Origin of the sequence: Persicirhabdus sediminis (assembly GCF_016595495.1) — a bacterium.
Taxonomy (GTDB): Bacteria; Verrucomicrobiota; Verrucomicrobiia; order Verrucomicrobiales; family Akkermansiaceae; genus Persicirhabdus; species Persicirhabdus sediminis.
Map to the genome: position 1 here is coordinate 230,659 of NZ_JAENIM010000039.1, position 57,671 is coordinate 288,329.

At 46.7% G+C, this 57,671-nt stretch carries 38 protein-coding genes (1 of these 38 running past the window's edge); 22 read left to right on the plus strand and 16 right to left on the minus strand.

The window, feature by feature from the left end; all coding sequences use genetic code 11:
- Both JIN82_RS08505 and JIN82_RS08510 read left to right on the plus strand, forming a co-directional pair.
- On the plus strand, positions 1 to 1,620 hold a 1,620-nt coding region (locus JIN82_RS08505), incomplete at its 5' end, for a hypothetical protein (RefSeq protein ID WP_200311204.1).
- An 80-nt stretch (positions 1,621 to 1,700) separates the two neighbouring features.
- Entirely contained in the window at positions 1,701 to 2,327 is a 627-nt protein-coding gene (locus tag JIN82_RS08510) for a lipoate--protein ligase family protein (protein ID WP_200311205.1), read from the plus strand.
- A 27-nt stretch (positions 2,328 to 2,354) separates the two neighbouring features.
- Here the strand turns inward: JIN82_RS08510 and JIN82_RS08515 are convergent, their stop codons facing one another.
- The 4 genes from JIN82_RS08515 to prfB all read right to left on the minus strand — a co-directional run bounded on the left by JIN82_RS08515 (position 2,355) and on the right by prfB (position 5,472).
- Positions 2,355 to 3,128 carry an FHA domain-containing protein gene (locus tag JIN82_RS08515; RefSeq protein WP_200311206.1) on the minus strand — a complete coding sequence of 258 codons (774 nt, stop codon included), beginning with the start codon at positions 3,126 to 3,128 and terminating at the stop codon, positions 2,355 to 2,357.
- A 77-nt stretch (positions 3,129 to 3,205) separates the two neighbouring features.
- Complete coding sequence (locus JIN82_RS08520; RefSeq protein WP_200311207.1) at positions 3,206 to 3,739, minus strand: flavoprotein; 534 nt, start codon at positions 3,737 to 3,739, stop codon at positions 3,206 to 3,208.
- Positions 3,740 to 3,751: 12 nt separating this feature from the next.
- Positions 3,752 to 4,357 (minus strand): guanylate kinase, encoded by a 606-nt coding sequence (gmk, locus tag JIN82_RS08525; RefSeq protein WP_200311208.1) that lies wholly within the window; start codon positions 4,355 to 4,357, stop codon positions 3,752 to 3,754.
- Position 4,358: 1 nt separating this feature from the next.
- Positions 4,359 to 5,472, minus strand: a protein-coding gene (gene prfB / locus JIN82_RS08530; protein WP_343221732.1) for a peptide chain release factor 2 whose coding sequence is annotated in 2 segments (ribosomal slippage) — positions 4,359 to 5,387 and positions 5,389 to 5,472 — 1,113 coding nt in all. Because the reading frame shifts where the segments join, the coding sequence is not laid out codon by codon here.
- A 91-nt stretch (positions 5,473 to 5,563) separates the two neighbouring features.
- Between prfB and recO the strand changes: the two genes are divergently transcribed.
- The 3 genes from recO to JIN82_RS08545 all read left to right on the plus strand — a co-directional run bounded on the left by recO (position 5,564) and on the right by JIN82_RS08545 (position 8,085).
- Complete coding sequence (gene recO / locus JIN82_RS08535) at positions 5,564 to 6,091, plus strand: DNA repair protein RecO (protein WP_200311210.1); 528 nt, start codon at positions 5,564 to 5,566, stop codon at positions 6,089 to 6,091.
- 111 nt (positions 6,092 to 6,202) lie between these two features.
- Positions 6,203 to 7,084: a tetratricopeptide repeat protein gene (locus JIN82_RS08540; protein WP_200311211.1), complete on the plus strand. Its 882-nt coding sequence runs from the start codon at positions 6,203 to 6,205 to the stop codon at positions 7,082 to 7,084.
- A 98-nt stretch (positions 7,085 to 7,182) separates the two neighbouring features.
- A complete protein-coding gene (locus tag JIN82_RS08545) occupies positions 7,183 to 8,085 on the plus strand; it encodes a tetratricopeptide repeat protein (protein WP_200311212.1) in 903 nt (300 codons plus the stop codon).
- Between the two features lie 31 nt (positions 8,086 to 8,116).
- Here JIN82_RS08545 and JIN82_RS08550 read toward each other — a convergent pair whose 3' ends face one another.
- The 6 genes from JIN82_RS08550 to JIN82_RS08575 all read right to left on the minus strand — a co-directional run bounded on the left by JIN82_RS08550 (position 8,117) and on the right by JIN82_RS08575 (position 13,764).
- Complete coding sequence (locus JIN82_RS08550) at positions 8,117 to 8,863, minus strand: hypothetical protein (protein WP_200311213.1); 747 nt, start codon at positions 8,861 to 8,863, stop codon at positions 8,117 to 8,119.
- A complete protein-coding gene (locus tag JIN82_RS08555; RefSeq protein WP_200311214.1) occupies positions 8,863 to 10,158 on the minus strand; it encodes an aminopeptidase P N-terminal domain-containing protein in 1,296 nt (431 codons plus the stop codon). Before JIN82_RS08555 ends, JIN82_RS08550 begins: the two co-directional genes overlap by 1 nt.
- A gap of 44 nt (positions 10,159 to 10,202) precedes the next feature.
- The gene (locus tag JIN82_RS08560) at positions 10,203 to 11,051 is read right to left on the minus strand and encodes an NAD(+)/NADH kinase (RefSeq protein ID WP_200311215.1); all 849 of its coding nucleotides are present in this window, start codon (positions 11,049 to 11,051) and stop codon (positions 10,203 to 10,205) included.
- 57 nt (positions 11,052 to 11,108) lie between these two features.
- On the minus strand, positions 11,109 to 11,834 hold the full coding sequence (locus tag JIN82_RS08565; protein ID WP_200311216.1) for a TlyA family RNA methyltransferase: 726 nt from the start codon (positions 11,832 to 11,834) through the stop codon (positions 11,109 to 11,111).
- A 22-nt stretch (positions 11,835 to 11,856) separates the two neighbouring features.
- Positions 11,857 to 13,365 carry a sulfatase family protein gene (locus JIN82_RS08570; protein ID WP_200311217.1) on the minus strand — a complete coding sequence of 503 codons (1,509 nt, stop codon included), beginning with the start codon at positions 13,363 to 13,365 and terminating at the stop codon, positions 11,857 to 11,859.
- Positions 13,366 to 13,521: 156 nt separating this feature from the next.
- The gene (locus JIN82_RS08575) at positions 13,522 to 13,764 is read right to left on the minus strand and encodes a DUF6868 family protein (protein WP_200311218.1); all 243 of its coding nucleotides are present in this window, start codon (positions 13,762 to 13,764) and stop codon (positions 13,522 to 13,524) included.
- A gap of 446 nt (positions 13,765 to 14,210) precedes the next feature.
- On the opposite strand from JIN82_RS08575, the gene JIN82_RS08580 reads away from it, so the two are divergent.
- Complete coding sequence (locus JIN82_RS08580; protein ID WP_200311219.1) at positions 14,211 to 15,314, plus strand: hypothetical protein; 1,104 nt, start codon at positions 14,211 to 14,213, stop codon at positions 15,312 to 15,314.
- 118 nt (positions 15,315 to 15,432) lie between these two features.
- Here the strand turns inward: JIN82_RS08580 and JIN82_RS08585 are convergent, their stop codons facing one another.
- Positions 15,433 to 16,062, minus strand: a complete 630-nt coding sequence (locus JIN82_RS08585; protein ID WP_200311220.1) for a peroxiredoxin — start codon at positions 16,060 to 16,062, stop codon at positions 15,433 to 15,435.
- Positions 16,063 to 16,272: 210 nt separating this feature from the next.
- Positions 16,273 to 16,545 (minus strand): hypothetical protein, encoded by a 273-nt coding sequence (locus JIN82_RS08590; RefSeq protein WP_200311221.1) that lies wholly within the window; start codon positions 16,543 to 16,545, stop codon positions 16,273 to 16,275.
- 147 nt (positions 16,546 to 16,692) lie between these two features.
- Between JIN82_RS08590 and JIN82_RS08595 the strand changes: the two genes are divergently transcribed.
- Genes JIN82_RS08595 through JIN82_RS08610 form a run of 4 tightly spaced genes read left to right on the plus strand, consistent with a single transcriptional unit; the run spans position 16,693 to position 23,135 of the window.
- A complete protein-coding gene (locus JIN82_RS08595) occupies positions 16,693 to 17,352 on the plus strand; it encodes a TetR/AcrR family transcriptional regulator (protein ID WP_234041873.1) in 660 nt (219 codons plus the stop codon).
- Positions 17,345 to 18,739, plus strand: a complete 1,395-nt coding sequence (locus JIN82_RS08600; RefSeq protein WP_200311223.1) for an efflux transporter outer membrane subunit — start codon at positions 17,345 to 17,347, stop codon at positions 18,737 to 18,739. Before JIN82_RS08595 ends, JIN82_RS08600 begins: the two co-directional genes overlap by 8 nt.
- Positions 18,736 to 19,932, plus strand: a complete 1,197-nt coding sequence (locus JIN82_RS08605) for an efflux RND transporter periplasmic adaptor subunit (protein ID WP_200311224.1) — start codon at positions 18,736 to 18,738, stop codon at positions 19,930 to 19,932. The genes JIN82_RS08600 and JIN82_RS08605 overlap by 4 nt, the downstream gene beginning before the upstream one ends.
- 2 nt (positions 19,933 to 19,934) lie before the next feature.
- Entirely contained in the window at positions 19,935 to 23,135 is a 3,201-nt protein-coding gene (locus JIN82_RS08610) for an efflux RND transporter permease subunit (RefSeq protein WP_200311225.1), read from the plus strand.
- A gap of 63 nt (positions 23,136 to 23,198) precedes the next feature.
- On the opposite strand, the gene JIN82_RS08615 is transcribed toward JIN82_RS08610, so the two are convergent.
- Positions 23,199 to 24,587: a sulfatase gene (locus JIN82_RS08615; RefSeq protein WP_200311226.1), complete on the minus strand. Its 1,389-nt coding sequence runs from the start codon at positions 24,585 to 24,587 to the stop codon at positions 23,199 to 23,201.
- 319 nt (positions 24,588 to 24,906) lie between these two features.
- Between JIN82_RS08615 and JIN82_RS08620 the strand changes: the two genes are divergently transcribed.
- Together JIN82_RS08620 and JIN82_RS08625 are read left to right on the plus strand one after the other, a co-directional pair.
- Positions 24,907 to 25,800: an IclR family transcriptional regulator domain-containing protein gene (locus JIN82_RS08620; RefSeq protein ID WP_200311227.1), complete on the plus strand. Its 894-nt coding sequence runs from the start codon at positions 24,907 to 24,909 to the stop codon at positions 25,798 to 25,800.
- Between the two features lie 83 nt (positions 25,801 to 25,883).
- Positions 25,884 to 28,133 carry a glycoside hydrolase family 3 N-terminal domain-containing protein gene (locus JIN82_RS08625; RefSeq protein ID WP_200311228.1) on the plus strand — a complete coding sequence of 750 codons (2,250 nt, stop codon included), beginning with the start codon at positions 25,884 to 25,886 and terminating at the stop codon, positions 28,131 to 28,133.
- Positions 28,134 to 28,139: 6 nt separating this feature from the next.
- On the opposite strand, the gene JIN82_RS08630 is transcribed toward JIN82_RS08625, so the two are convergent.
- From JIN82_RS08630 to JIN82_RS08640, 3 genes are all read right to left on the minus strand, one after another.
- On the minus strand, positions 28,140 to 29,075 hold the full coding sequence (locus tag JIN82_RS08630; RefSeq protein ID WP_200311229.1) for a type I phosphomannose isomerase catalytic subunit: 936 nt from the start codon (positions 29,073 to 29,075) through the stop codon (positions 28,140 to 28,142).
- A 92-nt stretch (positions 29,076 to 29,167) separates the two neighbouring features.
- The gene (locus JIN82_RS08635; protein ID WP_200311230.1) at positions 29,168 to 29,623 is read right to left on the minus strand and encodes an EF-hand domain-containing protein; all 456 of its coding nucleotides are present in this window, start codon (positions 29,621 to 29,623) and stop codon (positions 29,168 to 29,170) included.
- A 225-nt stretch (positions 29,624 to 29,848) separates the two neighbouring features.
- Positions 29,849 to 30,337, minus strand: coding sequence for an EF-hand domain-containing protein (locus JIN82_RS08640; protein ID WP_200311231.1), 489 nt, complete (start codon positions 30,335 to 30,337; stop codon positions 29,849 to 29,851).
- A gap of 392 nt (positions 30,338 to 30,729) precedes the next feature.
- On the opposite strand from JIN82_RS08640, the gene JIN82_RS08645 reads away from it, so the two are divergent.
- From JIN82_RS08645 to JIN82_RS08690, 10 genes are all read left to right on the plus strand, one after another.
- Entirely contained in the window at positions 30,730 to 31,620 is an 891-nt protein-coding gene (locus JIN82_RS08645; RefSeq protein ID WP_200311232.1) for a phosphatidate cytidylyltransferase, read from the plus strand.
- On the plus strand, positions 31,611 to 32,786 hold the full coding sequence (locus tag JIN82_RS08650; RefSeq protein ID WP_200311233.1) for a 1-deoxy-D-xylulose-5-phosphate reductoisomerase: 1,176 nt from the start codon (positions 31,611 to 31,613) through the stop codon (positions 32,784 to 32,786). Before JIN82_RS08645 ends, JIN82_RS08650 begins: the two co-directional genes overlap by 10 nt.
- Positions 32,787 to 32,821: 35 nt before the next feature.
- Positions 32,822 to 33,664: an Hsp33 family molecular chaperone HslO gene (locus JIN82_RS08655; protein ID WP_234041874.1), complete on the plus strand. Its 843-nt coding sequence runs from the start codon at positions 32,822 to 32,824 to the stop codon at positions 33,662 to 33,664.
- A gap of 72 nt (positions 33,665 to 33,736) precedes the next feature.
- A complete protein-coding gene (locus tag JIN82_RS08660; RefSeq protein WP_200311234.1) occupies positions 33,737 to 34,306 on the plus strand; it encodes a protein tyrosine phosphatase family protein in 570 nt (189 codons plus the stop codon).
- 385 nt (positions 34,307 to 34,691) lie between these two features.
- Entirely contained in the window at positions 34,692 to 35,771 is a 1,080-nt protein-coding gene (locus tag JIN82_RS08665) for a hypothetical protein (RefSeq protein ID WP_200311235.1), read from the plus strand.
- 79 nt (positions 35,772 to 35,850) lie between these two features.
- A complete protein-coding gene (locus tag JIN82_RS08670; RefSeq protein ID WP_200311236.1) occupies positions 35,851 to 37,692 on the plus strand; it encodes a hypothetical protein in 1,842 nt (613 codons plus the stop codon).
- A gap of 30 nt (positions 37,693 to 37,722) precedes the next feature.
- Positions 37,723 to 46,617, plus strand: coding sequence for a hypothetical protein (locus tag JIN82_RS08675; protein ID WP_200311237.1), 8,895 nt, complete (start codon positions 37,723 to 37,725; stop codon positions 46,615 to 46,617).
- Between the two features lie 21 nt (positions 46,618 to 46,638).
- On the plus strand, positions 46,639 to 49,302 hold the full coding sequence (locus tag JIN82_RS08680) for a cadherin-like domain-containing protein (RefSeq protein WP_200311238.1): 2,664 nt from the start codon (positions 46,639 to 46,641) through the stop codon (positions 49,300 to 49,302).
- Positions 49,303 to 49,330: 28 nt separating this feature from the next.
- Positions 49,331 to 50,359: a peptidylprolyl isomerase gene (locus JIN82_RS08685; protein ID WP_200311239.1), complete on the plus strand. Its 1,029-nt coding sequence runs from the start codon at positions 49,331 to 49,333 to the stop codon at positions 50,357 to 50,359.
- Positions 50,360 to 50,386: 27 nt separating this feature from the next.
- A protein-coding gene (locus tag JIN82_RS08690; RefSeq protein ID WP_200311240.1) for an Ig-like domain-containing protein crosses the window boundary here: on the plus strand, positions 50,387 to 57,671 show its 5' portion. 2,063 nt of this gene lie beyond the right edge of the window; 7,285 of the gene's 9,348 nt are visible here — the first part of the coding sequence; its start codon is at positions 50,387 to 50,389; its stop codon lies beyond the right edge, outside the window.

The window sequence follows — 57,671 nt, forward strand, 5'->3', positions numbered from 1 at the left end:
GAAGAACCAGTAGCTGACGAAGCGCCAGTAGCTGAAGATGCACCTCTAGCTGAAGAAGAACCTCTAGCTGAAGAAGAATCTGTATCTGAAGAAGAATCTGTAGCTGAAGAAGAATCTGTAGCTGAAGAAGAACCAGTAGCTGAAGAAGAGCCAGTAGCTGAAGAAGAGCCAGTAGCTGAAGAAGAGCCAGTAGCTGAAGAAGAGCCAGTAGCTGAAGAAGAGCCTGTAGCTGAAGAAGCAGCTGTTTCTGAAGAAGAGCCAGTAGCTGAAGAAGAAGCTGTAGCTGAAGAAGAACCTGTTTCTGATGAAGCACCTGTTTCTGATGAAGCACCTGTAGCTGACGGAGAACCAGTAACTGAAGAAGAACCAGTAGCTGAAGAAGAACCTCTAGCTGAAGAAGAACCTCTAGCTGAAGAAGAACCTCTAGCTGAAGAAGAACCTCTAGCTGAAGAAGAACCTCTAGCTGAAGAAGAACCTCTAGCTGAAGAAGAGCCAGTAGCTGAAGAAGAAGCTGTAGCTGAAGAAGAACCTCTAGCTGAAGAAGAGCCAGTAGCTGAAGAAGAAGCTGTAGCTGAAGAAGAACCTGTTTCTGATGAAGCACCTGTAGCTGACGAAGCACCTGTAGCTGACGAAGAACCAGTAGCTGACGAAGAACCAGTAGCTGACGAAGAACCAGTAGCTGACGAAGAACCAGTAGCTGAAGAAGAGCCTGTAGCTGAAGAAGCAGCTGTTTCTGAAGAAGAGCCAGTAGCTGAAGAAGAAGCTGTAGCTGAAGAAGAACCTGTTTCTGATGAAGCACCTGTTTCTGATGAAGCACCTGTAGCTGACGGAGAACCAGTAACTGAAGAAGAACCAGTAGCTGAAGAAGAACCTCTAGCTGAAGAAGAACCTCTAGCTGAAGAAGAACCTCTAGCTGAAGAAGAGCCAGTAGCTGAAGAAGAGCCAGTAGCTGAAGAAGAGCCAGCAGCTGAAGAAGAACCAGTAGCTGAAGAAGAACCTCTAGCTGAAGAAGAAGCTGTAGCTGAAGAAGAACCTGTTTCTGATGAAGCACCTGTAGCTGACGGAGAACCAGTAACTGAAGAAGAGCCAGTAGCTGAAGAAGAGCCAGTAGCTGAAGAAGCACCAGTAGCTGAAGAAGAACCAGTAGCTGAAGAGGAACCTGTAGCTGAAGAAGAATCAGTAGCTGAGGTTGCGCCAGCAATTTATCATGAGGCTCAGTCAACCAGACGAGGGGCCTACAGATTTAATCAATTCGAGACGTATAAACCAGCACGCTGTGAGGCGAGTGACTTCGCTGAGCTCGATACCGATTTGCAGAACTTGCTATTAGGTGTTAGTCGCCATTTGGCACCAAGTCAGTGTTGGATTCTAGGTGATGATGCTGAGGTGATATTTGCGTCAGTTGGATGGCCGAGTTTATTTAACTGGGCAAAAAAGGCATTGTTGTCTCAGCTAGCTCAAGGAACGTCAGCAAAGCCAGTTAGTTTGGCTTGGACTGGTGGTCGTGTACTCGAATCAGTTGTCATCAACCATGCCGGTAAGGATGTGTTGCTGATCACACTCTTGGTGGAAAAGGCAAGCAAACAGCAGCTTCAGGGTTTGTCTGAATTGCAGGCATAGAGCTGAGCATAGAATTTGGCGTGGATAAATTATTTGAGCGATTTCATTGCTTGCTAGATCGGCAGCCCCGATGTGCAAGCATGAACATGGCTATTGATCAGGTCTTGCTGGAAAGTTCTAGCAATGATCCGATTGTACGTTTCTATCAATGGTCGCGCCCGTCCGTTAGCTGTGGTTATTTTGTTGCTGTAGCTGAGGTGGAGTTAGCTTATCCCGAGCGCAATTATGACTTTGTGCGCCGCCTTACTGGTGGCGGCATGGTCGACCATCGCAATGACTTTACGTACTCTATCATTGTGCCAAGAGGACATGCTCTAAGTGAGGCAAAAGGTGACGTATCCTACGAGTTGATTCACCGTGCTGTTTCGCGTGCGCTGCACTCTGTTGGGGTGGAGAATGATATGCAGTCAGAGGATACGGGATCTGGCCAAGGAGTGTGTTTTGATACCCCAGTGACAAAGGATCTTGTATTGGCTGATTCAGGCGCGAAGTTAGCTGGTGCTGGTCAGCGGCGAAATAAATTTGGACTATTACACCAGGGAAGTGTGCTCGCTGATGGTCTTGATGGAAACTTGTTTTCCAGACATCTGCTAGATGAGTTTGGAAATAGCCGAGGTGACTATCAGCTGAGTGAATTCCAGCTAGAATTGGCAAAAAAATTAGCCGCACATAGATATTCTAGTGCGGCTTGGAATTTGAGACGTTAGCTTGATTTGCTAGTGTCAATCAGCTGATTACTCAGCAGCTTCAGCTGGCTCTGCATTGTCAGCAGGTTTCTTGGAATAATGTTTTTCTATCTCTTTTGGTAGAGATTTGCCATTGGTCTCTTTGTAGTAGCGCAGTGACATGCCGATGAATACAGCCACGCACATGGCGGCAAAGATTAACAGACCGCGGATGATGGCTGCTGCTTGGCTAGGTTGGCTGTGTGTACGCTGTCTAGCTGGCGCCTGAGCTGCTTGTTCTTTGTATTCTTCATCTACAGCGTCAACAACTTCGCGGCTGGTAGCTGGAGCTTGTTTCTTTTTCTTTCTTTTGTTCTGTTTGAGAACTGGCGCTTCGATGTCTAACGCGTCTTCAGCTGGAGTCTCCTCTACGGTGGATTCTTCCGCAGCCATTGGTGGCAGCTTGTTGTCTTTAGTCTCATCGAGGTCAGAAATTTTCTGCGGAGCTGGAGCATTTTTCTCCTCTTCGGCGAGGGCATCGAGTTCGGTCTCATCGAGTTCAAAATCTAGCGGAATATCACCGATCAGCAGTTGCATGCCGTCGTAGAGATCCATGTGCTCAAGTTTGGTGCTATTGAGCTTGATGCCGTTAGTAGAGTTTTCGTCGTCCATGACAAATCCACCTGGCACTCGCTTCATGGTGCAGTGGTGGGTGGAGACTGATGGGCAATCGATGACGATGTCGCAATCTGCTCCGCGGCCGATTTTCACGATTTCTCGGTCTAACTTAAAGCGGTATGGTTGCTTGGCTTTTCCTGGTTCTGAAATGGTGACTCTAGGCATAATCAATTAATATACGCATAAATTAACGTTATATTACATTTCGCAAAGCAAAATATGCGATTGTTTTACATTCAGGCTTATGAAGCAGTCGCTTCAGCTGCCTGAACGATGAGTTCTTCATTGTAAAGTCTACCAGGTCCAGAGTAGCCGCAGGCTAACATGCCTTCGTCTTCTGGGCCGATAAATTCACATCCATCGGCTTTGAGTTGTTCGACATTTCGCTGGGTAGCTGGGTGCAGCCACATTTTGCCATTCATTGCCGGGGCGATGAGAACTTTGGCCTTAGTGGCTAGATAGATGCTAGATAGTGGGTCTGGCGCTAGGCCATGGGCAAAGTTGCCAAGTGTATTGGCGGTAGCTGGGGCGACGAGCATGAGGTCGGCGCGATCAGCTAGATCAATATGACCGGGTTTCCACGATTGTTTTTCATCTTGCAGGCTAACGAGCACAGGGTTCTGTGAGATCACTTGCAAGGTGAGGGGAGTGATAAACTCGGTGGCAGCCTCGGTCATCACGCAGTGGACTTCGTGGCCACGCTTCTTGAGTAGCGAGACAATGTTAGCAGCTTTGTAGGCGGCGATAGATCCGGTGATGCCGAGGATGATGGTCATATTTTTGTGAGCTTATGCTTGGATGAGGCGGCTAACTTTGAGTCGCTCAGCTATGAGCAGACTTTTGAATTTAGCGTAGTCTTCTTCGTGAGTGCCAGAATAAATGAGCGAGGTATATTTATTCCAGTACTGCATTTCTTCAACTGAGTTTTTCATGCGCAAGTCGATGATCTCCTGAGCATCGGTGCCGCGGCCAGAGAGGCGCTTGTAAAGTTCTTCTTCGCTAGGCGGCATGACAAAAACATCAACCAGCGCTTGCTGGATGATTTCGCTTTGGCATTCACGCACGAGGCTGGCGCCTTGCACGTCGATGTCGAGCACGACGTCGGTGCCTTTTTCCAAATGCTCAACGACCTCGCTGATGAGCGTGCCGTAGTTATTGCCGTGGACTTCTGCGTATTCGATGAATTTGTCTTCCTCAACTAACTTCTTGAATGACTCGCGAGTCTGAAAAAAGTAGTCGACGCCATCTTGCTCGCCTTCACGTGGCTGGCGGGTGGTGCAAGATGTGGAATAAACAGCTTCACCTTCTTCTGTGAGACGGCGGCAGAGGGTGGATTTGCCGGATCCTGATGGACCGGAAACGAGGAGTAGGATACCTGATCTTTTGTGGCTCATGTTATTTTTGTTTTCCTTTGAGCATGGCTTCGATGAATGGGTCGAGGTCGCCGTCCATCACGGATGAAATGTTGCCAGATTCTACGCCGGTGCGCAGATCCTTGGCCATTTGGTAGGGCTGGAAGACGTAAGAGCGAATCTGATTGCCCCAGCCAATGTCACCTTTTTCACCGTACGAGCGCTCGCTCTCGGCTTTCTTTTTGTCTTCTTCTATCTGGAAAAGTTTGGCTTTCAGTAGCTCCATAGCCAGCTCGCGGTTACGCAGCTGGGAACGCTCCTGAGTACAGCGGATGATGATGCCTGTTGGTTTGTGTTTCAGGATAACCGCTGTTTCCACCTTGTTGACATTCTGGCCACCAGCGCCGCCTGAGCGCGCGGTTTGGATGTCGATGTCAGATGGATCAATATTGACTTCAATGGTGTCATTGATTTCTGGAGTAGCATCGATGGAGGCAAATGAAGTATGGCGTTTGCCAGCTGAATCAAATGGCGATATGCGCACTAGACGGTGCACGCCACGTTCATTTTTCAAGTAGCCGTATGCGTATTCGCCATCGATTTTGATCGTAGCTGTGCGGCAGCCCGCGCCGTCACCGTCTTGGTAATCCACTGGGCTAACATTGAATCCTTTTGACTCAGCCCAGCGCGAGTACATGCGCAGCAGCATATTTGCCCAGTCACAGGCTTCGGTGCCTCCAGCGCCTGCGTGAATAGTTAGGTAGGTGTTTGAGCTGTCGTTAGGGCTGTTGAGCAGCATGAGGATTTCAAAGGAATCCAGCGCTTTGCAGATGTCTGCAAATTCGTTAGCTGCTTCTTGGCACGACTCTGCGTCATCTTCTTCTTTGGCTAGCTCGATGAGGATTTCCAAATCCTCAGCGCGTTCTTCTAGCTTAAGAAACGGATGCAGGCGCTTTTTCAGCGCATTGGCTTTGTTAACCGTTTCTTGGGCGGTATTGGCATTATCCCAGAATGATGGTTCAGCCATTAGACCATCGAGCTCGATGATCTGAGATTCCAGATTGGCGACGTCAAAGATACCTTCTGAGTTCCGATAATCTCTCTGCTAAAGCAGAGGTATCGAACGCCAGAAGGTCAGCGTTATTAGGTTGGCTCATACGCGCTCAGTGATACTCGAAATTTTTTTTGAGGAAATAGAAAATTGCATCCTTTTTTTGTACGTTGGCTTTGTTATGAATAGACGCGTTCATGGAGAGTAGCCGAGCCATAGTCATACGTACCTATTCGCTTACAGAATCGAGTTTGATTGTGGTGTGGTGCAGCGAGCAATTTGGATTGATCAAAACCGTGGCGAAAGGTGCCAAAAGTCCAAAAAGTAAGTTTGCTGGCCAGCTAGATTTGTTTTATTTGGCGGATATTGACATCGTCATGAGCCGAAAAAGTGATTTGCACCAACTGCGCGAAATGCAGCTGGAGCGAACCTATGACGGGGTGCGTACATCTTTTCTTCGTACCTTGATGGCCTCGTACTTTGCCAGTTTGCTGGCGAAGATGTGTGAGCCGGAGCACGCAGAGCCACGTTACTTTGATCTCATTTGCCGAGCGCTTAACTATCTAGAAAATGGCGAGTTAAACTTACGTATTTTGGAGCATTTTGAAAACCAGATTGCCGAGATAGCTGGAATTCGTGAGCCCAATAAAAAAGCATACGTGCAAATTTTAGATATTTACGGCGACGTTTCTGAGCTCAGAAATCGATGCCTAGATCGATTGTAGAAAGTAATTCCTAACTGCCTGTCCAAATTTGCTTGTGAAATGGTATTTACTGATGAAGCATTATATGCAAATAATTCTGTACCAATAGCCTCCCACAACTAAAAATTATCTATGGATAAAGAAAGTTTTGATAAACTTGCAGCTTTCCAAACGAAAGCTGAGTCACTTCGCAAGCGTGGGGAAACGGAAGAGCTTGTCTCTTTTGTTGAGAAACGTGTGAATGAAGTTGTTGAGAATGATGAGTCTGGTGTCTCATTCTATCAAGAACTGCTAGGTGATATACATCGTGAATTAGGCAATGCTTCTGACGCGGTGAAAGCCTATTTAGGCTCCCTATCTTCGATGCAGCCAAAGGGCATGGGCGAAGATTATCTTAGCCGCTACGCTAGAATTAATACGGCAGTGGCTGTCTTATACGAAGAGGATGGGCAACTCCGAGTGGCCGCTGATTATTATGGTTTGGCGCTAGAAGCTCACGAGGCTGGCGGGGAATCTCAGACTGTGAAGGCACTGGGCATTTGTAACAATGTCGCATTTATCCGCAAAACTCTCGAGGAATATGATGCAGCTGAGACATACTATCTCAAGGCATTAGAAATCTGCCATGCCGTCTTTGGCCCCGAGCACGAAAATACTCTAGTGGTTTATAACAATACAGCCACTTTGTATTCTGTAGCTGGCCACCTTGAGCAAGCTAAGGAACTTTGCCTAACGGCTCTTAAAGGAGTCGAAAAGACTGAGTCTGTAAATACTCTGGATACAGCGCAGATCCACTTGAGCCTGGCTCATATCTGTGAGGCACTAGGCGACCATATCGGTTGTCGTAGGCATTACGAAAATTCCATTCGGATCTATGGTAATCGCATCAAAGATGCTTCTGACCATTATGTTGAGGTGGCGGACCAGTATGCAAAGTACCTACGTTCTATTGGCGAAGAGATGGAGGCATTCTCTGTAACGCAGACAGCCAATCTACGTCTGCGTAGCGCCTAAGGTCGATATCAGCTGAGGTAAATGGATTTTGTTGAGGCTCATTTTTCTTTTGAGCTGGCCTGAGCTGTGCTACTGGTGGATACGTAGTCCTACAAACAATGAATAACGAGAGAATCGACTTTTATAACGATCTTCAGGATCGAATCTACAAGCTCTACGAAAACAAGCTTCACGACCAAGCGATAGAAGAGCTATCGGAGGTTGAGTCTGAAGCTAGGGCTGCACACGAAGAAGCTGCAGATAATGACTCACTGCAGGAGCTGGTGGTTTGTTTAGAAATTCGCGCTAACTATCTACGTGAATCTCGTAAGCGCGATGCTGCTGAGAAAACCTATCTGAATTTGATAGAGCTGATTGGCGACAATGAAGATTTCGTCGCTGAGAAGGCTCGTATTGCTGCTAGTGTTGGCATGCTGAAAGAACGCATGGGTGATGTAGACGGGTCGATTGAGTATCATTTGAAGTCTATCGAGCTGTATGAGTCGATGGCTGAGGCCAGACCCGTGGAGGTTCTATCACTTTGTAATAACTTGGCGTACATCTATAAGATGTCTAACCGACTCAGTGACGCCGAAGATCTCTACCAAAAAGCATTGGAAATCTGCCGCGATAATTTTGGCGTAAAACATGAGTCTACAGCCGCTGTGCTCAATAATCTCGGCGCGATGTATTATTCAGCTGGCCACATTGATGAGGCATTAGAAGCGCATGAATATGCTCTCGACGGGCGTTTAGAGTCACTCAGTGATGATCATCTCGACTGTGCTCAGTCATTTGCCAACCTCGCGCTTTGCCATGTGACTCTGTCTAACGCTGATGCAGTTAAAGAAAACTTCAGCAGAGCATTAGAAATCTATTCTAAGCATGCTAAAGCTGCCTCATTAGACTACATGTCAGTGGCCTTCAATTACGGAGAATTTTTGCGCAAGCAAGGTGAAGACGAGCTCGCACGCGAAGTTGAAAAAGCGGCATCACAGCGACTCAAAGAAGTTAAGGCATAGCCTTATAAGACAGGTAAAAAATCCCCGAGCTTTAGCTGTGGGTTTTAAATGTCTGGTTTTCTAGCCAGCCCACGATGAGTGGACGGTAGGTGGTTAGGTTGCCGATTACGCGGTATTTGGATCGTTTCAAGCTGCTAGCATTTTCAGTGCTTTGGTCCACTACAGATTTTGATGCTCCGCCAGATGAATGGATGTAGCGGATTTCGTCATCTAGGTTGACGATGAATGCGACGTGTTTGTCTAAGCCGACGATGTAGATTCCCAGTCCATGGTCGCGGACTTTTTTGAGAAATTTTTCGTAGCTAGTTTGTGTGTAGATATTGAGATTCTGCCTAGGTAGAAATGTTCTCAATATATTTTGTGAAGGTTGTTGGGCTAAGCGGATGCGGTTTACTTTGAAGCCAGCGTCGCGCATGATTACAGAGACAAAATACCCGCAGGCGATTTTCTCCTCACCGGGTGTGGTAGAGGTGCCGTTAAAATCCCACGGTGTAGTGAGCCAGCAGCGCATCAGTTGAGGCATGAATTCCTCTAATGTGTTGGAGGCTTTTGTTACTATCAGATCTCGCTCACTGTCACTCTCTGCGGCATTGTAGGCTTCGGCTAATTTTTCTCGCCGAAGTGCTAGTTTTTCTATGAGGAATGCATAGCGCGCCGGCTGAGCAGATTCAGCCGGCTGATTTAATCCAGCCCAGTCAATAGCCGGTAGCTGATAGCTATTGATAAAAAATATCAAAGCTGCGAGCCCAGCGCTGGCAATGGATAGATATCCAAACATTAATGTTGGGAGGCCATGAGCGCCTCGATTTCATCGGCTTCGATAGGAATGGTGGCCATGAGGTCTAGGTTTTCCTTTTCGCCGATGAGGTAGTTATTTTCTAATCGTATGCCAATGGCTTCTTCTGGAATGTAGATGCCGGGCTCGATGGTGAATACATTGCCTACCTGAAATGGTGTATGGCGGCAGCTGACGTCGTGCACGTCCAGCCCGAGGTGGTGGGAGGTGCCGTGCATGAAGTAGCGTTTGACGAGCGCTTTGTCAGGCCCTTGTTGTTTTGCTTCCTCGGCGTCGATGAGGCCGAGCCCGATGAGTTCACCTTCGATGAACTCAATCACAGCATTCTGATAGTCGGCATAAAGTGTGCCTGGTCTGAGGATGGTGTTAGCATAGCGCAGTGTTCTCAGTACCGCATCGTAGACTTGGCGTTGTCGTTTGCTAAATTTGCCATTAACGGGCACCGTGCGCGTCATGTCCGCATTCCAGTTAGCGTATTCTGCACCCACATCCATGAGTATGATTTCGCCATCTAGGCAGATCTCATGGTTGTCGACATAATGGAGTATGCAGCTATTTTTTCCGCTGGCAATGATAGGGGTGTAGGCAAAACCATTTGATCGCTGACGGAGAAATTCGTGCGCGTATTCAGCTTCGATTTTCCACTCGCCGACGCCTGGGCGAATATATTTTAGTACCCGTCTGAATCCGTCTTCGGTAATCTGGCAGGCGCGTCTAATTTGCGCAATCTCTAGCTGGTCCTTGACCATGCGCAGTTGCGTCATTAGCGGAGCTAGACGCTCTAACTTCTGCAGCGGGAACTGCTTGATGAATGAGTTGATGTAGCGCTCATTGCGGGTGACGACACGGGATTCTGAACGGATGTGTTCATTACTTAAAAGATAAGCATATTCGGATTGATAGATGAGGCTCTGCAGCACGGCATCAAATTGCTCAGTCCAATGAACTGTCTGAATGCCTGAGAGTTTACTGGCCTGATGCAGGCTCAGTTTTTCACCTTCCCAAACCGCAATGTGTTGATCTGTACGGCGCACAAATAGGATTTCGCGATGTTTTTCCTCAAGCGCATCTGGATAGAGAATGAGGATGCTTTCTTCTTGATCAATTCCCGTTAGGTAATAAAAGTCGCTGTTTTGTTTGAATGGCATGACGCCATCCGCATTGGTTGGCATGATGTCATTAGAATGAAGTATGACGATGCTATTGGACTTGAGCAGCGGATTCAGTCGCTGGCGGTTGTTGATGAATAGCTGGGAGTCGACGGGCTCATATTTCATAATATCATTGGAGCGAGAATTTGTGCATTTATCAATGCGAAAGCTTAGTGCCAACGCAGTTTCGTGCGCACAGTTTTGAAAAAACTAGTATCTGAAATCGTTAGTAGCGGCAGAACGTGCGCGGCTTTTTTGATTTTCACATGGCTGCCCGGTTTAACTTCGACAATGTCGCGACCGTCAGCATTGAAGAATAGTGTCTCCTCAGTTTTTTCGGACGGGGTGACTTCTATCAGTGAGCTATCAGCTACTACCATGGTTCGATTGCTCAGGCTATGTGGGCAAATGGGTGTGACAAGAAAGATGTTAGCGTCGGGCGCTACTAATGGGCCTCCAGCTGATAGTGAGTAGGCGGTAGAGCCTGTTGGAGTGGCGACGATAAGACCATCAGCTCGGTACTGGTTGAGCACCTCGCCATTAATGCGCGTATCTAGACTGACCATGCGGCTGGTGTGACCTCTTGTTAGTGTCACCTCGTTAAGCGCGGTGAACTGCCTCTGGCTACCGTCGGTTGACTCGATAGTAGCGGTGAGCAAAGTATGAGGGCTGACGGTGAATTTGTCGTTTTCTATCGCGGAAATAAGTCGCTCCAGTTCGTGTTCGCTGCAGCTAGTTAGGAATCCGAGGTGGCCAGTATTGATTCCGGCGATGGGTTTGGTGCAGGCGCCAATACGGTAACTCGCATTGAGCATGGTGCCGTCGCCGCCGAGCACCGCGATGATGTCGCAGTGGTCTTTGAGTTGCGCCGCAGGGATGCCGGGGCCGTTCTCAATGAGGCATGATGTATCGGTTTCTAGCACCCACTCGTGGCCTCTATCTTTTAACAACTTACAGAGGCTGGCTAGGGTGGCGGGCGAACTGTCTTTATTGGTATTGGCGATGATCCCGAATTTCACAGTACGTGGATGATAGTTGGTATTAGCTGGATGAAAACAGTTATTTACTAAATTCTGCTAGCGTAACCAGGCTAGAAATTCGACGTTGCCATCTGTGCCAGTTATCGGCGATGGGATGACTTTGATCCAAGTGCGGCCAAGATCTTCAGTAACAAATTTCTCGATCTTATCCACCGCTTTTTGGTGTAACTTACTGTCGCGCACAATGCCCCCTTTGCCAATCTCGTCTCGACTCAGCTCAAATTGTGGTTTGATGAGGCAGACAATTTGACCACCTTCAGCTAGACAAGCAAACATTGGAGGCAGGATCTTTGTTAGTGAAATAAATGAAACGTCAGTGACCGCGAGGTCGACCAACTCGCCGAGATCCTCAACCGTCATGTGCCTAGCGTTGAATTTTTCTTTCACTACGACTCGCGGGTCGCTGCGAAGTTTCCATGCTAGCTGGTTGGTGCCAACGTCCACTGCGTGAACGCGCGTGGCGCCACGCTGTAGCAGACAGTCGGTAAAGCCACCAGTGGAGGCTCCAACATCAAGGCAAACTAGACCAGCTGGATCAATTTCGAATTTTTCTAGCGCGCCTTCAATTTTGAAGCCACCACGGCCAACAAACTTAGGTTTTTCTTTCACTTTGAGGTCAGCCTCGCTGTCGACTTTGGTGCTCGGTTTGCTAACAACCTGGGTGCCGGTCATTACTTCGCCAGCTAGAATCAATCTTTTTGCGATCTCTCTGGATTCGCATAGCCCTCGGCTAACAAGGAGTTGGTCGACTCGTTCTTTCATGATCTAGCTGGATACGTTATAATTAGTGTTGATTCTTTTTGCCCGTCTCGCGAGTAGATGGGTAGACGTCTTGATCCTCTTCTTTGAGTTCTTCACGCACTTCTTTAAGATTAACCTTCATCTTATCCATTAGTGCGGAGTACTCAGGGTTTTCAGCTAGGTTGTGCATTTCCGTAGGATCTTTTTCAAGATCGAAAAGTTCATAACGCTGCTCTTTAGGAAAGTAGATGAGCTTGTAACGATCTGTACGCACAGCTTGGTGTTGGGGAATACGGTATCCTTTGTCGTCATAATAACGATAGTAAATGCGTTCTCTCCAGCTGCTAGGTTGTTCACCATTAAGCAATGGAACTAGACTAGAACCTTGTATATCAGCTGGAATCTCGACGCCAGCTAGTTCTAGCAAGGTTGGTGCAAGGTCAATATTTAGAGCAAATTGGTCCACGCGCTGGCCGCTTTTGGCTTTCGGGAATTTGATGATTAGCGGCGTGCGAAATGATTGTTCGTAGGCCCAGCGTTTGTCTGACATGCCGTGCTCGCCAAGGTAGAAACCCTGATCAGCCATGTAAATGAGTACGGTGTTGTCGTCGATTTTTTCGTCTTTGAGCAGTTGGTTTATTTCTCCAACTGAGCGATCAATGCTCTTGGCGCAGCGTAGATAGGCTTTGATGTAAAATTGATAGCGAGCTGTGGCGCGTTCTTGCGGGCTGAGTTTTCTATCAGCTGGATTACCTTTGCCGCGGCGATCTTTACCTTTTAAGCCTTGAGCCAGGAATGCATGGAGTTGTTCTATGTTAGGCACCTTGTTGTGAGCCTGAGCGATGCCAGGTCGGCCCTCCCATGTGTCTCTTAGAGTTGATGGCTCGGGGATGGTATCATTTTCTAGCCAATCGGCATCGCGTGGATCCCACTGGAATGGCGTGTGTGCTGCTTTGTGATGCACAAATAGAGCTAGCGGTTTATCTGCTGGGCGGTTCTTAATGTGTTCTTCTGCCATGCGGGTAATGACGTCTGAACAGTAGCCTTTTGTCTGTAGCTCGTTAGGCCTCTTATAGTTGGTATCGTTATAAAATGTTGGGTCTTCGTAAACCCCTTGGCCCGGAAGGATGAGCCATTCGTCAAAACCTGTTGGATCACTTTTTAAGTGCCACTTTCCAACAAGTACCGTGTGGTATCCAGCTTCTTGCAGGAGTTGCGGGAATGTCGTCTGGCTGCCATCGAATGTTTCCCACGCGCGTACGCCGTTCATGTGGCTGTATTTTCCCGTGAGGATGGCGGCTCGCGATGGCGCACAGATTGAGTTAGTGACAAATGAATTAGTAAAAAGGGTGCCTTCTTCGGCTAAGTTATCAATTTCAGGAGTCGGGTTGAAATCTTTGAATGGCGAATCATAAGAGCCGATGCTTTGATAGGCGTGGTCGTCTGATAGAATGAAGACGATGTTGGGCTGTGCTGCTGAAAGTCCAAAGACAGCTGTGGCTTGTACGATAGCAAGCGATAGGAATTGGTTAATTTTTAGATTACTGAACATATCAATAGTGTTTGTGCACGACAATCATGTCGGCAAACCACTACAATGTCCAGCAACAGGCTATGGCTGGAGGTAGTTTTTTCTCTATGAGCAGACTAGCCAGCTGGCATGCATGTGAAATGCATCCCGTGCTTTATGTTATCATTCCTCAGAAATCTAACCAATGATGAGTAAGGTCAAGTAGGGGATGAGTGAAAAAATAATGAGCAATACTTTAAAAATGGCCAAGTAAGCAAATATCAACATGTCGTAGTTGCTGGGTGAAATATCGAACCATTTACGGTGGATTCGATAAATCGACTTTTTGCCAATGACAAATGCTGCTGTGGAAAACATGAGCAGCCAGAAGCCTAGTATGGTTGTCCACATGAAAAAATCAGTAAGTAATGGTATGCTCATGGTTTGCCTCCTTTGCTATGTAGTTAATGTTGAACGCAATAAAACAAGCGGAACGGCACTCTAGTTTTGTCTATATATCGATATGCTCGCCTGAATCTAGTGCTGGGGGAGTTTGCGGCGTGCGCTAATTATTGCCGCGCTACGAGGCTGTGAACTTGTTGGAAAATGTTATCTGTTAGTGAAAATGTGATATTTCAATATCTGTTTAACCGTTGTAGCTAGTTGTATTTTTTGGTATTTTTATTTGTGTGTAATCCATTCTGATATAATAAGTTTTGGTTTTGTTCTAGCTGTTTGCTTAAGGTTAGTTAATGCATTTACCTATCGTTGATTGCAGTCTGATAGGTTGGTTGTAATATTTCTTGTTTGCATACAAATGTGCAAAGTATAAACAGGGGTATGACGCTTCGAGGTTGGGTAAACCACCTCGATCACCCTTAAGAGTTATGTTAGTTAATCTTGTTCAGCTAAAAAGATGGATATTTACCGCGGCATTGTGGATGATAATTGGTAATGCTGGAGCTAAGAATGAAACCGTATTATCTGAAAATTTTGATGATGGTTCAGATAGTATTGCTCACGAGAGGGGGAATTTTAAGTGGCATAAGACTTCAAGTAAAGTAGGGAGACGCGGTGCGTCAGTTAGTCTAGAGGTGCCCGCTAAACAAAAGGGGTTTCTTATGATTAAACCTGGTCTGCCAACTCGCTCGGAGCGCGGCATGGAATTTATTTCATGGGTCTATTTGGATAGAGGTGATGCCGATACTCAAATATGGCTGCAAGTGATGAGAAAAGGCGAGTGGGTTACCTTGCAAACCTGGATGGAAGGAAGTGACTTTACAAAAGGTGAGTGGTCAAAGCTAAGGGGCAAATATCAAACTAGCGAAAGTTTCCCTGCGCGATCAAAGTTTAGATTGGCAATTGTGTCGGCTGGTGTTGGTGCTCACGTCTATGTAAATAACTTTAGGTTTATAAAGTTAGGTGAGCAGCCAGTTTTTTTGACGGAGGATTTTAATAGCGGTGAGTGGTTAAATGTCCATGACGGTGACTACGAAAAGGTGAATCTAACGGCTCGTCTGCAGGGTGAAATTGGTAATCCCAATGGTTGGAAATTCTACACCAATAATAGACTTAATGAAAATATCTTTGTGGCGGCTGTATCTTTCACTAGGGAGGCTGCAGCAGTTAAAACGGATCGAGTTGTCGCACTAGGTTTGAAAAATGACGCACTGGCGGCGAAGCCAGTCAAGCTACGTGCAGGGATGGATTTAAAAGTGAGCTTTGATTATCGCTCGGCCAAGCCGGAAGATGTTATATTGTGCGGTCTCTTTAAAACCGTGCCGAAGTACAGCGCAGGCGATGGTGGCGGCATCGTGACTAAGGGAGCCATTAGCTGTCATCGGATTACTTTTCCGGGATTGTCATTTGGTTCGATGACCAAATCTCTAGGCGCCGTGCCAGCTGACGGTGTCTATCATTTAGTTATCTATAGACGTGGTGCCGGCCTGCCAACTTGGTTTACCAACTTGAAGATAGAAGGAGAAAACTAATATTGTTTGTCCTGTATGCAGCCCGTTGGATATTGACAGGCTATCTATAGCTAGAGACTAAAAATGCCGAGCGTCATTGACGACACTCGGCATGAAAAATGATTAATGAATTGCTAGATTACTTAGAGAGGTAATCGGCAACTCCATCGTGAGAAGGAGTCATGGCGTCTTCACCTTTTTGCCAGTTCATTGGGCAAACTTCGCCGTTTTGCTCGAAGTGCTGGAGAGCATCCACTGTACGGATCGCTTCGCTGATAGAGCGGCCAATAGGAAGGTTGTTAACCAGTTGATGTTGGACGATGCCTTCTTTGTCGATGAGGAACAGGCCACGGTAAGCTATCAGTTCGCCTTCAACAGTTACATTCCCTTCGAAGTCTTCAACGTACTCACCAGCGAGCACGTCGTAGTCGAATGAGATGGTTTTGTTAGTATCAGCAACGATTGGGTAGGTGATACCTTCGATGCCACCTTTGTTTGGTGGTGTTTGTAACCAAGCCCAGTGAGAGAATTCTGTATCAGTTGAGCAGCCGATGACTTGAACGCCACGCTTTTCAAACTCTTCGAGTGCTTTCTGGAAGGCGATCAGCTCAGTTGGGCAAACGAATGTGAAATCTTTAGGGTAGAAGAAGAGCAGAACGTACTTCTCACCGAGGAATTGTTCGAGTGTGAAGTTTTCTACAATCTTGTTGCCTTCGACAACCGCTGATGCGGAGAAATTTGGTGCTTTTTTACCTACAAGTACAGACATGATGTGTTTGGTTTCTTGTTTAAGAAGTTGTCAGTCGTTTACTCTAAGATGATAAAATATGCAAGTGATTGGATGGATTTTGCTTGGTTCTGATTTTGATCAGGTGTTTTGTTAAGTTTTGATTTTGCTGGCTGTGTGTGGTTAGGAGATAGCTGGGTGGACTATGTTACACGTGTTGATAGTGTGAGAGTTGGTTAGCTTGCACATGGTTTACTGGACGTAGATAACATCCTGTTTGGCTTCAGCTGCGCGCTGCTGCTCTAGCAATTCCTCGTCGTATCGGCTATCACGGTCAAAAATGACATCGCGGTTACGTTTGATTCTATCGTTGCGATCTTCGATGCGTTTTTCCATCTGGCTGCGGGAGAAATAGGGTTCGCTATCTTGCACTGGTACAGGGGAGATCTCGCTGTCGTATTGGTTGCAGCTGCTCAAAGTGATAGCAGCAAGGATAAGCGCGGCTGGAAATGTGGGTGAGTTCATGTGCTAGAGATGAATGATTGAGACGAAAATTCAACCTCTTATTCGTTCAATCTAATGGGCTTGTTATCTAGCATTAGTGGGTTTAAAGCACGTGCTTGAAGTTTCAGCTTGAATGCTCTGTCAGGGGGATTTAAGCACTTGCTTGAGATGTGTGAGCTGATCGATACACCGAGCCAGTCAACTAAGGGGCAAATCCTTGATGCTCTGGCTGAGTTGGTCGCTGAAAAAGGTTTTGAGACAGTCTCTTTGCGCGATATTACAAACAAAGCGCGAGTGAATGTAGCCGCCGTTAATTACCATTTTGGCAGTAAGGATAAGTTAGTTGATTGCCTAGTAGCGCGTTGCATTCAGTTGGTGAATAGTGAGCGAATACGCTTGCTCGATCTCGCTGAAAGTCAGCTTGCTGATGGGCCACTTGATTTGGATATCGTGCTCGATGCCTTTTTTCGTCCATTTTATAGTCAAGTTTCAGGTGAGTCGTGCAGCTTGAACCTATACGCCAAGCTGATGGGGCGAATGATTAGCAATTTCCACGAAGGGCTTCCTGAGGAAGTTGTGCCGCAATTTCAGGAAACGGCTGCTAGGTTTACTCAGGCCCTTCAGTTAGCTTTGCCAGATGTGCCAGAGGAGTCGATTATTTGGGGGCTGCATTTCAGTTACGGGGCGATGGCGCACACATTGGTATATGGATCGGTGCTCAAACAAGTTAGCCATGGGCGCTCAGGCACCCCAACAGATGAGGAAGTTTTACAGAAAATGATCGAATTTTGTCGTAAGGGCTTAGAAGGAGGTGCACAGCGTGCGTAGAGGTCAATTATGTTTGTTGAGTGTTGGCATCGGTATTTCTCTGGCAGCATGCTCAGCAACGGCTCCCGAGGCTCGCATTGATTCTGAGCTAGAGTTTGCTCCGAGTATCTGGTCAGCTCGTAAAGAGGCTAATACGCCAGTCGACCATGATTGGGTGAAAAGCTTTGGCGATGCGAGTCTGAGTAAGTTAGTGAATGAAGCTCTAACGAAAAACCCTGACATGACCGTCGCTGCTGAACGCCTAGTTCGTGCTCAAATTGCAGCCAATGTCGCTGGAGCTGGAGGACGTCCAGAGGTGACTCTCGGTGCTAGCGGCAACAAACAAGAGCTAGGTGGTATGGGGTTTGGGCGTCCTGAAAGTTATGGCGTTGATCTAAATGTTGGTTGGGAGCCAGACATCTGGGGACGCTATCGCAAAGAGCAGTCTGCAGCGATTGCCGATGCGCAAGCTTCTCAGCAGCAGTACCGTGCTGCTAGGTCTTCTCTAGCAGCTCAAGTTTGTAAAGCATGGTTTGCTCTTGCTGAGTCTAACCAGCAGGTGAAGCTAGCGGAGGAAGCATTGAAAACCTATGAGAGTACACAAAGCTCAATTCAGGACCGCTTCGAGCGCGATATGCAGGCTGAGGGAGGGTCGGCATCGCAGCTTCGTTTATCACAGACAGATGTAGCTACAGCGAAAGCTGAGTTATCTGCTAGGAAGTCTGATAGGGAAATGGCGCAGCGTCAGCTCGAGTTGATTGTTGGTCGCTATCCAGCTGGCAAAGAGCAAGGGAAGGTGAAGTTACCTAAAGTGCCAAAACAGGTTCCAGCAGGACTTCCGTCTGAGCTACTGTTGCGGCGGCCAGATATCATCAGCGCGGAACGACAGTACGCAGCGGCTGGAGCTAGAGTTAGAGAAGCTGAGTTAGCTGTCTATCCAAGTTTTCGCCTGACCGGCTCTAGTGGGTTTTCGTCTAGTGAGCTAGGTAATGTGATCAATAGTGATATGGGCGTGTGGTCGTTAGGCATCGGGGTGACCCAGTACCTTTTTTCTGGTGGCCGTATCTTGGGCGAAATTAATAGCCGAAGATCTGTTGATAGAGAGGCCGCTGCTCAGCTACACCGTACCGTTTTGCAGGGATTTGCTGAGGTTGAGCAAGCCTTAGCGATGGAGAAATGGCTCGCTCAGCGTGAGCGCGACATTAACGAGGCATTTGAGTTAGCCGCTGAGGCATCGCAAGCTGCTGAAGATGATTTTAGAGATGGCAATGGTGATGTGTTAACTTTGTTTCTAGCACAAAACCGCAAGATTGTCTTGAATACGCAAGTGGTTTCGATTCGCCGCTTACGCCTAAATAACAGAGTCGATTTGCATTTAGCCCTTGGGGGAGGATTTTATATCAAATGAGTGAGGAAGAAATTGTAGAGTCAACCCACAAGCTGCGGACATGGGTGAGTGTATTACTCGGGCTGATCGTGCTGGCCATAGGAGCTGGGATAATGCTGTACCTGTTCGCCAATGGACCAGTAGCTAGCAAAAAGGAAGATGAAGTTGTTCTGCCCAGTGTCGAGGTGATAGAGGTCTTGCCTCAGGCCAAACAGATCTGGATCAAAACTCAGGGTAAAGTTCAGCCAAAGCGAGTCACTCAGGCAGCTGCAGAAGTAGCTGGTAGAATTACCTATGTGGCCGATAGATTTGAGGCTGGTGGATATTTTGCAAAAGGTGATGTGCTTTTGAAAATTGATCCCAGCGACTATCAATCAGCGCTGGCTGATGCGCAGGCAAATTTAGCACAGAGTAAGTTGTTGTTAGCACAAGAGCAAGCTAGGGCTGAACAGGCAGTGCGCGACTGGGCTAAGTTAGGTCGCGGTCGTGAGGCCTCAGACCTAGTACTGAGAAAACCCCAGCTGGCCGCAGCAGAAGCGGGCATACAGTCTGCTGCTGCCTTAGTCCAGCTGGCTGAGAATAATCTATCAAGAACTGAATTGAAGGCACCATACGACTGCCGAATCGACGCTACTTATATCGACTTGGGTTCCTATGCCGCACCAGGCGCTCGTCTAGCGGATTTGCATTCGTCAGATGATTTTGAGATTCGCCTGCCTATCACATTGAGCCAATATGGATTTTTAGACCTCGACGGCGATAGTGTGGAAGGTTCTGAAATTGTAGCGAGTTCGATGGTCGCAGGAAGGCACGTTGAGTGGCCTGGAACTATCGTTAGGGGTGAAGGAAAAGTGGATCCAAGCACCATGACTTTACACTTAGTCGCTAAGCTCAAGGCAAATACGACGGCTGCCTATAGAGAGTTTAGATTTCCCCCGGTTGGCATGTTCCTTCAGGTTCAGCTGCGAGGAGGCATGATGGAGCGCGCTGTGGAAATCCCGAGACAGGCAGTACGCGATGGCGATGTGGTCTACATTGTAGACGGTGATGGTGTATTGGATATTTTGCCAGTCAAATTAATCCGAGTGATGCGTGAGTCAGTTTTGATTGAGAACCCATTGCCAGCTGGAGCTCAACTCATTATCAGCCCGATGGACTCTCCCGTGCGCGGCAGTAAAGTGCTCATTAGGACAGCAGAGGATAACCCGCAATAGACATGGAAAAAGCGATTCATTGGTTTAGCAAAAACCACGTAGCAGCCAATTTTTTGATGTTGGTTGTCTGTCTAGCTGGGTTTACTACTTGGTTTAAACTGAGTAAAGAGATCTTCCCCGAGCTGGAGTTAGATGCGGTATTGATACAGGTACCATTTCCAAATGCCACACCAGCGGAAGTAGAAGATGGTATTATTCTACCTATCGAAGATGCGATTGCAGATGTCGATGGGGTCAAAAGGATCACCGCGACGGCGACAGAATCGTTGGGTGCTGTGACGGTCGAAGTGGATCTGGGTTATGAAGTTAGAGACGTCATGACCGACCTGAAAAGTAAGGTTGATGCGATTGATAATTTTCCAGATAATGCTGAGAAACCTGTGCTGGAGGAGGCTACTCTAGACATCCAGGTCATGAGTGTAGCAGTTTCTGCTGATGTGGATGAGAAGACGCTGCGTCGCTTTGGCGAGGAAATTCGCGATGGTCTGTTGGACTACCAAGCGCCAGACCCGAAAGGGATTAAAGAGAGATTCTTGCGCATGTTGCAAGGAAAACCAAAGATCACTAAGGTCGAGTTAGCTGCAGTTAGGCCTTACGAAATATCTATTGAAGTTTCAGAAGATACTCTACGCAGTCACCAACTAACGATTCAGCAAGTGGCCGATGCCGTTCGCCGATCTTCATTAGATTTGCCGAGCGGGTCCATACGTACGACGGCGGGAGAGGTTGTCATTAGAGCGCGGGGCAAACGATACGAAGGGCAAGCATTCCGCGACATCATCGTGGCGACCAAGGATGACGGCTCAGAGCTACGCTTGCATGAGGTGGCTGAGGTGATTGATGGATTTGAGAATGTCGATCTATCAGCTAGATTTGATGGCAAAAATGCAATTGTGCTTAACGTCTACCGGACGGCTGGCCAAGATACTTTGGTGGTTGCTGATGCCATTAGGGATTATGCCAAAAATGTGGCGCCAAAGAGTTTACCTGAAGGTGTGACGGTCGAGCTTTGGAATGACGCTAGCAAACACTTACAGGGGCGACTCGAGTTGCTAGGTCGCAATGGCGGAACTGGTCTTGTGTTAGTTTTTGTGGTGCTGGCCATGTTCTTGCGCCCGAGCTTGGCGTTTCTAGTAGCTTTGGGGATTCCAGTTTCTTTTGCTGGAGGTATCTGGATGATGCCGCATATGGATGTCTCTATCAATATGATCTCCTTGTTTGCCTTTATCTTGGTGTTGGGGATCGTGGTTGATGATGCCATTGTCGTTGGCGAAAATGTCTATAGTCGTATTCAGTCTGGTGAGCACCCGCAGATTGCCAGCTGGAAGGGGACGCAGGAGGTCGGTGTGGTAGTGACATTTGGTGTACTAACTACGATGATGGCATTTACTCCAATGTTAGGGCTAAGTGGGGTGAGCGGGAAAATTTGGCCGAATATTCCACTGGTGGTTATACCTACCTTATTTTTCTCACTGCTGCAGTCGAAGTTTGTTTTACCGGCACATCTAGCTACTTTGCGTCCGCGTGATGTTAATCGCAAACACGGACTCATTACTCGCGTTCAGCATCGCATTGCTGATGGCCTTGAATGGGCGGTAGCTCATTTTTACAAACCGGTATTGCACCTTTGCTTGCAGTTTCGGTATTTTGTTTGGGGTGGCTTCATTGCTCTCTTCTTGTTAGTAGCAGGTTTGGTTGGCGGTGGCTGGGTCCCATTTGAGTTCATGCCAAAGGTGGAAGGTGATGTTGTTTCAGCAAAGTTAGAGCTGCCTAATGGTGTTGCTTTTGAATATACCGAAGAGGCTGTGAAAAAGATGGAAGCAGCCGCAGTTAAGGTTGGAAATCGTTTCACCGATAGAGAGGGGAACCCTGTGTTAGTTCACTGTCTAGCGAGTGCTGGTACCCAGCCGTTTCTAGCTGGATTTGGCGCCGGGCGCATTCCTCTAGGCAGTCATTATGGAGAGGTCACACTTGAGTTAGTTCCAGCTGCAAATAGGGATATCAGCGCGGACGAATTTATTGTTGCGTGGCGTGATGAAATTGGGGGGATTCCTGGTGTTGTCGAATTGAGCTTCAAGCAAGAGACTGGTTCTGGCGGCAACGCTATTGACGTGGAAATTTCTGGGCGAGATTTGAAAACGCTTAATGAAGCTTCGGAGTTTATGTTAGCCAAGCTCAACGATTACGTTGGAGTTAAAGATATAACAAGTGATAGCCGAGTTGGTAAACAAGAGGTCGTCTACGAGGAATTAACACCAACGGGTCGTTCTTTAGGTTTCCGTCTATCCGATGTGGCTAATCAACTGCGCCAAGCTTTCTATGGTGACGAGGTTCAGCGCATTCAGCGCGGGCGCGACGAGGTGAAAGTGATGGTTCGCTACCCAGAAGCTGAGCGCAAATCGCTAGAAAATCTGGACGAAGTTAGGTTGCGTACAGTGAATGGTGAAGAGATTCCATTAGAAGAGGTGGCGATTGGTTCACCTGAGCGTGGTCCAGCTGCGATTCATCGAGTTGACCGCAAACGAGCAATCAAGATCAGTGCGGACGTCGATCGTTCAGTAGCTAATGCCAACGAGATTATGGGCTTATTTACAGAAGAGGTGCTCGATCAGCTAGATGATCTCTATCCGGGCGTAGCTTGGGATTATCTTGGTGAGCAAAAGGATCAACGAGATAGCGTTTCAGAGATGAGCCAGAAATTCATTCTAGCTCTGATAGGCATTTATGTGCTGATGGCTATCCCGCTGCGATCCTACATTCAGCCAATGATTGTGATGTGTGTGATTCCATTTGGTATCGTTGGCGCTGTTGCTGGTCACATCATCATGGGGCTGGATTTGAGTATCATGTCTATGTGCGGCATTGTCGCGCTGGCTGGGGTTGTGGTGAATGATTCACTGGTGTTAGTGGAATATGTTAATCGTCATCGAAATGAGGAAAAGTCGATAGTTGACGCAATTAGGCATGCTGGCGTTAGACGTTTCAGACCTGTGCTATTAACGTCACTAACGACGTTTGCTGGCCTGATTCCAATGCTGTTGGAAACTGATATGCAAGCTCGTTTCCTAATCCCTATGGCGGTATCCTTGAGTTTTGGAATCCTATTTGCCACGGCGATTACGCTGATTCTTGTACCTTGTTCGTATTTCATTTTGGAGGATTTCAAAAAGATGTTTTTGCAAGAGAAGTCTCCAACTGAATAAGGTGTATTCTATACAAAAAAAACCAGCTAGCGGTGAGCTAGCTGGCTTTTGAGATTGTGAAAGTTAGTGTTTTTGGTGATGCCCGTCGCCTGTGTAGACAGGAATAAGCTGGTCGAGTTCTTCTACCACTTTTTGATACTCGGGGTTATTGGCTAGATTGACCCATTCCTTGTAATCATTGTTGTGATCGTAAAGTTCAGCTGATCCATCTCGGTATTTTATGTAGCGATAGCGGTCGGTTTGGACGGCGTGGTTATTGCCGCTATAAGTGGTTGTGATTCCTTTGCGCACACTTTCAGCTGGCTTTTTCATCAGTGGAGCCAAGCTGATGCCTTCGAGTTTGTCATTGGCTGGTAGACCAGCTAGCTCAACCAAAGTTGGATACATGTCTATCAGTCCAACAGGAGAAGTGTTCTTTTGTCCGCCTTTATGATTAGGCGCTTTAATAATGAGCGGCACGTGTGATGAACGTTCCCATAGACTATGTTTCTGAGTGATACCTTTTTCCCCAAGATGATAGCCGTGGTCTGACCAAAAGATAACAATGGTATTGTCTTTATATTTGCTGCTTTCTAGGGCGTTTAAGACTTCGCCGACGTAGTGGTCGGCAAATGTAATGGAGGCAAGGTAAGCTTGCACCATGTTAGGCCATTGCTTTTCTTTGATCAGCCAGTCGGTCTGCGGCATTCCGTGGTAGAGGTTTACTTTTTTCGACATCTCAGGCACGTCGTCGAGCTCGTTAGGTGAGTAGGGAGGTAAGGTTAGTTTTTCTGGATCAGGATAGAAATCGAACCATTTTTTAGGCACAAACCATGGGACGTGCGGGCGGATAAATCCAACCATGAGGAGGAATGGTTTGTCGTGATCTTCTTGTAATCTATCGATAGCCCATTTGGCAGCTTTGTAGTCACTCATTCCCTCGTCACTTTCTGGATAGGCACCCCAGTCAGTGATGGTGAATCTGCTTTTGAAATTAAGGCTATCATTTTTGTTGGGGAGTCTACCCCAGTCGCCTCGTCCGCCCGACATATCCACCGAACCTTTTGGCACGTGTTTGTGCATGATTTTTCCCACAGCCATGGTTTTGTAGCCGTGGTCGCGGAAATACTCGTGCATTAGTCTTGAGCCCATTTTGTTAGCCTTCTTGGCGACGACGTCGTCGCTGACTTGGGTCATCACATCTATGGTGGATGAATACATGCTAGTCATGATGCTGGCACGCGACGGCCCGCAAATTGGATTCTGGCAGTGAGCCTGAAGGAAAACAGTGCCTTCGCTGGCTAGCTTGTCGATGTTAGGGGTGATGACGTCTGGATTCTTCCCTGTGTAGCCGAGCCAGTCGTTCATATCGTCGGCTGATATGAATAAGATATTGGGCCGTTGTTCAGCAGTGGCTGGCTGAATGAGCATGGGACTGATGATGGTGGCTGCAGTGAGGATGAGTGATTTCATAAATGGCTCAGTCAGTTAGTTGGTCTCTTGGTTTTTTGATCTATTTATTAGTGCTGTGAGCAGGGGGCTGATAGATGATGCGATGGCTCGTGGGTGGTTTCTTCTTCAAGCCAATCAGTAAGTTGTCATTAGCAAACTTTTGTACGCATAGGGATGATTAAATTGTTTTTATCATCAAAACTGTGGAATCGTGCCAATACTGGTAGAATCTGTTTTTAAGCGGTTGTTTTGACATTTGTGAGAAATATCACCAGCGGTGTCAAAAACCACTGGTTCGATGAAATAAGGCGCAGAGCATCACGTAATTTATATGATAAGTATGAATTCACGTGATGCACAGAAGGTTTTGGCTGCCTCAGTAGACCTGTTGAACAATCTCTCTACGGAGACGCATCTAACGACGGCTTTGGCTAGATATTCACCAGATGATTTGGAGGCAAAAACAATCCACTCGATTAAGGGGACACAAGTGTTCAACTTCACCCTCGAGGTTGGGTGTGTGATTCCTTTGCACGCTTCAGCACCTGGCAAAGCGATGCTCTCAAAGATGACTCATAGTGAGCTAGAGCAGCAATTTGCGGTGATGAAGCTGGAGAGGTATACAGATACCACGATAGTGGAAACTCCAGGTTTGGCGCAAGAGATCGCTGGTGATATCAAGCGCGGATTTTCTGTCGATCTAGGTGAAAACCTGATCGGGGTAAATTGTGTTTCATGTGCATTTCGCCATCCTAAAACTCAGAGCCTATATGCCGTATGGGTGACAGGTTTGAGCATTAACATTCCTCAAAGTGAATTTGCTAGCTTGGCGATGAAGGTGCAATCATGCATTCACCAGATCGTTAAGCGTCTGGAAGATTCTGAGCTGAATCAAGGCGACTTCGCCGCGATTATCGTGCAACGCGCCAAGGATAACCTTCAGGCTGATCTGAATAAAAATATTCAGATGAAGTCGTTTGCTGAAGACGTGTTAGGCGTGGGCTATTCTTGGTTTAGAAAGAAGTTTAAACTGATGACAGGTACGAGCCCTAACCAGTACTTGCTAGATCTTAAAATGGAAAAAGCACGTACCTTGCTTGAGCAAACTGAACTCAGTGTTAAAGAGATCAGCCACAGCCTTGGTTATGATTCACAAGATTACTTTTCAGCTCAGTTTAAGAAAAAGCACCATGTTTCGCCGTCAGGTTTTCGTGAGAGCTTAGCTGTGAAATAATCAGTTTTAGCGACGTAGATTCGTTGTTTTGCCATGGCTAAAGGTGTCGATTCACGGTTTTTTGTGGTCGAATAAGTACTGATGTGTCTAATAGCCAGATGCGTAAGTTGTCTGGTCTAGGTATATCTTTGTATTTTGGATGCGTTCTGCTGCCCATAGCCGCGCTTGGAAATGATGCTGTTAATCATGAGGCTAAGATTGATGCCTTGATAGAAAAGATGACTCTGGCTGAAAAGTTAGGTCAGCTGACATTATATTCTAGCAAGTGGGGGAATACGGGGCCGCTTGAGGGAGATGGCTATGTCGATGAAGTTCGCAATGGTGAATGCGGCAGTTTGCTAACCGTTCCAGCTGTTCGGTTTGCTAAGCCATTACAAAAACTCGCGATTGAGGAGACACGGCTAGGTATTCCACTGATGTTTGGTTATGATGTGATTCACGGGTATGAGACGATTTTTCCAATCCCTCTAGCGGAAACATCCAGCTGGGATCTTGATTTGATAGAACAATCGTCGCGAGTCGCAGCTGAGGAAGCCGCTGCGAGCGGGATTAACTGGGTTTACGCGCCCATGGTAGATGTTTCGAGAGACCCGCGATGGGGGCGAGTAGCTGAAGGATCAGGTGAGGATGTCTATCTAACTAGCCAGGTGGCAAAAGCAAAAGTGAGGGGATTTCAAGGGGGCGATCTAGCTGGAAATAATACGGTAGCAGCTTGTGTGAAACATTTTGCTGCTTACGGCGCGGCGCAAGGCGGGCGCGATTACCACACAGTTGATGTGTCAGAGAGGGTTTTGCGTGAGACCTACCTGCCTCCATTTAAGGCGGCGATTGATGCTGGGGCGAAAAGTATCATGACTTCATTTAATGAGGTCGATGGTGTTCCAGCTACTGGTTCCAGCATGTTGCTAGAAAAAATCTTGCGAAACGAGTGGGGGTTTGATGGCGTGGTAGTTACTGATTACACCTCTATCAATGAGATGGTTGCACATGGCGCTGCGCACAATGATAAACAAGCTGCACAAATGGCCATCGAGGCTGGAGTCGATCTTGATATGGTCGGAGCGAGTTTTATTAATTATTTGCCAGACTTAATAAAAGAAGGCGCTGTGAGTGAGGAGTTGATTGATGATTCCGTGCGACGGGTTCTGCAGTTGAAATTTGAGTTAGGTTTATTTGATGACCCGTATCGATACCTTGATGAAGCTAGAGAGAAGGCGACTTTGCGTAAGCCTGAGCATTTAGAAGCTAGTTATCAAATGGCTTTGAAATCAATGGTTTTGCTTAAAAATGATGCCAATCGACTGCCGCTGAATGAGTCGTTGAATATTGCGTTAGTGGGGCCACTGGCTGATGCGAAGTTAGATTTGCTAGGAACCTGGAAAGCTCGTGGTCAGGCGGAGCATACAGCGAGTATTAAAGATGCCTTTGATCAGCGCTTAGGTGAGGGTGCTTATGTTTATGCATCTGGCTGTTCGGCTGAGAGTGATTCTCTAGCTGGGATTGCTGAAGCAGTTAGGATGGTGCAGCGGTGTGATGTGGTGGTGCTTGCACTTGGTGAACCGTCGTGGATGAGCGGCGAGGCAGCTAGCCGGAGTAATCTAGATTTGCCGGGGAGCCAGAAAGCTTTGGTTAATGCAATTGCCGCCACTGGGCGTCCAGTGGTTTTGGTTTTGCTGAATGGACGTCCGCTAACGATTGCGCAAGAAGTGGCGCAGGTAGATGCGGTTTTGGAGGCCTGGCACCCTGGATCGATGGGGGCAAAGGCAGTGGTAGATACTTTGTTTGGTGATTCTAACCCGTCAGGGAAATTGCCGATGAGCTTTCCTCGCAATCTCGGGCAGGTGCCCATTTTTTACGATCAAAAGAATACTGGGCGACCGTTTATCGAGGGAAAAACACATGCCAAATATTCATCAAAATATTTAGATGTTAGTAACTCTCCACTGTTTCCCTTTGGTTTTGGTCTAAGCTATACTACCTTCGAGCTAGCTAACATGAAGCTGGATGGTAAGCAGATGAAGCCGGGTGGGAGTGTAGGTGTCTCAGTGCAAGTAATGAATTCTGGTGAATATGACGGCGAAGAAGTTGTTCAGCTATATATTCGCGATCGAGTGGCAAGCGTGACACGTCCAGTAAAGCAGTTGAAGGGATTCAAAAAAGTGCAGGTGAAACAAGGTGAGCAGCTAGAGGTGAAGTTTACTCTAACTGAGGAAGATTTGGCTTTTCTGCGCCGCGATATGAGCTGGGGCGTGGAGCCGGGGTGGTTTGATGTATTTGTGGGAGCTAACTCGCGAGATACATTACAAGCTGAGTTTGAGTTGCTAGCCGATTAGGGTCGGCTAGCTAGGGATGTAGCTTTGAATGATAGTAGATTTTTCTGTAGCGGTTAGATTGCTTTCGCCTTTGCTGATGAGAGCAAAATCTCCCGGCTGATAGGTATTGCCGTCGGCGTCTTTCAGCTGGCCCGTGACTACGGCGATGATGGAAAATCTATCTGATGTTGGATTGCCAATTTCAGCGGATTTTTCCAGTTCGTATTGATCGACCACAAAATGTTCGCATGAGGCAATGGTATTTCCCTGCGCTTCATCCATGCTTGGCTCGATGTCTTCGAAGTCGATGCAGGCCATTGATTGTTCGACATGAAGTTCTCTAGGTGCGCCGTCTAAGCCGACACGGTTCCAATCAAAAACTCGGTAGGTGGTATCGGAGTTCTGTTGGATTTCAAAAATTAACAGACCTGCGCCAATGGCGTGTAAGCGTCCTGATGGGATGAAAATTGAGTCACCTTGTTTTGGGGTGATGGCGTGAACGGCTTGATCTACGGTGCCATTGTTAATAGCCGCCTGAAAATCTGCTTTGCTGATATTTTTTTTCAGGCCGACGTAGAGTTTGGCTTCTGGGCTGGCTGCGGCGATGTACCACATTTCAGTTTTTGGTTCGCCGCCTAGTTGATCGGCCACCGCACAGGGTGGGTGAACTTGGATGGATAGATCGTCTCTAGCATCGAGGATTTTAATCAGCAGCGGGAACCTATCGATTTGGTCAAATCCAGAGCCAAAGATTTCTTCTCGTGAATTTGTCCACAGATCGTGCAGTGATTTTCCAGCTAGAGGTCCCTTGGCCACCACTGTCTGCTCATCTTCACGATCACAAATTTCCCATGATTCACCGTAGGGTGAGGATTTGTCGGGGAGCTCACGTTGATAGACTTTTTCTAGCTCGCGTCCGCCCCAGACTCTTTGCATGTAGAGCGGTGAAAATTTGATAACCATAAGGCTGTATACAATGTGGCAGCTTGCTAACGCACGCAAAAAAATGCGCACACTAAAATTTTAGTGCACGCATGAGAATGGGTTAGTTTGGCTTAGCCTTGTGGTACTTTTGGGCCATTTTTGAAGCGCTCAAAGTTCATCGCCATAATGAATGCACGCTCAGGCATGTTGTCTCTGGTCCAAGCGCGAGCTTTGCGCTGCTCTTTGCCTTCGAGTTTACCATTGCCGTCTTCGTCGAACTTTTCGACCATCATCTTGCGGTGAGATTGTTTCATGGCTTTAAATTCATCGGCATCGAGGTCACCAGAGCCAGATTTATCAAATTCTTTGATGAGCGCTTGGTACTCTTGGTTGAGCGCTCTGCGCAGAGCTGTACGTTCATCGCTACTCAGCACGCCGTCACCGGATTTGTCGTATTTGGTCAAGAGCCCAACAGGGATTGCTTGTTTATTGTTGCCTTTGTTCGCGTTGTTTCCCTGTGCATTTACTGCAAATGAGCTGGAGAGAACGAAGGCTGCGCAAAGTAGGATTGTGGATGTGAATTTCATGATCTTGGATTATGTACTTAATCGAGTTAAGTTTGCATAGATCGGCTGCTGCGCAAGGGAGATTGGTGCGATTGCTGGCGTTTTTGTTATACAACCATATGATTTTCAATGTGCTTAAACATTTGCGCCAGCTAGCTCGTCAGCTGGTGGCGCAAAAAAAGCCGAAGCAAATAATTTGCTTCGGCTTGGGGAATGTTGATTGTGTAATCGGAGTGCAGCTAGCTGTTATTCGTCAGCTGATGGTCTTTGACCTTTACCGCCTTTGCCACCCTTACCACCGCGAGGGCCTTTTTTGCCTCTGCCCATCATTGGGTAGTTTTCTTGCATCCATGCTCTGGCTTCTTTGCGTTCTTCTTCGCTGAGTTTGCCATCGCCATCGGCGTCGAATTTCGCAAGCATTTGAGCTTCGACATCTGCACGCATTGCTTTGCGCTCTTCTTCGTCAAGTTTGCCGTCTTTGTTGGTGTCGTATTTCTCGAGCATCTCAGCGCGACGAGCTTCCATGTCTGCTCTCATAGCAGCTTTTTCTTCGTCGTTGAGTTTGCCGTCACCGTCTTTGTCGTATTTGGCAATGAGGTGAGGTGGTGGGCCTTTAGGGCCTCCTTTGCCACCAGCGCCTGGGCGCTTTGGTTTATCGTCTTGTGCGCTGAGCATTGCGCATGAGAGTGAGGCTACAGCAAGTGAAGCTACGATTGTTTTGATATTTGTTTTCATATGCAGGTATGGTTCTCGTTAGTTGTATAATTTTTATAAAAAACCAATGAGTGGCTGATGGGTGCAGCTAAAACGATAATGATTAGTTCGTGGCTAAGCTGGCAATAGGCTGCTTCCCTGCATCATTGGTTACCATGTATTCAAATGAGGAAACCCGCTGCAGCTAGTAGAGTTGCACAAATTTAGATATTTTTCGAATGATTGTTTACTAGCGGCTTCGGTTTGTAGTTAAAAATGAGTGCTTAGGATGTTTACTAAATGTAACTAGACGGGTGTTTTGTTGTTGGGCTGAGCAATTTGCTATGGGGATAATTTTCTATCGGCTAGAAATGAGAAGAAATGTCATTGCCAAGTTGGGGGGTAGCGGGTTTGGATAGTGCAGATTTCAGTTTATGACTAAGGGAAAAGAAAAAAGCAAAGCGAGGGTCTTCGCCGATCGTCTATTGAGCACCGTGATTCTCTGGGCGATTGTCACTGCAGTTTTCTTGAGTGACCAGCCGGTGGCCTTTGCGGTCATGGTCGTCGCTTTGTCGATGTTAGCTTTGAAGGAATATTACACCATGGTGCGCGACGGAGGGTTGAGCGCGCAGCCTAAAATTGGCATGGTCTCGGCGCTGATTTATCTAGGTGCTATTTCTTACTTGTTGGTGAATTCTGGCGGAGCCGCTCTTGATCGGGTCGGTCAGCTGGATGCTATTGCGGTGTGTTTTGTAGCGATGGCATCATTTTTATGGCAGCTGCGCCAGAGTGTAGAAAAACACAAAACGCTGAATGAGGTAGCGTTGACTTTGCTAGGTTTCATCTACATCCCCGTGATGTTCAGTTTTGTTTTGCGTCTGCTGTTTTTGCCTGAGGGGGAAAGCATGGTTCCCGGAGCGGTATTAATTTTATGGCTGGTGGCTGTGACTAAGTTCACCGATATGGGTGCCTATGTAACGGGCTCATTGATTGGGAAAAATAAGATGATTCCACATATCAGCCCAGCGAAGACCTGGGAAGGCATCGCTGGTGGTGTATTTTTTGCCCAGCTGGCTGGCTGCGGGTTGTTTTACTTTTTCCCTGAGCAGCTGGAGGTACTTGGTGGCTGGCCACAGGTGATTGGTTTTGTATTTGTTTTGGCCTTCTTGGCTGTGGTTGGGGATTTGGCCGAATCCGTAGTGAAGCGTGCTTTGGAGATTAAAGATTCAGGTCATACGCTGCCGGGCATTGGCGGTGTGCTTGACTTAATTGACAGTATTTGTTTCACCGCCCCAGCACTGTATTTTCTGATTATATGGCTATAAAAAAAGTGGTTTTACTCGGCTCGACCGGATCCATTGGAACGAGTACGTTGAAGGTGGCGCAAGGAGTGCCTGAGGAAATGGAGCTGGTGGCACTGGCCGCGCACTCGAGTGTGGCCAAGCTAGCCGAGCAGGTGGCTGAGACTGGTGTCAAACACGTAGCTATTTACGATCAAAGTAAGGAAGCGGAGCTGCGCTCGCTGGTAGCTGACGATGTAGCCGTTTATTCTGGTCCTGAAGGATTGTTGACCCTTTCGCGTCTGGCTGAAGCCGATATGGTGCTGGTCGCTATTGTCGGCACAGCTGGTTTGCATCCCGCTCTGGCGGCTATTGAAGCTGGGAAAGATCTAGCTGTAGCGAGCAAGGAAATCCTTGTGATGGCTGGCGAGATTGTCATGAAGGCTGCTAGTGATGCCGGTGTGAATGTGCTGCCTGTGGACAGCGAGCATAATGCTATTTTCCAATGCCTAGACGGTCACCGCGGTGGTCCTGAGGAAGTTTCTCGTCTCATCCTCACGGCATCTGGTGGACCATTTAGAAATCTTCCAGCTGAGAAACTCAAAGAGGTGACTCTGGCGCAAGCGCTGAAGCATCCAACATGGGAAATGGGCCGCAAAATCACTATCGATTCATCCACTCTATTTAATAAGGGGTTGGAGATGATTGAGGCGCGCTGGTTATTTGGCATAGAAATGGATCGCATTGACGTGATTGTTCACCCGCAGAGCATCATCCATTCGATGGTGGAATTTGTGGACAATAGCGTGCTGGCTCAGCTGAGCACCACGGATATGTGTTTCCCTATTCAATATGCGATCACCTGGCCAGCTCGCGTAGCTGGTGGACTCAAGCCGCTCAATTTTGCCGAACTGGCAAAGTTGGAGTTTGAGCAGCCTCGATATGATGATTTCCCTGCACTGAATCTAGCTCGCCGAGCTGGCAACGAAGGTGGCACACTGCCAGCTGTGTACAATGCAGCCAATGAGATTGCCGTTGATGCCTTCTGTGACGGTCGCATCGGCTATACGGAAATTTGGGGCACAGTGATCAAGGTGATGGACGCTCATGTTGTCCAGCCAGCTGATTCATTAGACGTATTGATAGAAGCGGATGCTTGGGCTAGATCTCAGGCAGAGGCAGAAATCGTCACATTTCAGCAAAATTCGTGATTGAAAATTGCTAAATCACGCACAAGTTCATCGCCATGAGCAACGATCAATTGCAGCAAGAGCCAGTCGCCGAATATACTAAGGTGGAGTCCATCTTTGTGCGTCACCGCAACTGCCTCATGCTAAAAGGCCAGTTCACGCCAATTTTCACTGATTATTACCTGCACCTCCTCGACCTCAAAGAAGAGCATAAAGAGAACCTCGATACCGCTCTAAAGGATCTGCTGGCAGTGCTTACCTTGCACCTGACATCTCGCCCGTGGGCTGAGACTCACGCGTGGACGGTAAACCTACGTGCGCCGCGGGTGAACTTTTTTGCCACAGGTAGCAGCGTAAACGAAAATATCGTTGGCAAGGTGTTCACTAAGGATGTGCGCGAGCCAGATCGCAACTTGCTCTACGCGCAAGTCATCGACCGCGACAAAGGTGGTGACCCGCAGCTCAGTACCGTTGAGGTGCCTGAGCTCGATCCGTGTCGCTGGGTGGAAGCCTACTACGAGCAGAGTGATCAGCGTCCAGCTAGATGTTTCAAAATGCCTAACGAAGAGTACGTGCTCATCGCTGCTCAGCCAGACTTTGATGAAGAATGGCTCAACGAGTTAGACGAGGAAAAAGTAGCTCAGCTTCTCCAAGTAGAGGAGACCAAGGTGCTAGAAACTCGTAAATACAAATTCGAATGTGGCTGCAGTATCGAGCGCATTATGCCGGGCTTACTCGGCTACAAAGATAAACTCGACGAGTTGTTCCAAAATGACGACCAACTCGCAGTGAATTGCCCACGCTGTGGCACCAAGTATGAACTCACTCGTGAGCTGATCCTCGACTTCGCCAAGCGCGTCGAAGAAGCCAGAAAACAAGCTGAAGGTGGTAAATCCTAATCTCTTGGTAGATTAGAGATAGTCGACTTTTGCGCTGGCAGCTGGTGGGTGTTTTGGTCTAATGTGATAGACATGAAATGCCCATTTGCTTGTTATTTATTTTCGGCGACTTTGTTATTCAGTGTCTCTTGTTCAGATCAGACAAATGAGGCAGCAGACGTAGTGGCGCCTGACGATTCACAGGCCGCCGCCGAGCGTGACGCCATCATGAATCTAGGCATTAAGATGTTAGTTCATCCAGCTGAGAATGTCTATTCGGGTGGCCAACCGACCAGCGATCAACTTGACCAATTAGCTAAACTTGGCGTCAAACAAATCATCAACCTGCGGCCAGCTGGTGAAATGGAGTGGGATGAACTTACTCATGCCGAAGTGCTAGGTATAGATTATGTTAGTATTCCAGTAGCTGGGAAAGAAGACATTAGCGTAGAGAATGCCAAGAAGTTTGTAGCTGCCCTAGAAAAGCATAAAGGGGAAATAAGTTTTGCTCACTGCGCTAGCGGCAATCGCATCGGCGCGTTGATGGCCATGCACGCTGGTAAGGTAGAAGGCAAATCTAGCGACGAAGCCATCGCCATCGGCAAACAATGGGGCATGACTCGATTAGAGCCAGCTGTGCGTGAATTGCTGGCTGGTGACTAGCTGCTGATAGCTGCCGTTAGTGGTCTTTATTTAAGTATCGTTATTTAAGTCTGCACAGTGTGCAGACTTTTTTTGTGTGTGATAGGTTTGCTTGGCAGAGAGCCTATCTTTCCCTTTGTTTGGTGGGGTTTGCGATATCTATCTATTGTGATTGAGCAATCTATGCGTTGATTAACTAGCTATTGAATCTTGACTAAACCAAGCACTTGTTTAGTTGTGGGGCGAACCGTTAAGTTTGGTTATACACTCATTTTAGATTTTATATCTATTTGCTAGGTTAGTAATTCATTAGAGATGCTGATCCATCACAGGTGTCATAGCGAAACAAATCATAATGGCTTCAGCAAATCCCGTAACGTATCCCACCATTAACAAACTCACAACCATGACCTTCCTACCCGAAGATAGTCTTACAAAGAAGTTTTGTGCCCCCATGATTTCCCTATTTGTAGGTCTGTCATGTTATATTCAGTCGGCGAATGGTCAAACTGGTGATTCACCTGAAGGTAACGGCCCGTTCACCACACAAGAGATCGCGCTGAAAAAAGGATGGAATGCGATCTATCTGGAGCTTGAGCCAATCAACAATCAACTCAACGAGGTTTTCGCTGGAACACCTATCGAAATTGTATCGGCGTATAGTCGTCCGGTTACTGCGATGGAGTTTATTGATAGCCCTGACGAGATACTGCCAGATAGAAAACATTGGAATGTTTGGTATGCTCCTAGCAGGGAAGATGCGGTATTTTCCAATCTGAGTGTGCTGCAAGCGCATCATTGTTATTTGGTCTTCTCTAACGAAGCTTACGATTTGAATATCAAGGGCGCTGCATTTTTTGGAAATGCCCAGTGGCATCCCAATGCATTCAACTTTGTAGGTTTTCCTATTGATTCCGCAGGGAAGCCAACCATGACTCAGTTTTTTGATAGTGCGTTAGCCCAGTCTGAGTTGAAGATATATACTCTCAAGCAGGGGAACTGGGTATTAGTTACCCAGCCTAGTGCGGAGATGATTGAACCTAATACCGCGTACTGGGTTTACAGCGATGGCGCGTCTGATTTCACTGGGCCAATTAAGGTCGACTTCAATGATAGTAGTCGTGGCGGCATGGTTTATAATCAGAATGTTAGCTCCAAAGAGCTGGTTTTGAAAAATGTATCTTCTTTCCCTCAGTCGCTTACTCTTTCATTGGTTCATGGTGAGTCAGGCCAACTTCCCGTTTCTTATCTCGTGCGCAGCCTCGGCAGCGTCGATCAACCTATTGAGGTAGTGGCTCAGCCACTAAATGATGACTTATCGATTGGGCCCGTTGAGCCCGGCGCTTCGTTTAAGCTAAACTTACAGGTTGATCAGGAACTTATTTCTTCGGCTGTGACAAGTGCAACTTTGTCTATCACTTCAACTGCTGGCCAGCGGATAGATATCCCCATGGTTTCTCTACGCAGTGATCTGGTCACCGAGTGATTCGCAAAAATTAAGTCATCACCATCCACCCCTAACTAGCTAACTACTGTCTGCATTGGACACATCAATTGCCTAAAAGATGATCAAACGTTTACAAAAACTAACTCTATCTACCGCTATCCTAGCGGGAAGTAGCTCCGTTCTATCAGCAGGTCACCCTTCGCAAGGTTTGTGGGTTGGAGAGGTTACTTTAAATGCTGTAAATGAGGCAACCGGTGCCGTGGGGGACTCTAATACTTATGAATTTAGTGACCCTGAGTTTACCACTGCTACTTCAGATAATGCCTATCTCCGTCTGATTCTACACGTTAATGGTGCTGGCCAGGTAAGCTTGCTCAAAAGTGTGGCCGTAGTTGATGGCGTGAACGGATCATTATTGCTAACAGATCCTAATCTTTACGCCTCACATACTGGCATAGGGAAACGCATTGCCTCAGCTTTCTATGACTTTAGTGACCAGAAGGCAGTTCTGGCGGTTGAAGAACTGATCGATGCTTCTACTGATGCCGCTGTAGCTGGAGCTATCGCTGGCAAAACATTAAGCGCAATTGGAACTGACACCCAGAACGCGGTTGATGATGTGGTTGGTGAGGCCGATGTAGACAAGGCTTATCTTGATAGAGGTACCGGCGCTTCATCTTTCATAACGGATCATTATTTCAGCCTCACGGAAGCACAACAGATTGCTGACGAAGTAGCACGTCTGATCCATACTGCGACAAAAACTTCAGCTGATATCCCAGCTGATGAAACGGTGACTAACTTTTTTCCAGCTGATCCATTAGGTGGAAATTTTGCTGCTGTGGTAGCTACAGCTAGGAACTTGCGTGATGCATCATCATTCTACGGTGACCCGCGTCCTGTTGAGGCTATCGTCCAGCTGGTTAAATCTGCAGCGGCTGCAGTTGATGATGCTCCAGACGGTGCAGATCTAGCGACTAAACAAGAGCTCGCACGCAATGCGGCTGAAGATGCTAGACATAATGCGGCTGATGTTACCGAAGCCTATAACCGCTTCATAGCTGGTGATACATTTGCTACTGTGCAAGCTGAACTTTCTGATCTGGCGGTTGAGGCAGCTTTGATTGCGCATGCTCGCGGCGGTGATGAGGCTCAAATTGCTAGTGAGGTTAGAGCTAGTCTGATTGCTGCTGATGCCATTGCACCAGCTTACACAGAGGCAACTACTTTGCTGAGTGAGTCTCTATGGGGTGATGGACGGAGTGGTGATGCGCTAGATTTATTAGTGGATGCTGCAGCGAACACATCTGCCGCTCAGGTGATCATCTCACAGGAAATTATTCTGCTTAAAGAAGTTGTTGATGATGCTATTGTTAGCGCTGCTGAGTTAGTAGAATTTGCTCCTGTATTTGCGGCGGCACCATCATCTGACTATACAGGTTTTGTGACCGCATCTGAGTATTCTGCGGCCGCCAATACAGCAGCGCAAGAAGCCGCATCTGAGGCTCATTTCCAATACAATGCTGGAGTTACTGATCAAGACGATCTTAGCTACCTGACTAATCTTGCGGTAAAAAAAGCACTGCTAGATATCCGCAATACAGCTGCAGCATTACCTCAGGATACGATTTCATTAGATGGCGACTTGCTGCCAAGTAGTGTGCTGAGTGGCACCATTCATTTGCCCGCGTTAGCTCCAACGAACCCCTTCATGCATCGTCGTCACCCTGATCATACTGAAGGGTACGATATTCAGCGCGCTCTAACTCTTACGGTAGCTAGCTCGGATGAATCCACATTTAGTTCAGCTGGTTATGGTGTGAGTGTGATTACCGGAACCTACGAAGAAGAGATTTTCGGCTTACATAAGTTACTTGGTCCTAACCAGGATGTTGGATTGAAGACGGCAGGCTCATTTATTCTCAATCGAATTTCCTTTGTTGATAGCCTGAACTATTAAGCCTGTTTTTTTATTTTAACCAAACTTCTCATGAATAAATTATTCAAGAATATCGCCCTCATATTGCTCGTTCTTAGCTCAGCTGCAATAGCTCAGCTAGATCAGCCAGAGATTTTCCTCAAGACAATTCCAGCTGGCTTCCAGACAGTGGATATTGATGATGATGGGTATGGTAATAACTATGTCTTAGGTGTCCGCGATGGCAGAGCGATCATTGTTAAATATGATTCATCGGGTAACACAGTGTCGGATGAAGATATTGACCTCGGCGGGATTACACCTATCGCATTTGACGTCGTTAATCAGCCAACGGGCTGTGACATCTATGTGGTTTCTTCTTCAAGGTTAGTAAAGTACACGATCGATTACGGCACAGGTGCTCAGTCGCTAGCGATAAACCGAGGTCTCTACAATGGTGTTGTCGATGTGACCTATGCTGAAGCAACTGATAAACTATTTATAGCCTTTCAAGTCGGCAATATTCCACCATACGTAATGGTGTATACCAATGAAGGTGCATCATTTCAGGAGTACCTTGTGTACGATCACCTTGGCTGGCAAAATCAATCAGTTCGCTCAATAGCAAGTGATGATCAGGGCAATCTCTATCTGGTAGGTAATACTGGATCAAATGCTAACAGTAATTGGGGTGGCTATAGGCCTAATGTTTCAGGTTCGGTGAGCTCTAACCGACCATATATCGTAAAAACAAAATCTGATTTTACACAATATACTCTAGAGCAACCTAGCAACATTGATTACGCCTTTGATGTACATTTTAATAATGGTTGGGTCTACGTCACAGGTAGTGATGTAAGTGATACCGAGCTATTTGTTGAGAGATTTGATACATCTTTGGAGAGTAGTAAGATCCTCAAGGTTACTAACCCAAGTTATTCTAACCTGACTCCCGTTACCGCGAGTAATTTCAAAAAGTTCAACGTTTCGGCGGATGCTCTGGATAATATTTTCCTGACTGGTTTTGTTGGAGCTGGCACAACAAAGTTCTACGAAGACGGGAGCTCAGATGAATTTTCCAGTGTGGCGACGACTGGTGATTCTGCTTATGTGGCTAAATTGAATTCAAATTTTGAATACGAATGGGTCAAGACTCCGGTACAGGCACCATTTCCTGAGTTAGGTTCTCATTTACGACTAAATTGGGATGCTGTGAATTCACGACTTTGGTGGTCAGGTAGTTTCAAAGGCATCAATGGAATCACAATGCAAGAGGGCGCTGATGCAAGCACAGCCAAAACATTGCCGTTCGAGATCAGTAAATGGCAAGGTTTCACAGCTGTATTCGAGCCTGACGGTGAGTTTACGCAGGTTGTTGATTTTTCTTTAGTGACAGATTATGCCAAAAATATTGTCACCATAAATGGTAGCCAATTGGAAAGTGCTGATGAGACTTTGTCACTCATTGTTGACTCTAACATCACTATTCGTTCGCCGCGCACCGTCTATTCATATAATGGCGAGGATGATGGGGATAAGGGCTTAGTGGAAGGGGCAGAGACTTCAGATATCAACGGGGAGATTGGAGATAAACTGATTTTTAATTATGCGGATACCCGGTATTCATTCATCAACTTCTCAGTTAACAGTGTTGTTGAGGATAGTAATGCAACGGTTTATAACTTTGATTTGACTCAGTCGACTACCGTCAAGTTAGAGTGGTTTGTTGAATATGCTTTGGAAGTGGACTCTTATTTAGACGACACCAATAGCCGAGCTACAGTCTCACCTAACGATACATCATATGTACCTAGACTTGATTCTAAAGCTTCTGGCAATCCTCTGCCATCCGTCGGTAAACATTGGATAGAGAAAGATTTACCTGTTGTTATGGAGATTAATGGGGCGGTTGAAAACCTTACACTGCATCCAGGTCTAGCAATTAGGTATGTGCCATGGCGTTACCGTCTAACTGGTGTGGCGACTGGTAACGAGAATGCTGAACCATCTGCTACTAGCTCGGGAACATTTGAGACCGTTGAAGATCGTCAGCAGCTTAAGGAGTTCAAGATGACTGGGCCAGCTACGGTGACTTATGACTGGAAACTACAGTATGGTGTGAGTACGAATGGTAGTAATTCAGCTGCTGACAGCCAGTTGCTAATTGAGGTTGTTGGAGACCCTCCTACGCCGACTACTACACAGAATGATCACATTGGCGGCGGTCTAGCATGGTTTGATGATAGTACAGTGCTGAAAATTTGTGCTCCGAGAAATCTAGCGGTAAACAGTGGATTGCTAGAAATTTCCGGCTGGTTTAATGGCGATAATCATATCTTTAGTCCAACAGAGGGAACCTTTGATACTAGCCAGAGTAACATATTCTCTGCAGATCAGCTAAATGATGGATTCTCCACCTACACACCATCGGCTGGTGATTTTGCTGGTGAGGAATACGTCTGTAAGCAAGTTACTCTGGATAGACCAGCAGTGGCTACTTGGAACTATGGAGCCAAAGTGATCTACAAGTCAGTTCAGATAGGCGAATACATTCAGTTTACTGCAGAGGAAATTGCTCAATATGGTCTGATCGTTTCTCAGCAACCTACTTTGGAATCATCTAGCGGATCTGGATCTGATGGTGTAGCCACTTCTAACGATTTCATTTGGGATGACGTAGCTAAAAGATTCTTTGCTGTGCGCCCTATTGAGATGAACCTTCTCTGGGCGACAACAACTGGGCAAGTAGCAAAAGTTAATCTGACCTCGGACTGGGGTACGCCTAACTACAAGTATATTGCTAACGCCCCAGCTGTTTCTCTAATTCCTCGCCCGCCAGTGAATGAGCCAAACGATCTGGTATTCCAGAGCGTGGCCTACACCAATGCAGGTGGCGAAGTGGACGATGAAGTTAATTTCTCCGCAAATGCTGATGGTTATACCGTGCTTGAATTCAACCGCATCACAACTTCTGGTCGTGGTGGCACGGCGCAAAATGTAGTGGAGCTTAAAGTCGTAAGAAGTGATTTTTGGGATACAAATCTAGCGGCGCCGATAAGCAAAAATATAGGTGAGAAGATCACAAGTGATAAAGATCTAGCTGATCTTGGTACTGGTTATGTATTTTTCCCTAATGCACGTTTCAACCCGTATATTTATAACCGTGAGCTTTTTATTGGCGGAGCTATCTGGGATGAAGCTAATGCTCCTGGTCCAGTCATTGCTGTTAATAAGAACCCAACGGAGAGTGAAGCTAATGGCGACTTGTTTGTTGTGCTATGGTACGATGATCCTAGTCTAAATGATTATATTCTCTGGCCATATATTGCTGAGCGATATTCTCCTGACTGGCCGGCTAATCCTGGACGCATATTAATGTCTAGCGGTTATGGTAGTGAAAGTGTCGCGGCTGACGGATCAGAGCAAAACGTGGTCGAGGCCAGCACTATCGATGGCGTTGATGTAGCAGCGTCTACCACCTTTGACCCTGCTAGGTTCGAGCAAGTTCAGATTTATGTTCAGGACAATGCATTATTACCTGGGTATAACCCTAACGAGGAGCACGCACTAATGGCTCCATCGCTTAGGTATGCTGCTGTGGCACCACGCCCACTGGCGGCCTACGCAATGCGCGATAATGACTTAAACTTAGCTACGGAAAATGCATCTTATACATCTCACCCGTATGTTTTGGTGCAGTTTTTGGATAAGCTAGAAAATGAATTTAAGATGAAAGTCTATCAGGTGGTTCGCGAGGATTTAGCGAACTACCCAAATGGTTTCTCATCTGAGATGGAAGCTGGTGAGCCAGTGATTCCGTTTTACCCATTAGGTGTGGTTAGTGGCGCGACTCTGTGCAAAGCAAACTATGCAAAGGAAGGTGATCCAGCGAAGTTAGTGTATTGGACTGACCACAAGGGAACCTCATGGGCGGTTTCTGGTGAGGGAGAGTTTACTAGCTATTTTTACTATCCACTGAGTACAGATTTCTGGTGGCCTGGAGGCGCTAAGTCAGTGGGTGAGTGCGTTGCATGGCTACCTAATAATGCGACTGCTAGGAATGCAGATCAATTTGATATTGAATATGATAAGCCAGACCAAGTGCCAGCTGCACAGGGTGTTGACTATGCTACGGTTTGGCCGCTTGATTTGCCTACCATTAAGGTAGGCGAAACGCTGACTTTTGCTGGTGGTGAATATGCCGCTGATAATCCAGAAAGCCCAGGCTTACCAGGTGTGTTAGCGTGGTCAGCTGGTGAAGTCATTTATGATGATCTTAACCCAGATATGCGTGAAGGCAGCACGAGTACGGATGGAAAGGATTTCGATTCTTACACTGCGCGCATGATCTCAGCTCTTGAAGAACGCCGTGTATCTTTGCCTGTAGCTCTGTTCCCTGAGGAATTACTTCCAGCTACGGGGAGAACGACTGTGGATGGAACGGTCTATCTATTTGACGAGCTATCCTCATCATTGAAGAAGAGAATTTTTTATAACCCACTAACTGGTGAGTTAGGGATCAAGGGAGTTCTCAATGATAAAGACATTTCCGATGATACACTCACAGCTGCACCGCCAGCAGTTTACGTGCTAGAGCCAAATATCCTCACGCAAACAGAATATGACGAGTTGCTAGGTACTGGTGATGGTAGCCCATTTGGTGATGTGAATGCTAATGAGAATTGGCGCAATGCTGTCACTGCTTTGTTCAAACTAAGCCGTAACCCTAATCAGCTGACTGATAACCGTATTACCGTAGGAAATTCTTACACAGCTGGTTTGCAGGTCCAATCATTTGAGCAACCAGATGGATCTAGCATCGATGATGACAATTATGCTGAGTCCTATCAAGCGATGGGGCCAGGCCTCGCATTGGTTACTAACCCAGCATTCCTCGACCCGAATGATAGCTCATTGCCAGATGTTAGCTATATCACTCTAGCTGAAAATAATGATAGTAGCCTAGGCGGCTCTCCAGTAATTTTGCATGTGATCAAAGTGGATCGCAGAGAGCGTTATCGCGGTGCAATCAAGGTGGTTCTCTCTGATAACGTTTTTGATGAAAATATCATTCTCAGACATACGGGCGACTTTGGTGCTGCGCCAGATGATTTGGTTTTCGACTGGTGGTATCGTGTTGAAGATGGAACTGAAGCATTGCCACCAGATCAAATTGCCGCTGGCGAGTTGAACCCGTGGAAGCTCTTCCCAGATCCTTCTGATAATAATGGTGTTGGATTCTCGCAACTGGCACTCAAGGGTAACCCGCAAGCTCCAGAATTGCTGTTAGCTGATTCTCTGTGGTTCGTGCGTTACCGCCATAAAGATGAGACTCCGGATGATCCTATTTCTTGGGAGCGATCACCTGAGATTCCTTATGAATGGGCTGGTGCTGGTAACTCTCGACCTGGTGACTATCAGGCTCAGTTAGCTCAAGGTTGGGTGAAGCGTGTCTTAGATGCCGTCAATCCGTACGAAGCTCGCATCAGCGACTTCACAGGTGATAGCCCTTCCACTTACGCCAGCATGATCCAACAATTTGGTCAACGATACGAAGGACCTGTGGCGCTCAACCCAGACAAAAATGTCATTGAGAATGTTGGCTTGATTGAGCTCTATTCGACGGTACTTGATCGTGCTCGTAGTCTGAGTATCGATCTATCGACACCAGTTTCGACACCAGGTATCACTAACGCATTGTTATTAGCGTCTACCCGCTTGGCTGACTTTTACATGCTGCTAGGTAATGAAGCGTATACCGATGCGATGGATCCGACGATTGGTCACGGCTCAGATAGTGCTAGCTATGGATATCTAGCTCCTACCGTATTTACTTTCCAGAACCAGCTGAGTTCGAAGATAGAAGAAGAGTTAGCGCTGCTGCGCGGTGTTGATGACTATAAGGCACGCCCCGTTTATAACCGCCTGTTCTGGAACTTCACCAAAGGGGAAGGTGAGGCTGCATACGCGACTTCTTATAACATTTCCGACGTTACCAAGGATGGTTTCATTAACGAAGATGATGCAATGGTGCTTTACCCACAAGGGCATGGCGACGCATGGGGGCATTACCTAACTGCTATTGGCGGTCAATACGCGCTATTAAATTCACCATTCTTTAACTGGGTGTCGCGTTCAGAGCTCTACAGCCTGCAAGATGTCGTTTTTGAAGTCGACTTCTTAGATGAACGTAAATTTGCGCAAGTGGCGGCAGCTAAGGCAAAGGCCGGCGCTCAAATTGTCGACCTAAGTTATAGATCTAGCTACGTGGCTGATCCTGAATCTCAGTGGCAAGGCTATCTGGATACGGATAGTGAACGTGCATGGGGTGTGGAGGGATCTGCGCGTCGTGCTGGCCAAGCGGCTTACTTTGACTGGGTCACTGCAAATGCTTTGATTCCATCAGTTCATCCTAACTCAAGTAAAACAGGCATCGAGAAGGTTGATCGCACAACGGTTAAGGATATTGCTGTGATTTCAGCTAACATGAATGCGATCCAACTGACCTATGAGCAGGCAAATAATGGATACAATCCATTAGGTCTAGCTGGCAATACGGTGCCATTTGACATTGATCCTAACGACTTGGGAGAAAACGCATCTGGAGCTAGCCACTTCGAACAGGTTTACGAGCGTGCTGTTGTTGCCTTGAGTAACGCGGCTACGATGTTTGATAATGCTAACAAGATTGATAACTTGCTGCGCAATATCGAGAATACTGAGATCGATTTCCGTCGTTCCGTTTTCGAAGAGGACATGGCCTATAGAAACCAACTCATTGAGATCTTTGGTACACCTTATGCTGGAACCATTGGTTCCGGAAGCCTCTACCCAGCTGGTTATGATGGTCCAGATACCTCACTCTACATGTATGTAGACAAGCAGGTGCGAGAAATTACCGCCGATACAGTTCCGGGAATGACATCAGGCTTCGAGTCTGACATAGAAGATATTAGTGATAGTTTCTCAGATTTTACTGATACTGACTATCGAGCTAACTTTGCGCCATCGTTCTCTAGCAATAATCCATCTGATTGGTTCAGTAATTTTGATGGAGTGAATTACATCACAACTGATAGCAACGGGATAAGCTTTGACTCTGATTCAGCTAGAGTTGGCTTAACAAATATGCAGCTGCCGATTAAGGCATCGGGTTATACCTTTGAGGCCCCTGATAGTTGGGGGGCTCGTGCAAATCCTGGGCAATTGCAATTGCATATCTCAGCGATGATTCAAAAAGAAGCTGAGTTAGCTAAAGCAATTGCTGCATGGGATGGTTTCCAAGGTGGTGTCGTTAGACAACTACGCTTGATAGCAGCTCAAGAGGACATGGACGACGATGTTCGTGGATTGTTGGCTGGGAAAATTGCCAATAATACGATCTTAGGTGCCACGATTGTGGGATTAAAAACAGCGGCTAATGTGATGGATACACTAGCAGACCTTACGCCAGAAACGGCTGCCGTGCCATCGAAGTTTATTCCTACAACATTACCTACTGCCGGTTTCTCATTCTCACCAGGTGATGCCCTAGCTGCTGCTCGAGGTGCCCTTAGTGTGATTGGTCTTGGTGTTGAAGTCACATTGAAGGCGGGCGTTGTCGCCGCTAATGGCGTGACAGATTTAGCTGAGCTAACAAAAGACCTCATCGATATGGGTCTCGACTATGAGATTGATGATGAAGAGCGCAGTTTCGCTATGAAGCAGGCTCTAGTTGAGCTGGAAAACATGGTGGGGGATGAAGGAATCCTTCGTGTTGAGGTCTACAGACAACAAGAAGCACTTCGTGCTCTATCCGATGAATACCGAGCCATCTTGCTCAAAGGTGCTCGTTTGATAGATGAACGTGAAGCCTACAATAAGCGCGTCGCTGAGTTAGTTCAGCGGAATCGTTATCAGGATATGTCATTCCGCGTTTCTAGGAATGCCGCGTTAGCGCGGTATCGTGAAGCTTTTGATCTAGCTGCTCGCTATGCTTATCTTGCAGCTAAGGCGTATGATTACGAAACTAACCTACATGCTGATGATGCGGGCTCCGCTCAGGCAATACTAACTGATATCGTCCGTGAGCGCAGCATTGGGTATATTTCCAAGAGTACGCCTAATCAGGGGTATGGTGGATTGGCTGAAAGTCTAGCGGATCTGAAGGCTAACTATGATGTATTGAAAGGCCAGCTGGGCTTGAATAACCCGCAAGCTGAGTCAGGGCGATTCTCCTTGAGACGCGAACTCTATCGTATTTCAACGGATAGCAGCTCAGATACTAACTGGCGCGATCAGCTGGCTGCGAAAAAAGTAGATAACTTGTGGGATCTACCTGAGTTCCGTCGTTATTGTCGTCCATTTGCAGCCTACGACCCAGCAGTCGCGGAACCTGGTCTGGTGATCGATTTTACCTCAGAGATTATCGCAGGTAAGAACTTCTTTGGTCAGGCTCTAGCTGGTGGCGACAACGCTTATGACCCAACGAATTTCTCTACCAAAATCTTCTCTGTGGGGGCATGGTTTGAGGGCTACTTGAGTGATAGTTTCACGAGTGGTTTATCTGAAACACCACGCGTCTATCTAGTGCCAGTGGGCTCTGATGTCATGATGTATCCTTCGGATAACCAACTCGGAGTTAGAATGTGGGATGTCTTGGATCAGAAAATTCCAGTTCCTTATCCTGTTATTGACTCTAACCTAGACGATAACGCTTGGCGACCACTGGATACACTTGGCGGTACAGATGCTGAAATCCGCAGGTTCTCAAGCTTCAGGGCTTACCCTGATAGTGGTAGCTTTGCGGCTGACGAGATGACCTTTGATACACGTCTGGTAGGCCGCTCAGTTTGGAATACCCGCTGGCTGTTAATTATACCTGGTAGAACTCTAAAGGCAGATGCAGACGATGGACTGCAGACATTTATCGATAACGTGAGTGATATTAAGCTCTACTTCCAGACTTACGGTTTCTCAGGAAACTAAACCTTCGACCACTCAAATAGAATGATGAAAATGATCTCTAATTTATTTGCAATAGGCGCATTATTGCTGGCTGCAACGAGTAGCTTGTTAGCTGCTACTGTGCCGGAACCCTCCACGCTTATTTATGGCAAGGTTTTGCATAGGCTCTATGGAAACGAGCATCAGCTGACTGAGGGAAGTTTAGTTTGGACACTGCAAAGTGATACTGGTGAGCTATATACATATACCAGCGAGCTAGAAAACATTGCTGATACCTATTCTTATAAAATTGATATTCCACACCAGGTGTTAGCCTCCGGGTTGAGCGTAGATGATTCAGTAGTGCCTCTCGCTGCTGGTGAGACTAGATATGACTTTGTCTCTATCACATTGAATGGTTCGCCAGCTAAGATCATGTGGTCACAGAGTGATTATGTAGATCTGCTGCAAAACTCACGAGCTGAAACTCATCGCATCGACCTAGAAGTTTCTTTTGATCTTACGGATACGGACGGCGACGGCATACCAGATTGGTGGGAAAAGAAATATGGTCTAGACTGGCAAATTCCTGACGGAGAACTTGATTCAGATAATGATGGGCGTGAAAACCTTCCCGAATATCTGGGAGGGAGTGATCCACTAAATGATGATACGATTCCTTCTATCAAGTCTAGCCAGCTAGCTATGTTTGGTGAGAGCGCCAATGGCTTGTGGATTCGCTCAATTGATATTGATAGTCAGCCAGCTGATTTAGTTTATACCTTATCGTCACTTCCTGAAGGTGGTTCAATCGATTTGATTTCAGAGCTCGGTGATGCTAACGAATTGGCTGTTGGTGACAACTTTACTCAAGCGCAGCTAGATAGTGGCCTAGTATTCTATCAACATAGTGAGATAGACGTGGTAAAAACATCCTTTGAGCTCACCCTGAGCGATGGCGAGAATGTGTCAGCTCCTACAGAGATTACTTTGGATATTTTCCAGCCTGTGGATGAGAACGAGCTTCTAGTTGATGATTCAAGTACCCCTGACTGGTGGCGTGATGAAAATCTCATTTTTGAAAACTACTGGAAATTACGTCAAAATGTACTGAGCGGAGATTTGGTTGAGTCCGTATTGATGTATACTCTGGGTAAAGATTATAGCTGGAAATTGTGGGACCAACGGGTTGAAACACTTCCTGTAGAGCTGAATGTTAGTTCAGCTGGATCACACTTCATCCTAGGCGGCAGTGAAGATGATGATCTATCAGGTGGCGCTGCTGATGATATTCTCAATGGTGGCAAAGGTGAAGATAGACTCAGCGGTGGCGGAGGAATTGACCTATTTATGGTTACCGATCTCGGTTTAGAAACGATTGTCGATTTTGATTTCGATCAAGATGTTCTAGACTTGAGTGATTTGCCAACGGTTAGCACGGGTGAGCTAGATCATTTCCTTAATGTGACAAGTCACGACGGTGGCAGCCTTATCGGCGTCGATGTTGATGGTGATGCAAGTGGGTTTGATGATGCCCAAATCAAACTTGAGGGTATAAATGTTAGCCAGAACGACCTCAATGTTCTCTGGTCACGAGGCCAGCTGTTATTGAGTGATATTCAGGGGCAGTCATCTGTTTCTCTAGTCGATGCTAGTGAGCTCGAGGTAGAAGAAGGCTACTCGACTTCTATCATTACATTATTACGTCAAGGGCCGATCTCTCAGCCTCTGACTATTTCATTAGCCTATTCGGGTAATGCAACTAACGGTCAGGATTATAAAGAGCTGCCTGATTCGCTGACATTCCCAGCAAATGTTGCCACGGTAGAATTACAGCTAGACCCAATTTTTGATGGTCTCGTAGAAAGTGTTGAGCAAGTCGATATCGCGCTGTTAGAAGGTGATGGTTATGTGTTAGCTTCTGAGTCTTCTATCCAGCTCAAAATCGTTGACGCCAAGCAACGCTTCAGCATCCAGGCTGTAGATTTGGCGGCTGTGGTTAATGAAGGTCCTGCCTATATGCTTATCAGTCGTCAGGGACCATCAACTAGTATTGTGCAATTGTTACTAAATGTGAATGGATCTGCTGTCCGTGGAGTTGATTATACAGCGATTAACTCCTTGGTAACTTTTCCAAATGGTCAGCGCAGTGTTTATCTGCCAGTTGAAGCTCTAGCTGGCGGAGACCTTGGTGATGGCGAAGCTAGTAAGAAGGTGGTCGTTGATATCAAACCTAGTCTTAATGAAGACTATTTGATAGGCGATTCTCCATCAGCATCGATTCGCCTGCTATCAAACATACAAGATTATGATAGCTGGTTAGAAGCTGAACTGGCAAATAATGATGATGATTCAGGAGGTGGCTCAGACTCTGTTGTTTCTCCAAGAACTGGCTTGCCGCAACTTCTTGAGTACGCCTCGTCATTTGGATTAGATTTATCCGATGGGGTTTCCGCTGAGGAGCGCTCAGCTCTAACTCCTCAGTTAGTACTGAATGATAGCGGCACATATGTGCAGTATTCTCAGAGGCTTAATGATCCTAGCTTGAAGTACACTTTGGAACTCTCCTATGACATGGTCACGTGGTTTAGCGGTGAGGAGTATTTCCGTCAGGTGGAGATCAGCGAGGAGGAGGAGAATGCCGGACGAGTTTGTTTTGAGTTGCTCGAGTCCGCGGATGCCACAGGAGCGTATTTCCGCGTGGAGGTTGAGGTCATCAGCGAGTAGGCCCAATCTATCTAGTGAAAACATTAACATGAATCCTTCGAAACAGAACTGGATCAAGCACAGGCGGGCCACAGCGTGGTCTGCATGTGGACTTGCTGGTGTTTTATTGAGCTTGTTAGCTACATCTTGTAAACGTGAACCGTCCGCTGAATCTGATGCGAGCTCAGTTAGTGATCCACCAATTGCGATCACTATTGGTGAGCGCGAGGTTAGTTTGTTTGAGCTTCAAGCTGAGTTAGATCACTTGCAGAGCCGTCAGCATCCGATCTCCAGAAACCGTGAGGTATTCATTGAATCTACGGTGGAGAGGCTAATCGCGGTAGAAAAGGCTAAGGAGTTAGGTTTGCATCAAGATCCAGAGCTTCGCCGTCAATGGGAGAATTTATTAATTGGTAAGCTTAAACGTGAGGCGATTCAGCGAGCTCTAGATGATGTTTCTGTCGATGAGCTTGAGTTAGAAACTTACTACAATGAAAACCTCGACCGGTATACGCAGGCGGGGCAGGTACATCTTGCCATGCTCTATCTGAGTGTGCCGACGTCTGCGGATGACAGTCAGAGAGAATCTATCTATTCTAAAATGGCTGAAGCGCGTGAACTCGCTCTATCACTTCCAGCTGACACTCATGGGTTCGGCTCCATGGCGATGAAGTATTCAGAGGAAGCCACGAGTAGATTCAAAGGTGGTGATATTGGCTGGCTGAAACAAGGGCTGAGTCAGTACCGCTGGCCAAATGAGGTGATTGAGAGTGCGTTTAAGTCAGCTGATGTGGATAGCCTGAGTGACATTATTTCGTGTGCTGACGGCTATTATTTGCTGAAGAAAATAGACTCTCGTGATCCTATCGTTAGGCCGTTAAACCGACAGTTAGCGCATTCACTTGAAAGTGAATTACTCAAACAAAAACGTCAGGCCCGGCAAGAGGAGATCTCTGCCAGTTGGGCTGTTGAGTATTCTCCCACATTGAATGATGAGACCATTTCAAAACTTAAATTTGCATCCCAACCATCAGCAGCTTCCCAAATGGCTGCTCAACCTTTTCCTGCAGCCAAATGATCTTTTGCTGCAATCACCCTTTTTATCATGACCTCTAATTACTCATTAATTTCACGTAGTGGATTTAAACTACTGGCGATCTCCTATTTTGGATTCACAGCTGTTGCGGCAGCTGTAGTTCCAGATGCGGAAGATGATGATCTGACTGGATCTTCTGTGGACCAAGATGTTGTTTCTAAAATCACTGAGGTTAGCCTGACAGCCAATGATGCTGGTGACGGCAAATACATTGATTCAGTAAGTAGTTCTAGCAATCTAAATGCGGCTGTTAGCTGGAGTGAAGATGACTCAGAGGTAAGCTACGACCCAAGAGGTGTTGCTGCATTGATTGCGCTCCCCGAAGGTAGTTCAGTTGAGGATACTTTTACCTACAGTCTAGCAGGAACTGATGGAAATAGTACTTCTACAGCAACGGTTACTTTACAGGTTGACGGGGTTAATGACAGTCCTGCCATATCGGGTATCTCCAGTGTTAATCTAGCTGTTGATGATGACGACGATACAAAGACCCCGTTCACGGGAGTATCTATCACTGACCCTGATACCGGTGAGACAGTGACGGTCACGGTGTCCGTTTCAAATCAAAATTACGGGACTTTCACCAACCTAAATGGATTCTCCCTGCTACAAAATGGCAACTATGAATTTACTGGTAGTGTTAGTGATGCGACTACGAAAGTAGCTGGACTACGTTTTGTGCCAGCTGAAAATATTTTCAAGCGAGACGTCTCTTACCCAGTTACTTTGACTGTTTCAGTCGATGACGGTGATGCTCCAGCTGTATCTGATACACGCAACGTAACGGTGACGTCGATCAATGACACCCCGACCATTTCAGTATCTAATGTTAGTGAGCTTAATGATAACGTTAGTTCTGCAATTTTTTCTTCAGCTGTTCTGACTGACCCAGATTACGATGAAAGTTTAACTGTATCCATTACCTTTGACGAAGATAAGGGGAGTTTTCCTGCTGCAGCGGGAACTTTTTCCGGCTCAGGAGCTAGCAGAAATCTACAGCTTGATAGTGCTACACTGGCAGTCGCACAATCCACTTTGCGCGCCTTGGTCTTTACGCCGACTGAAAATATATCAGTAGTCGGTGAAACGGATACATTGTCTTTTGCTCTTTCTGTTTCTGATGGGAAAGCTAGCGGCAATGACAACATGACTGTTGGGGTAAAGTCTATCAATGATACCCCTGAGCTGAGCAGCCCTGCTAACGATTTTTTGAATTTATCTAGCGGCCAGCTAGCAGCACCGTTTCCGGATGTGACACTAACTGATCCAGATTATGAGGCCGACGATACCTCAGATAATGGAGGGGTTACAGGAGGAACTACACCAAAGGTAGCTGAGTATACAGTGACTCTAATTTTGGAGGGGTCACCAACAGGCACTATCATTTCAGATTTCTTAGACCTAGACGCGGATAGCGACGAGGGGGAACCTGGAGATACGGTCTACACTTATTTGGGCAGTAGGGTGGAAGCTCAAAGTGCCATTCAAGGTGCTCAGTTTTTGTCGCCGGATCTAGCTGGTGATTTTGTCATCACATTATTTGTGAATGACGACAACGTAGATTCTAATGAAGTGTCAGTGACCGCTAGGGTATCACTGCCATTGCCGTCGATGTCAGGTTTGGTCGACGGGCAAGAAGTCTCAGACAAGGGGCTCATTTTTCCCTTTGCTACTGCGGCGTTTAACAATTTTGGAGGCAGCCGAGAGGTGGCTATCAAGCTCGATGATGATAGCAAGGGGTCATTCGATATATTGAGTGGATTTACCAAAGATACAGATACCTTAGAGTATATTTTTGTAGGCAATTCAGCTGAGGCTACTGATGCGATTCAAAATTTACGCTACCGACCTACAGAGAATATCATTGTTGGGGATAGTGCCGATGTGCAGTTTGCTATTGAAGTTAGAACGGTTAACGCAATACCAGGCTCACCTTCAGACACACTATCGGTGAAGGTGACAGCGGTGAATGATGCCCCAGTGATCCTGAGTGATGGCCCTGAGCATAGAATCAATGATGACGAGTCGACGCAACCCTTCGCGGACATGGAGATTGCCGATGTAGACGATGCTGGTGAGCAATTATTGAATGTAGAAATTACACTTGTTGGTGAGGATACAGAAACAAATGCCGCGAAAGCTGGAGGCGGAATTATTGAGAGCCTTGTCTCTGTAGCTGGCGTAAATTTCGTAGAAGACGGTGTTAGCCCATCAGTGACATATAAATTCAGTGGCTCAGCGGCTGAAGTGACCAGCGTTCTGCAGGGGCTTAAATTTACTCCTGACGCCAACCGAAATGCTGTGGGGAGACAGGAGACCGTTAGTTTTACAGTTTATGTTGCCGATCTTGATGGCTTAGAGGCTTTGGATCAAGAAACGACTGTGGTGGTTACCTCAGTAAATGGTGCGCCGCAGATTACCGGTATTCCTGATCTAAGCGCTCAGCCAGCTCCTCTACCAGCTGTTGGCAATGGCGTGATGAACCCGTTTGCTGACCTAGAGGTTACTGATGAAGAGAATCTAACTTTTACTATCACTCTGGATAATCCCGATAAAGGAAGTTTAAGCGAGGATGTTGATGGTTTCACCCTAGCCGACGGTGTGTATAGCATGACTGATAAATCAGATGATGAAATTACAGCAGCCTTGCAGGCCTTGGTCTATACTTTAGATCCAGATTATGACGAGTTTCCTGATGAGCAGTTAGGTTTAACTACCTTTACTCTGGAAGCTAAAGACTCCACGAATACAACCACGGAGGTATTTACTGTATTCATTCGCGACCGTATTGTGTCGCATATCGTTTCTAGCTCAGCTGATAGTGGTGAGGGATCTCTGCGAGAAGCGATTGCTCTAGCTGGCAACGGAGACACAATCGTATTCAATTTTCCAACAGAAGAATTTGCTGTAACGATCGAGCTAGCAAGCACGCTGACAGTTAATAAAAACCTCAGGATTATGGGTTCAGGTGTGGATGAGTTGTGTCTATCGGGTGGCCAGAGCGTAGCTTTGTTTAATGTAACAGGCGCTGCGCACTTAGCTATTGAACAACTCACGCTCAAAGATGGTGCTGCAGCTTCATACGGCGGTGCCATTTCTCTAGAAGATGGATCGCATTTGTTTGCTAGAAATTGTAGTTTTGAAGGCAATACAGCGGGCCAGTTTGGTGGAGCTATTGAAGCTTATGAAAGTAGTATTGATGTCGAACAATGTTTGTTCTATCAGAACTCAGTAGCTGGCTCCACAGCTAAGGCTGGTGGCGCTATTTCTCTATCAACGACTCTGGCTTGTAGCATACGTAATTGTACATTTGTTGAAAACCAGCAGCTCAACATCAGCGGTATAGGTGGCGGGGCAGTTTTGGCTCTCAATACGGATGTATCTAGGGATGTAGATGTATTGTTCGAGCATTGTACTTTCAAAGATAATACTGATGCTGCTGGAAATGGTAGTGCTTTGTTGACTGCCAACTCAGGCATGACAACTCAGCTGAGAAATAACATTTTAGCTGATGTTGAGGGGCTTGTGTTGGATGTTGTCGGTGGCGGATTTGCTGAATCCTTAGGCGGAAATTTTGCCACAGACGATACCGTCACAACTTATACTCTGAATAACCAACAGAATGTTATTCTGCTAAATCACCCGACTGACCAACGTGAGCTTGATCCATTGCTAGACTCATTGGCTGATAATTTTGGGGCGACAAAGACATGTGCCTTATTATCTGGCAGTCTTGCTATTGATAAAGCGATCGTTGTAGCTGATACGAGTGAGACTGTAGGTGCCGACCAGCGAGGCTTTTGGCGTGGTGAGTCGCTAGCTGATATCGGAGCTCATGAAGTTGGAGCTTTCAAGCGAATTAATATTAACGAGATTTATGTGCAGGGCGGGGTCTCAACCGATTTTATCGAGTTTTATAATCCACGTGATTCACAGGCGCTAGACCTAGCTGGCTTACAGTTGTTTATTGATGGTGAATACGTGCAGACTTTTACTACACAATCTGTCGACGTAGGCAGCGGCTATGTTTGGTATTCTACCGTGGACCTGGATAGTGAAACTGGGACGATCGAGCTGAAAAATGCAGCTGATCAGTCAGTTCTGTTCGTTAGTTACTGCGCAAGCTTTACCGTGAATGGAGAAGATGAAGATGTCAGTGGCCAATCTATCACCCGCTACCCTCGATACGAAGGAGGTTTCCTTCCTCACCAGTTTGTAGTGGAAAATGTGACTGGCACAGTTGGTGGAGACAGCACTTCTCCTGGTGATGATGTAGATGGATCAGTGCTCGGAGGCGGAAATGCACCTCCGATAGCTGAAGCTGATGTCAATGATGATCTGACCCATGTATTTGAGGTAGTAGCTGATCAGCTGAGCATGCTAGATGTTATCTCTAATGATATTGAATTTGACCGTACTGATTTTCTTAAACTCACGGATGTGATGCCTCTATCCGCTGGTGTGGCAATAAGTTCAGAGTTAGAAAGTGTTGATGGTGATGAGAACAACTCTAGCGGTAATATTACTCTCAGCGGTTTGCCTGTAGGAGTTGAGTCAAGTTTATCTCCCGGAGGCGCCGACGTGACAGTATCTTCTGATAGTCTGATGGTTTCTTATGACCCGACGGAGTCTGCTCTACTCACTGCCTTAGCTGTTGGGGAGACACTCACAGATGTATGGGCGTACACGATTCAGGACTTTAATGAGGATACAGAAAGTGCTCAGTCTCGCGGTGATGATATCGACGCTAAAACCAAGAACATCAAGAAGGCGACGAGCTACTTCACCGTTCAGGTGACAGGCGTTAATGAGGCTCCCGAAGCAAATGACGACTCAGTTTCTACTTACGAAAATCAAGCTATTAGAATACTGGCAGATGCTAGTTTATTATCAGATACCAATTTTAACTATGGTGATTTGGCTTCTGACTATCAGGAGTATGATGAGTCAGGTGAGTTAGTGACATTGTTGCCACCAGTTCCAACATTGGCTATTCTAGCGAATGATGATGATGTTGATAATGATGATACCAATGCATCATTGTTGTTGGAGGCTGTGCATACTTCGGAAGTGGCAGCTAACACCTTAGTCTCAATCAGTGAATTGGATGCTACTATTACTCTGGATATCAGGGCTGATCGTGAGGAAACAAGTATCTTATACGATCCTCGTAGCTCAGAGATTCTCAATGCACTTAGTAAAAACGAGACTGTGGTAGATACATTCTATTATTCTATCGTCGATAGTCATGGAGCGCGCGGTGTTGCCAAAATCTCTGTGACGGTGACAGGTGTGAATGATGTGCCGACGGCTACAGATGATAGCGGTATTATTACTGATGAAGATATCGAGTTAACGATATTGGCTGCTGATCTGTTATCTAATGATACAGACCCAGATCAAAATGACAGCGGACAAGAAGACGATCCGACTATTCTTCTTCCATTCCCGAGTGTTTCGGAGTCAGGGGCAGCTTTGTTGTTCGACGGAACTAATATTAGCTACGACCCTAGAACGATCGATAACTATGATGAATTGGCTAGAAATGAGACTTTGATAGATTCCTTCGTTTATACTATTTCGGATAGTAACGGTGGTCAAAGTTCCGCGACAGTTTACATTACTGTTGAGGGGAGAAATGACAGCCCTCAAGCTAACGATGACTTTTTGGCAGTAGATGAAAATAGTCTAACTAATGTATCGTTTTCTGATGGCTTGCTGGATAATGATGTGGAGATAGATATCAATGGATCTACTCCAGATGATCAGCCATGGATTCTAGCGCAAAGGCAGTTGAGTTCAGCTTTAGGCGCCACGCTTAATATAAACCCTGATGGTAGCTTTAGCTTCGATGCGAATTCGTCACTAATTGATAGCTTGAAAGAAGGGGAAAAAGTTCAAGAGGTATTCCCTTACATCATCGTTGATAATAGCCGTACTCAAGCTGTCGACGATACTTTTAAACTGCTATCTGATAGTGTTAGTGTCAGTTTGGAGGTTCTAGCGAATGACGCCGTTGTCGGATCGGCACCTCTTAGCATTTCTAGTTTCACAGTGGACCCAGAAAATGCTCAGTTAGTTATCATTGAGTCAGGTGATCATGGATTACAAGATGGCCTGCTGATCAAGATCGATTCTTATGTGGGTGAAGGTTCCTATAATGGTGTACATGCGATCACAGTTATTGATAGGGACCATTTCAGCATTGAGTCAGCCTATACCGATGACCCAGCTGGCTCACGAGGCCATTGGACTCCTTGGTTTAACATCAGCCTAGTTAGTGATGGGAGCATGGGTGGTGACTTAGTTATCGTTGGCGGCCAGCAGATAGAATACACGCCACCTGTAGGTTTTTATGGTACTGAGAGCTTCAGCTATACAATTGAAGACGGTGTGGGGGGACAAGATGTTGCTGAAGTCGAGTTGCTCGTGATAGATCCGCAGGTGAATGGGCTATTGAGCGCAAGTAATGATACCTTCCGCATTGGCATGGGGGAGTCAGAAGTTGTTGTCGATGTGCTCGCCAATGATAGTATACTGCCAGCACTTGGCTCAGACTTGACGATTACACTTGTTGACCCAGTCGCGAGCGCTACAGGAACTGTCGAGCTTGTCGACGGTGGTAAATTACTGAAGTATACGCCTGATGATCAGAGCACAGAAATTGAAGAATCCTTCACGTACACAGTTCTTGGAAATGGTAGTTTGACTACACAAGCCACAGTAACTTTCCAGGTTGAGGATCGCAGTGATTTGTTACAAGGAGCTGATGATGCATTTTTTGTTATCTATGGTAGCGCTGATAATGTTTTGGATGTGTTAGCTAATGATTCAAGCCTGCCGACATATCCAGTTGACTCTGAAGTTGTCGCGGTTAATGGAGATGCTGATAGTGCCGTTAGCTCATCAGGTGGGACGGTTTCGTTGGTTGATGGTGAAGTGCTCTACACACCACCAAGTTCAATTTTGACGGATACGTTTACCTACACATCGCGTGACCTGAGTGGATCGACGACGACACAGACGGTTAAAGTACGCATTGTACCAGTCGATCAAAATTTCTATGCTAGTGATGACCATTACATCGTCAAAGCTGGCTCAGACAAAGTTACACTTCCTGTACTCATAAATGATGCTGCTGTTGATAACGATACGGCTGTGATAGAAATTGTTAATTTTGGTCTCAATACTGATTTGCCTCCAAATGTTGAACGTGTGGCGATTGCTGGGGGGACAAGTATTGAATATACACCACCGGCAAGTGCTACGACAGAAGACTTCAATTACGAGATCT

Bases quoted from the DNA above. Each gene is read 5' to 3' on its own strand.
- JIN82_RS08570 (WP_200311217.1), bottom strand. From the start codon at position 13,365: ATGTTCAGTAATCTAAAAATTAACCAATTCCTATCGCTTGCTATCGTA.
- JIN82_RS08565 (WP_200311216.1), bottom strand. From the start codon at position 11,834: ATGAAAGAACGAGTCGACCAACTCCTTGTTAGCCGAGGGCTATGCGAA.
- gmk (WP_200311208.1), bottom strand. From the start codon at position 4,357: ATGAGCCACAAAAGATCAGGTATCCTACTCCTCGTTTCCGGTCCATCA.
- JIN82_RS08670 (WP_200311236.1), top strand. From the start codon at position 35,851: ATGATCAAACGTTTACAAAAACTAACTCTATCTACCGCTATCCTAGCG.
- JIN82_RS08675 (WP_200311237.1), top strand. From the start codon at position 37,723: ATGAATAAATTATTCAAGAATATCGCCCTCATATTGCTCGTTCTTAGC.
- JIN82_RS08555 (WP_200311214.1), bottom strand. From the start codon at position 10,158: ATGAAATATGAGCCCGTCGACTCCCAGCTATTCATCAACAACCGCCAG.
- JIN82_RS08595 (WP_234041873.1), top strand. From the start codon at position 16,693: ATGTGTGAGCTGATCGATACACCGAGCCAGTCAACTAAGGGGCAAATC.
- JIN82_RS08590 (WP_200311221.1), bottom strand. From the start codon at position 16,545: ATGAACTCACCCACATTTCCAGCCGCGCTTATCCTTGCTGCTATCACT.
- JIN82_RS08545 (WP_200311212.1), top strand. From the start codon at position 7,183: ATGAATAACGAGAGAATCGACTTTTATAACGATCTTCAGGATCGAATC.
- JIN82_RS08610 (WP_200311225.1), top strand. From the start codon at position 19,935: ATGGAAAAAGCGATTCATTGGTTTAGCAAAAACCACGTAGCAGCCAAT.
- JIN82_RS08680 (WP_200311238.1), top strand. From the start codon at position 46,639: ATGATGAAAATGATCTCTAATTTATTTGCAATAGGCGCATTATTGCTG.
- JIN82_RS08630 (WP_200311229.1), bottom strand. From the start codon at position 29,075: ATGGTTATCAAATTTTCACCGCTCTACATGCAAAGAGTCTGGGGCGGA.
- JIN82_RS08650 (WP_200311233.1), top strand. From the start codon at position 31,611: ATGGCTATAAAAAAAGTGGTTTTACTCGGCTCGACCGGATCCATTGGA.
- JIN82_RS08660 (WP_200311234.1), top strand. From the start codon at position 33,737: ATGAAATGCCCATTTGCTTGTTATTTATTTTCGGCGACTTTGTTATTC.
- recO (WP_200311210.1), top strand. From the start codon at position 5,564: ATGGAGAGTAGCCGAGCCATAGTCATACGTACCTATTCGCTTACAGAA.
- JIN82_RS08550 (WP_200311213.1), bottom strand. From the start codon at position 8,863: ATGTTTGGATATCTATCCATTGCCAGCGCTGGGCTCGCAGCTTTGATA.
- JIN82_RS08605 (WP_200311224.1), top strand. From the start codon at position 18,736: ATGAGTGAGGAAGAAATTGTAGAGTCAACCCACAAGCTGCGGACATGG.
- JIN82_RS08620 (WP_200311227.1), top strand. From the start codon at position 24,907: ATGAATTCACGTGATGCACAGAAGGTTTTGGCTGCCTCAGTAGACCTG.
- JIN82_RS08655 (WP_234041874.1), top strand. From the start codon at position 32,822: ATGAGCAACGATCAATTGCAGCAAGAGCCAGTCGCCGAATATACTAAG.
- JIN82_RS08585 (WP_200311220.1), bottom strand. From the start codon at position 16,062: ATGTCTGTACTTGTAGGTAAAAAAGCACCAAATTTCTCCGCATCAGCG.
- JIN82_RS08515 (WP_200311206.1), bottom strand. From the start codon at position 3,128: ATGCCTAGAGTCACCATTTCAGAACCAGGAAAAGCCAAGCAACCATAC.
- JIN82_RS08615 (WP_200311226.1), bottom strand. From the start codon at position 24,587: ATGAAATCACTCATCCTCACTGCAGCCACCATCATCAGTCCCATGCTC.
- JIN82_RS08520 (WP_200311207.1), bottom strand. From the start codon at position 3,739: ATGACCATCATCCTCGGCATCACCGGATCTATCGCCGCCTACAAAGCT.
- JIN82_RS08640 (WP_200311231.1), bottom strand. From the start codon at position 30,337: ATGAAAACAAATATCAAAACAATCGTAGCTTCACTTGCTGTAGCCTCA.
- JIN82_RS08665 (WP_200311235.1), top strand. From the start codon at position 34,692: ATGACCTTCCTACCCGAAGATAGTCTTACAAAGAAGTTTTGTGCCCCC.
- JIN82_RS08685 (WP_200311239.1), top strand. From the start codon at position 49,331: ATGAATCCTTCGAAACAGAACTGGATCAAGCACAGGCGGGCCACAGCG.
- JIN82_RS08575 (WP_200311218.1), bottom strand. From the start codon at position 13,764: ATGAGCATACCATTACTTACTGATTTTTTCATGTGGACAACCATACTA.
- JIN82_RS08580 (WP_200311219.1), top strand. From the start codon at position 14,211: ATGTTAGTTAATCTTGTTCAGCTAAAAAGATGGATATTTACCGCGGCA.
- JIN82_RS08635 (WP_200311230.1), bottom strand. From the start codon at position 29,623: ATGAAATTCACATCCACAATCCTACTTTGCGCAGCCTTCGTTCTCTCC.
- JIN82_RS08510 (WP_200311205.1), top strand. From the start codon at position 1,701: ATGAACATGGCTATTGATCAGGTCTTGCTGGAAAGTTCTAGCAATGAT.
- JIN82_RS08540 (WP_200311211.1), top strand. From the start codon at position 6,203: ATGGATAAAGAAAGTTTTGATAAACTTGCAGCTTTCCAAACGAAAGCT.
- JIN82_RS08645 (WP_200311232.1), top strand. From the start codon at position 30,730: ATGACTAAGGGAAAAGAAAAAAGCAAAGCGAGGGTCTTCGCCGATCGT.